Genomic DNA, 56,046 nt, shown 5'->3' with positions numbered 1-56,046 from the left:
GTCGGCGTCCCCACCGGACAGCAGGGCGGTGGTGACGGCGACCGAGCCGTCGATCCAGCGCTCGCGCTGGGTGGCCGCCTCGTACAGCCGGGCGTTGCCGATGGCGATGCCCGCCTCGGTGGCCAGCACCCGGACCATGTGGACGTCGTAGTCGTTGAACTCGACGCCGCCGTGCTTCTCGGCGAGGTACAGGTTGCCGAAGATCTCCCCCTGCACCCGGATCGGGACACCGAGAAAGGTCTTCATGGGCGGGTGGTGCGCCGGAAAGCCCGCCGAGCGCGGGTCCCTGGTCAGGTCGGCGAGCCGGACGGTGTCCAGGTGCGAGATCAGCGCTCCGAGCAGGCCCCGTTTCCCGTCCGGGCGGTGGCCGATCCTCCGGGCCACCTCCGGGCTGATCCCGTACGTGACGAAGTCGGAGAGCCCGCGGCCCTCCGTGTCGACGACTCCGAGCGCCGCGTAGCGGGCGTCCGCGAGTTCTGCCGCGGTCTCGCAGATGCGGTCGAGCGTGGAATGCAGCTCCAGCCCGGTACCCACCGACCGCATGGCCTCCAACAGCTGCGGCACCCGGGCCGTGAGCTCGGTCGACAGTCCGTGCAGGCTCTTGGCGGCCTCGGTGGCGGCCGCCAGGGGATCCGGTGTCCCCCGCGAGGGATCAGGCGGCGGATCCGATGACTGCTGCGACGACTGCGCTGACATGCCCTTGAGCCTAGTTAGTCCCCATTAGACGGGAAAGTTGGCCAAGGTCCGGTCGGCTTCCCCTTCCCGCTCCAGCATCCGGCGCAGCGGCCCCTCGACGGCGGCCAGCTCCGCGTACGTCCCGCGCTGCACGACCTCCCCGCGGTCCAGCACGATCACCTCGTCGACCGCCTCCAGGCCGGCCAGCCGGTGCGTGATCAGCACGGTGGTCCTGCCCTCCGTGGCGGCCAGCAGGTCTGCGGTCAGGGCGTCCGCCGTGACCAGGTCCAGGTGCTCGGCCGGCTCGTCCAGGACCAGTACGGGGAAGTCCGCCAGCAGCGCCCGGGCCAGGGCCAGGCGCTGGCGCTGGCCGCCCGAGATCCGCTCGCCGTGCTCGCCGACCAGCGTGTCCAGCCCGTCCGGAAGGCCGTCCGCCCACTCCAGCAGCCGGGCCGCGGCCAACGCGTCCCGCAGCTGCTCCTCGCTCGCGCCGGTCCGGGCCAGCCGGAGGTTCTCCCGGACCGAGCTGTCGAAGAGGTGCGCGTCCTGGGCGCACAGGCCGACGAGCGCCCGTACGTCATCGCTGTCGAGCGTGCGCGCGTCCACACCGGCCAGGCTGTAGGAGCCCTCGGCCGGGTCCAGGAACCGGAGCACGACCTGCGCCAGCGTGGTCTTGCCGGAGCCCGAGGGACCGACGACCGCAATGCGGCGGCCGGCCTCCAGGGTGAGGTCCAGCCCGCGCAGCGCATCACGCTCCTGGCCCGGGTGGCGGGCGGTGAGTCCGGCCAGCCGGAGCGGGAAGGGCGAGACGGGAGCGGCCACGGGCTGCTCGGGCTCGGCCACGGGAACGGGCGCGTCGATGACCTCGTAGACCCGTTCGGCGCTACGGCGCACCCGCTGGCGGTACTGGACGGCGAGGGGAAGTCCGCTCACCGCCTCGAAGGCGGCGAGCGGCGTCAGGACCGCGACGGCCATCGCGACCCCGGACAGCCGTCCGTCGTGGACCGCGTTCGCGGCGACGGCCGCGGCGGCCACCACCGTGAGCCCGCAGACCAGGGCGGACAGTCCGCCGCCCAGCCCGCCCGCGGCGGCGCCCCGCGCGGCGATGCGCGTCAGCGCGCCGTCGCTCTCCCGCGCCCGGCCCTTGCGGTCGGCCAGCGCCCCGGCCACCGTCAGCTCCGCGGTGCCGGTCAGCAGGTCGGCCACCCGGGTGGCGAGTTCGCCCCGGGCGGGCGCGAGCCTGCGCTCCGCACGGCGGGCGCAGGCTCCGCTGACCAGCGGCACCCCGACGCCCGCGGCGAGCAGGCCGACGGCGAGGACGGCCCCGGCCTCGGGCAGCAGCCACGTGGTGAAGGCGACGGAACCCGTTCCGACGAGCACCGCGGTACCGACGGGCAGCAGCCAGCGCAGCCAGTAGTCCTGCAGGGCGTCGGCGTCGGCGACCAGCCGGGCCAGCAGGTCCCCGCGCCGGTGTTCCCGCAGTCCGGCGGGCGCAATGCGCTCCAGCCGGCGGTACACCGACACCCTGAGGTCGGCGAGCATCCGCAGGACCGCGTCGTGCGAGACGAGCCGCTCGGCGTACCGGAAGACGGCGCGCCCCATTCCGAAGGCCCGGGTCGCGGTGACCGCCACCATCAGATAGAGGACGGGGGGCTGTTCGGAGGCCCTGGAGATCAGCCAGCCCGACACGGCCATCAGGCCGACGCTGCAGCCGACGGCCAGCGCCCCGAGCAGCAGTCCCAGTCTGAACCGTCCCTGCCATGCCTTCGCCACCGCCCGCACCCGGCGCAGCGGATCCGTGCCGCCGGTGTCGGACGTGCCGCTGCCGGTCCTCACCCGCTCCGGGGCGGCGCCGAGGATCCACTCACCGGCATCCGGGCCGAGGCCGTCGGGGAAGGGACCCTCGGCTTCCGTCCCGAAGCCTGCGGAGCGGGGGAGCGGTCCTTCGAGCGGCGAGGGTCCGGAGAGCGGCTCGGCCGGAACAGGACCGGCCGTCATGCGGACCACCCGGTCCGCGACGGCGAGCAGGGCCGGCCGGTGCACCACCAGCAGCACCGTCCGTCCCGCGGAAAGCCGCCGGACCGCGTCGACGATCCCCGCCTCGGTCTCGCCGTCCAGCGCCGCCGTCGGCTCGTCCAGCAGCAGGACCGGCCGGTCCGCGAGGAAGGCCCGGGCCAATGCCAGCCGCTGCCGCTGCCCGGCGGACAGGCCCATGCCGCCCTCCCCCAGCAGGGTCTCGGCGCCGCGCGGCAGCGCGGACACGAACTCCCAGGCTCCCGCGTCCTTCAGGGCGGCGGCCACGTCGTCGTCACCGGCCCCGGGCCGGGCCAGCCGTACGTTCTCGGCGACGGTACCGGCGAACAGGTGCGGCCGCTGCGGTACCCACGCGATCCGCTCCCGCCAGTGCTCCGGCGACAGCTCGGCCAGGTCCACACCCGCGATGCGGACCCGCCCGGCGGTCGGCCGCACGAACCCCAGCAGCACCTGGAGCAGCGTGGACTTGCCGGCCCCGCTCGGGCCGGTGAGGGCCACGCACTCCCCCGGTGCGACGGTCAGCGAGACGGGTCGGGGCGAGTCCTCGAGCCGGCCCTCGTACCGGACGGCGACCCCGTCGATCTCGATCCGCAAGGGAGCCCCGACCGGCAGTTCCGCCGTACCGGCCGGACCGGCGGCGGGGGTCTCCAGGACCTCGAAGATCTCCTCGGCGGCCGCCAGCCCTTCCGCGGCCGCGTGGTACTGCGCCCCCACCTGCCGCAGCGGCAGGTAGGCCTCGGGCGCCAGGATCAGGATGACCAGCCCGGTGTAGAGGTCCAGCTCGCCGTGGACCAGTCGCATGCCGATGGTCACCGCGACCAGCGCGACCGACAGGGTCGCCAGCAGTTCCAGGGCGAAGGACGAGAGGAAGGCGATGCGCAGCGTCCGCATCGTCGCCCGCCGGTAGTCATCGGTGATCCTGCGGATCGACTCGGCCTGCGCCTTGGCCCGGCCGAAGACCTTCAGCGTGGGAAGCCCGGCCACCACGTCGAGGAAGTGCCCGGACAGCCGCGACAGCAGGCGCCACTGGCGGTCCATCCGGGACTGGGTGGCCATGCCGATCAGGACCATGAACACCGGGATCAGGGGGAGGGTGACCACGATGATGGCCGCCGACACCCAGTCCTCGGTGACGATGCGGGCGAGCACCGCCACCGGCACCACGACGGCGAGCCCCAGCTGGGGCAGGTAGCGGGAGAAGTAGTCGTCGAGCGCGTCCACGCCCCGGGTGGCCAGCGACACCAGCGACCCGGTCCGCTGTCCGCCCGGACGCCCGGGCCCGATCTCCGCGGCCCGGTCCAGCAGCCGGCCCCGCAGTTCCGACTTGACCGCCGCACTCGCGCGGTGCGCGGCCAGCTCCGTCAGCCATGCGATCAGAGCGCGGCCGACCGCCACCGCCGCGAGCAGCAACAGCGGCGTGCGGAGCGCGGCGCCGCCGAGGCCCTGCTCGAAGGCGCCCACCACGATCTCGGCGATGAGCATCGCCTGACCGACGACCAGCCCCGCCCCGGCCAGCCCGAGAGCCACCACCGCCCCCAGGAAGAGGCGGGTGGAACGGGCGTACCGGAGCAGGCGCGGGTCGATCGGTTTCACGTGAAACATCCTCCGGGGGAGGGCCGGCCGGGCCGGCGGGTCGGGCGGCGCGGGAAGACGGGTGTGTCCACGGACACGGAATCAGTGCGCGTCGACGATGTGCTGCGTCCCGATCCGCTTGCGGAACACCCAGTACGTCCAGCCCTGGTAGAGCAGTACGAGCGGGGTGGCGACGGCGGCGCACCAGGTCATGATCTTCAGCGTGTAGGCGCTGGACGAGGCGTTGGTGACGGTGAGGTTCCAGGCCGCGTCGAGCGAGGAGGGCATCACGTTCGGGAAGAGCGTCAGGAAGAGCATCGCGACGGCCGCCGCGATGGTGATCCCGGACAGTGCGAACGACCAGCCCTCGCGCCCCGCCAGGTTGAAGCCGAGCGCCCCGAGCAGGGCCAGCACCGCAATGGCCATCGCGACCAGGCTCTTGCCGTCGCCGCGCGAGACCTGGGTCCAGACGAGGAAGACCAGGGCGAGGACGGCGGTGACCAGGCCCAGTACGGTCGCCGTCCTGCGCGCCCGCTCCCGGATGTCACCGACGGTCTTCAGAGAGGCGAAGACCGCGCCGTGGAAGGTGAACAGGGTGAGGGTGACCAGCCCGCCGAGAAGCGAGTAGACGTTGAGCAGGTCCAGGAAGCTGCCGACGTACTCCTTGTTCTGGTCGATCTTCACTCCGCGCACGATGTTGGCGAAGGCCACGCCCCACAGGAAGGCGGGGATCAGCGAGGTCCAGAAGATCGCGTGTTCCCAGTTGGTCTGCCAGCTGTCCTCGGGGCGCTTGTGCCGGTACTCGAAGGCCACCCCGCGGATGATCAGGCAGATCAGGATGAGCAGCAGCGGCAGGTAGAAGCCGGAGAAGAGGGTGGCGTACCAGTCGGGGAAGGCGGCGAAGGTCGCGCCGCCCGCCGTGAGCAGCCAGACCTCGTTGCCGTCCCACACGGGCCCGATCGTGTTGATCAGGACCCGCTTCTCCGTACGGTCGCGGGCGAGCAGCTTGGTCAGCACGCCGATGCCGAAGTCGAAGCCCTCCAGGAAGAAGTAGCCGGTCCACAGGACGGCGATGAGCACGAACCAGACGTCGTGGAGCTCCATGGTGCGTTCTCCTCAGCCTCAGTACGAGAAGGCCATCGGCCGGTCGGGGTTCTTGTCGTCCCCGCCGATCTTGGTGGGCGGGTTGAGGTCGGCCTCGGTGAGCTCCGGCGGGCCGAGCCTGACGTACTTGACGAGGAGACGGACCTCGATGACGGCGAGCACGGCGTAGAGCAGGGTGAAGCCGATCATCGAGGTGAGGACCTCGGCCTGGGAGACGTTCGGCGAGACCGCGTCCCGGGTGCGCAGGACCCCGTAGACGACCCACGGCTGACGGCCCATCTCGGTGAAGATCCAGCCCCAGGAGTTGGCGATGAGCGGGAAGCCCATGGTCCAGAGGGCGACGATCCAGTAGAGGTTGCCGATCTTGGGGCTCAGCGGCTTCTTGAAGAGCACCAGGTGGGGGACCTCGTCCTCCCCGGTGCGCAGAGCCGGCGGAAGCAGGAACTTCCTGCGGGTCAGCCAGAGCCCCAGCATGCCGATACCGAGCGAGGCCATGCCGAAGCCGATCATCCAGCGGAAGCCCCAGTAGGCGACCGGAATGTTGGGCCGGTAATCGCCCGGCCCGAACTTCTCCTGCTCGGCCTTGTTGACGTCGTTGATGCCCGGGACGAAGGAGGTGAAGTCGTCGTTGGCCAGGAAGGACAGCAGACCCGGGATCTCTATGGCCACCTTGTTGTGACCCTTTTCGACGTCGCCGTAGGCGAAGACGGAGAAGGGCGCGGGGGCCTCGCCGTCCCAGAGCGCCTCGGCCGCGGCCATCTTCATCGGCTGCTGCTTGAACATGACCTTGCCGAGCAGGTCACCGCTGATCGCCGTACCCAGGCCGGCGATGATCAGGACGACCAGGCCCAGGCGCAGCGAGCTGCGCATCACCGGGACGTGCTTCTTGCGCGCCAGGTGGTAGGCGGAGATGCCGGCCATGAACGCACCGCCGACCAGGAAAGCGGCCGTGATGGTGTGGAAGAACTGGGTGAGCGCGGTGTTCTGGGTGAGCACCAGCCAGAAGTCGGTGAGCTCGGCCCGGCCCCGCTCCTCGTTGATCCGGTAGCCGACCGGGTGCTGCATCCAGGAATTGGCCGCCAGGATGAAGTAGGCGGACAGGACGGTGCCGATGGACACCATCCAGATGCAGGCCAGGTGGATCTTCTTGGGCAGCTTGTCCCAGCCGAAGATCCACAGCCCGATGAAGGTGGACTCGAAGAAGAAGGCGATCAGCGCTTCGAAGGCGAGGGGGGCGCCGAAGATGTCACCGACGAACCGCGAGTAGTCGGACCAGTTCATGCCGAACTGGAACTCCTGGACGATGCCGGTGACGACACCCATCGCGATATTGATCAAGAAAAGCTTTCCCCAGAACTTCGTGGCCCTGAGGTACTTCTCCTTCTCGGTGCGCACCCAGGCGGTCTGCAGGCCGGCCGTGAGGGCGGCGAGCGAGATCGTCAGGGGCACGAAGAGGAAGTGATAGACGGTGGTGATGCCGAACTGCCATCGCGCCAGGGTTTCTGGCGCCAGAGCCAGGTCCACGTCGTCGTCTCCTTCGTGTCGCCGTGATCACAGCGGCAGCCTGCCTTCCGAGCCCGCCCATTCCGGGAGGAAGCAGACACGCTTGTGAACGCGTTCACATTCACAAGCATTATGGCGCACCGCATTCGGCCACCTTCCGGCGGGGTACCCCTCTAGCCAATCGATTCAACAGATTGTTGAATCCGGCTCATGCAGATTCGAATCTCCTGGCCCGCGGGCCAGCTCACCGCAACCCTCGACGAGACCCCGACCAGCAAGGCACTGGCCGAGGCCCTTCCGATCTCCGCCTCCGCGCATACGTGGGGCGAGGAGGTCTATTTCGACACCGGTGTCCGCGTGGCCCTGGAGGACGACGCCCGGCAGGTCGTCGAGCCCGGCACGGTCGCGTTCTGGACCGAGGGCGACGCCCTCGCGCTGCCCTACGGCCCGACGCCGATCTCGCGCGGCGGCGAGAGCCGTCTGGCGAGCCCGTGCAACGTGCTCGGCTCGTTCGACGGCGATCCCCGCCTGCTGTCCACCGTTCGCGACGGCGATCCCGTCCGTGTGGAACCGGCCTGACACTCCCGCCCCACCCGACCGCGCGGCGCTCTCCCGCCGGCCGGACGGCCGCGGCCCGCGCCGCTCGCGGAACCCGCGCCGCGGAGCCTAGAGCTCCTTGAAGAACGCCTCCGCCGTGTGCAGGAAGAGGTCGTTCGCCTCGGGCTCACCGATCGTGACCCGAAGGCCCTCGCCCGCGAAGGGCCGGACCACCACACCGGCCTTCTCGCAGGCCGCCGCGAAATCGACGGTCCGCTCGCCCAGGCGCATCCACACGAAGTTCGCCTGCGTGTCCGGCACGGTCCAGCCCTGCGCCAGCAGCGTCGCGTGGACCCGCGCACGCTCGCCCACCAGCGAACCGACCCGGCCCATCAGCTCGTCCTCGGCGCGCAGCGAGGCGACCGCCGCGTCCTGCGCGAGCTGGCTGACGCCGAAGGGCACCGCCGTCTTGCGCAGCGCCGCCGCCACCCGCTCGTGCGCGACCGCGAATCCGACCCGCAGTCCGGCGAGTCCGTACGCCTTGGAGAACGTGCGCAGCACGGCCACGTTGGGGCGGTCGCGGTACAGCTCGATGCCGTCCGGAACGTCCGTGTCGCGCACGAACTCGCGGTACGCCTCGTCCAGCACCACCAGGACGTCCGAGGGCACCCGGTCCAGGAAGCGCTCCAGCTCGGCCCGGCGCACGGCGGTGCCGGTGGGGTTGTTCGGGTTGCAGACGAAGATCAGCCGGGTCCGCTCGGTGATCGCCGCGGCCATGGCGTCCAGGTCGTGCACGTCGCCGTCGGTCAGCGGGACCTGCACCGAGGTCGCACCCGAGATCTGCGTGATGATCGGGTACGCCTCGAAGGACCGCCAGGCGTACATGACCTCGTCGCCCGGGCCCGCCGTGGACTGGATCAGCGACTGGGCCACGCCCACCGAGCCGGTGCCCGTGGCCACGTGCTCGACCGGCACGCCGAACCGCTCGGCGATCTCGTTCACCAGTCCGGTGCAGGCCATGTCCGGGTAGCGGTTGAAGGCCCCCGCCGCCGTGACGGCGCTCTCCAGCACCCCCGGCAGCGGCGGGTACGGGTTCTCGTTCGAGGACAGCTTGTACGCGACGGGCCCGCCCGCGGCAGCCGGCTTTCCGGGCTTGTACGTCGGAATGCCGTCCAGCTCGGCGCGCAGCTTCGGGCTCTTCTCGCTCACCGCAGGTCCTCCTCGACCGTCCCGTCCGACGTCGCCGTCGACTCAATACTGCTCACCTTATGAGGATTCCGCTCTCCCGAGAATGGGGGCGCCTGGATTGTGGGGGAGCGCGCGCATATATGCGCACGCCGGTGGCCTGCGCCGTGGCGCGCATCCCTCGTGCAGGTGAGTTGCGGCCGACACGAAAGCACGCCGTTTTGGCATGCCCGGTCCCGACGACAAACTCCACTGCCAGCACACACGACCAAACGCCTTCATTTCCAAGGTCATTGGGGGTGGCGAACCACGCAGAAACGTGCCTGTCAACGCGTGCATATGCACCCGGACCGCCCACCCCACCGAGCCCTACTATCGGCTCGCCATGACAGCAGCAGGGAAGCATCAGGTGAGCCGGACCGAGACCACCCGGCGGGCCGCCGGCCGACAGGGCCGGGCCGGCATCAGGGACGTGGCCGCCGCGGCGGGCGTATCCATCACGACCGTCTCGGACGCGCTCAATGGCAAGGGACGGCTGCCCGACGCCACCCGCCGCCACGTTCGCGAAGTAGCCGACCGGCTGGGGTACCGCCCGTCGGCCGCCGCCCGCACCCTCCGTACCGGAAAGTCGGGCCTCATCGGCCTGACCGTGACGACGTACGGGGATGAACCTTTCACCTTCACCGAATTCGCCTACTTCGCCGAGATGGCCAGGGCCGCCACCTCGGCGGCGCTGGCCCGCGGATACGCACTCGTCATCCTCCCCGCCACCTCCCGCCACGACGTGTGGTCCAACGTCGCCCTCGACGGCACCGTCGTCATCGACCCCTCCGACCACGATCCCGTCGTCACCGAGCTCGTCCGCCAGGGCCTGCCCGTGGTCTCCGACGGCCGGCCCGCCGGCTCCCTCCCCGTCACCGCCTGGGTCGACAACGACCACGAGGCCGCCGTGCTCGGCCTCCTCGACCACCTCGCCGCCGCCGGCGCCCGCCGGATCGGGCTGCTGACCGGCACCACCACCGACACGTACACCCGCCTGTCCACCACGGCCTACCTCAACTGGTGCGAGCGCGTCGGCCAGGACCCCGTGTACGAGTCCTACCCGGCCCACGATCCGTGCGCGGGCGCCGTCGCCGCCGACCGGCTCCTCGCCCGCCCCGACCGCCCCGACGCCGTCTACGGTCTCTTCGACCCCAACGGCACCGACCTGCTCGCCGCCGCCCGCCGCTACGGCCTGCGCGTTCCCGAGGACCTGCTGCTCGTCTGCTGCAGCGAGTCCACCGTGTACGCCAACACCGAGCCGCCCATCACCACGCTGTCCCTCAAACCGCGCCGCATCGGCACCGCCGTCGTGCAGCTGCTCATCGACGCGATCGAGGGCGTGGACACCGGACGCCCGGTCGAACAGGTCGTCCCGACCGAGCTGATCATCCGTACCTCGTCGCAGCGCAGGCAGCCCCGAACGACCGTGAGCCCACCCCGGTCTCCGGCCCAGGACTGACCGCCGGACCGTCCGGTCGGCCTGATCGGCGGCCGTCCGGACTTTCAACAACCGGCAATATCGGGCAAAAACGGTAGGAACGATACGCTCCGCAAAGGATTCACCACCCCTGGTGCGTCACACAGCGCGAGCCGCATTCCTATGATGGGCGCACGACATCACGGACCCTCCTCCCAGGAGGTCAGGAGGGTCCGCAGGTGTACGGCAGCGCGACGGTGGTGGAGGGGTCGATGACTCAGGGGGCCGGTCAGGGACCCGCGATGCGGACGGAAACGCTGCGGGACTTCCGGGTGCCAGTCACCGAACCCGCCGCCCCGTACGCCGTATCCACCGGTCTGCCCCACGAAGCCCCCGTGTACGGCGAATACCCCGCCTACTACGAGGACGGCGCACGGGCCGCCGTACCGCCCCAGCCCGGGTACGCGCCGCAGCCGCCCGCGGCGCCGGTCCCGCAGCCCGACCCGCACGGCGAGCCGCACGGCGAGCAGCACCGCGATCCGCGTCACGACCCCCGGCAGGACCCGCGCCACGAGGAGCACCCGCACGGGCGCGCCCAGGAGTACCCGCACCCCCCTGCGCACCCGCACGCCGACGCCGAACCGGTGCACTCGATGACCAAGGACCCCGAGGAGGAGGAGCCCGAGGGCTACACCCCGACCTACCGGGACCTCCCCGTCATCGGCCGCACCCCGCTCGGCGGGCCCGGCGACACCGTCCAGGTCCAGTACGTCCCGCAGGACGCCTCCGGACCCGGCCCGCTGTACGTCGTCGGCGACGTCCACGGCTACCTCGACGAGCTCGTCACCGAACTGCGCACCCAGGGCCTGATCGACGCCGAGGGCCACTGGTCCGCGGGCAACGCCCGGCTCTGGTTCCTCGGCGACTTCACCGACCGCGGCCCCGACGGCATCGGCGTCATCGACCTCGTCATGCGGCTGTCCGCCGAGGCGGCCGCGGCCGGCGGCTACTGCAAGGCCCTGATGGGCAACCACGAACTGCTGCTCATCGGCGCCAAGCGGTTCGGCGACACACCCGTCGTCTCCGGGGCCGGCACCGCCACCTTCCAGGCCGCCTGGCTGCTCAACGGCGGCCAGCGCACCGACATGGAGCGACTGCAGGACGTGCACATCCAGTGGATGTCGAGACTGGATGCCGCCGTGCTGGAGGAGGACCACCTGCTGCTGCACTCCGACACCACGGCCTACCTGGACTACGGCGACTCCATCGAGGACGTCAACGACACCATCCACGAGCTCCTCAACCGGGGCGACGTCGACATCACCTGGGACCTCTTCCGGAAGTTCACCAAGCGCTTCGCCTTCCGCGACGAGGAGACCGGCCCGCAGGCCGTCCGCGAACTGCTCGACACCTACGGCGGCAGCCGCGTCGTGCACGGCCACAGCCCGATCCCGTACCTGCTGGGCGAAGTGGGCACCGAGGACGGCGACGAGTCGCGCGGACCGGAGGCGGTGGACGGCCCGCACGTCTACGCGGACGGGCTCGCCATCGCGATGGACGGCGGGGTGACAATGGCGGGCAAGCTGCTCGTCGTACGGCTTCCGCTGAGCGACTGAGAGCTTACGCAGAGGGGTATTTCCGGAAAGCCCCTGTCACGGCGCGGTGTGGTCGCTCTACCATCGCACTATCCGTAGCAGGCTCTCCTCCGTTTCAGCCGGCACCCGGGTCTACGCGCGGCACACCGGCTTCTACGGAGCATCGGGGGATGCACATGACCAGCGCTCCGCACCTGCTGACAGAAGACCGGCCCGAATTCGACCGGCTCATCGACGAAGCACTGCGCGCCGCGAACGAACGGCCCGAGCTCGCCACTCTCGGCGAACGGCTGAACGCCGAACAGCTCCGCACCATGGCCCAGGGCGCCAGCGCCCTGCTGGCGGCCGCAGCGGCCGCCGAGTACGGCCACTACGTGAAGGTCCGCGAGGAACGGCGTGACGGGACACTCTCCGCCCCCGGTACGACGGGGGACGAGGACGGAGACGGGAGCAGCGGCGGCGGCGCGGGCGTCAGCGCCGTGGTCGCGGTCCTCGCACCGGTCCTGGCGGGCACCGCCATGCTGATCTTCCTGCTCGTCGGCTACATCCTGAAGATGATCGAGCCCGAACCGGCCTTCGCACAGACCATGCTGACGGCGGGTTGGCTCTTCGGGGCGCTCACCGCGGCCTCCCTGCTCTTCGCCGTGATCGGGCTGCTGGTCACGGCCGTCCGCAACAGTGCGACGGAGGTGGCGGCGGACGAGACCGAGGCGGTACCCGACGAGGTGGCGCGGGCCCGCGAGGCCTGGCGGCACGCCCTGCTGGAACGCGGCATCATCCCGTTCCTGCGGGACGCTCTGGCCGATCCGAGCGCGGGCCCGGGCTTCCCGACCCCCCGCACGCCAGGGGCCGGGCGCATCCCCAGTCTGGGGTACACCCGGCCCGACTTCACCAGCCCGGGAACCCCCTCGCAGGGGTCCCCGCCCGGCTACACGCCACCGGACTTCACCAGCCCGGACTTCGGCGGTCCGGAGCAGAGGCCGGACTAACGGCTCCGGCCGGCTCCACGGCCTACTTCAGCGCCTTCGGCAGGTGGTTGGGGTCCATGCCCTCCATGGGCCTACTGCGCACGGGCGGTGTCTCGACCAGCGCGTTCACCGGCGTCCAGTCGTCGTCGCAGGTGAGGGTCGGGGGGTTGTTGCCCGGGTTCACCGTGCAGGTGGTCTCCCAGACCCTCCCGTTGGGGGCCACCGTCTCTACGTTGACGAGTCCGGCCTGGTCACTGACCGAGATGCCGCATGCTCCCTCGGGGAAGTCCGTGTTGTCGCTGAGGTCGTACCACTCGAATTCGTCCGGCGGAGCCGGGGTGAGGCTCCGGATGCCGACCCAGGCCTGACCGTCGATCAGTACGGACTTGACCTCCGTAGCAGCATTGGGCTTGTAGGCGGCCACGTCGGTGCACTGGCCCGCGCCGGTCGCACCCGTGGCACCGGTCGCGCCGTCGGCGCCGGTCGCACCCGTGGCACCCGTCGCGCCGCCGATGCCCGGCTCGCCCTGCGGGCCGCGCGGACCCGTGGGGCCGGTCGGACCCGTCGGGCCGCGCTGGCCCTCGCACTTGTCGCCGCCGCCGCGCGGGCCGGCCTGGACCTCCACCGCTCTCGGATCGTGCTTCGAGTCGTTCTTCGTCGTGCAGTCACCACCGCCGGCGGGGCTCGCCGACCGGACCGTGGCGGCCGCCTGGACGTTCTGGGTGGTGGCGAACGCCGGACTGGCGATGCCCACCATCGCCAGGGCCAGTGAGGCCAGCGTGCCTCCCTTCACCACGGCATTCCGCCGGGCCACCGGGCCAAGAGGCGACCTGGTCCTGTTCACGGGGCTCATATACGCCGCTCCTTCTCGAAACCGAATCGAACGATGCGCGACCGGCCCGGACGGGCCGCCTCGCCCATAGTCGGTAAATAGGATTGAAGGAATGAAGCGCCTCGCTGCGGCAGTCATCTCATCGGACCAGCAGCGGGCCCCCAATGGCGGCTCTCATCGCGCCTTCCTTGCACCCCTTTGGCCGGATCCCTACGGTCGCCTCACGATCGTCTTCACCACCACCGTGGACGGGATCCTTGAAAGCGAAAATCTGCCTGAACATGATCGTGAAGAACGAGGCCGCGGTGATCAGGCGCTGTCTCCAATCCGTACGCCCTTTGATCGACACCTGGGTGATCGTCGACACCGGGTCGACGGACGGCACCCAGGAGATCATCCGGGAGTTCCTCAGTGATCTTCCCGGTGTCCTGCACGAACGCCCCTGGAAGGGATTCGACGGCAGCCGCAGCGAGGCCATCGACCTGGCCCGCGCCGGCGCCGACTACCTGCTGTTCATCGACGCGGACGACGTGATCGAAGTCGAGCCCGGATTCCACATGCCGGAGCTCACTTTCGACGCGTACGGCATCGCCGTGCACCATCAGCCCGTCATCCACTGGCGACCGGCGCTGGTCTCCACCCGACTGCCCTGGAAATACGTCGGTGTGCTGCACGAGTACCTCGATTGCGAGGAGCCCTTCACCCGGGGCGAACTCGAAGGCTTCCATATCCGCGTCGTCGGCGGCGGAGCCCGCCAGGGCGAAGGGGGCGACCGGGAAAAGTACCTCCGCGATGCGGGGATCCTCGAAAAGGGCCTGCTCGCAGAACCCGGGAACGCCCGCTACGCCTTTTACCTGGCCCAGAGCTGGCGCGACGCCGGCGAGCCGGAGAAGTCCCTGGCCGCCTACGACCAGCGGGCGGCCATGGGCGGCTTCGCCGAGGAGGCCTACTGCGCCCGGCTCTACGCGGCACGTCTCGCGGCGGCCCTGAAGCGTCCGTCGGCCGAGGTGACGGACCGCTATCTGCGCGCCCACGAGAGCCGTCCCGGGCGGGCCGAGGCGCTCGGCGATCTGGCGCGCCTGTGCCGTCTCGAGGGGCGCTTCCCGCTGGCGTACCTGTTCGCCCGTCAGGCGGCGCGGATCCCGAGGCCGGACGACATCCTGTTCGTCGAGTTCGACTGGTACGAGTGGCGCGCGCTCGACGAGCTCGCGGTGTCCGCCTACTGGGTCGGCGCGTACGAGGAGTCGCTGCAGTGCTGCGAGCGACTCCTGCGGGAGGGCGGGCTTCCGGAGAGCCAGCGTGAACGGGTCGTCGAGAACCGTGCGTTCGCCCTGGCCGAACTGGGACCGGAGTACCAGGTGGTGGCCTGAGGGCCACCACTCCCGCACGGCCGAGGGGCCGGACGCGTCCACGCGGTGGATGCGGCCGGGGCCGGCGGCCTCCACGGCCTTACCCACCTGCCAAAGCCGCTCCGGCCACCGGCGTGGGACTCTAAGCCGTTCGACCTCGATAACTGTCAATGCAGGGGCAACAGTTGAGGTGTCTCCGGCGACCTTGGTGCGGGGTGGGGATTGCCCCCGTGATCTTCGGCGCACGTCGGCTATCGCCATCCCGGCGCCCCGCCGAAGGCGAGCCTAAGCATTCTGAGATCCCTTGGCCAAGGCCCGCCACCCGCCGCGTGTCAGCGGTACCTTCGCGTCAGAAGCGTGGTCGCAGATCGGGGTGGTGGGTGTGAGCGGGTACATCGAGGAGCAAGAGCGAATCGGGCAGCGGGTACGGCGTCAGCGGCTCTCCGTCGGGATGACTCAGGCCGATCTCGCCGCAGCGCTCGGGCGGACTCAGGGCTGGGTGTCCAAGCTGGAGAAGGGCCGGATCGAGCTGGACCGGGCCGGTCTGATCAACGCCGTGGCCGCCGCCCTGCACTGCCACCCGAACACCCTGATCGAGCGCCCCTACACAGGCGGCGGAGCCGAGACCAAGTGGCAGGTCTCGGCAGCCGCGATCCTGCGGGAACTGCGCCGCTACGACCTGACGCCCGTATTCGACGGTATCCCGCGACCGTCCGAGATGCTGTGGCAGGACATGAAGCGCCTGCTCCGCCTGCGGGACGCGGCGGCGAACGGCGCTGTGCTGGCCGAGCTGCCGGACATGCTGCGGGAGGCCCGCGCCCTCGCCGAGGTGTCCACCGGCCATGAGCGTGAAGAGGCGTTCGCGATCTACGCGGTGGCATGCAAGTTCGCGCACACCGCCGCCCACGCCCTCGGACACTCTGAGTTGGTCGCCATGGCTTGCGAGCGGGCGACGTGGTCGGCGCAGCTCTCCGGCGACCCGGTGATGCCCGCAATGGCGCTCTGGATGCGCATGTGGGACACATGGGCATCCGCCGACTGGGACGACGCGCTCGCCCTCGGGGACAAGGCCCTCGCCGGCATCGAGCCGGAATACGAGGCTGGGGACCCACTCGCCCTGCGCATGTGGGGCGCCCTGCACCTGCGGGCCGCGATCTCCTACGCCCGAGGCGGGAACGCAGCCGGATCGGACGACCGCCTCGCCCTGGCCCGAACCGCGGGCGAGCGGATCAACGCCTACGTCGGACCCGAGATCCACGATCGGCACTCGGTCACGTTCAGCCTCGGGAACGTCATCATCCACAGCGTCAGTGCCGCCCTGGAGATGAGCGACCAGACGAAGGCTCTTCGGCTCAACCGCGAGGCGGACCCCGCGCACATCGCGGTCCTGCCGAACTCCCGTCTCGGGCACCACCACATGGACCTCGCCCGCGCATGGCTGTGGGACGGCAACCGGGACCAGGCCCTGACCGAGCTGGAGACCGCCGAGCGCATCGCCCCCCAGCTCGTTCGCAATCACCCCGTCGCTCGGGCGACTCTGCGGAAGATCGTCTATGCCGAGCGGGTCGCTACCCGCCAGCGCCTGCGGGGGATGACCGGACGGTTTTCGCTGGATTGATCTGCGGGTATTCCGCAGAATCATATTCGTGGGTAGCGGGCCGCATACGGTCCGCTACATGACCTCTACGCGTCGCACTGACAATGACCGCGTACGACAGCAGGCGGATCCTGACCCCCGCTGGCCCCTGCGCGGCGATCTCGCGTACGACACCGCATCCTCCCGCACGGGCGTGGTCATAGACGTCCCCAACGACACCGGCACCACGTTCTACCGCCTGTGCCCCGAGGGAGGCGGCACCGCGGCCTGGTCCGCCAGTCTCGACACCCTCATGCCTGCCGAGGATGCGGCTCCGCAGCCCATCCCCCGCCGGCCGCCCGCCCGCCAGCCCCAGGGTCAGGCGGAATGCGCGCCCTGGGACGCCTCCGGCAGTCCCGACCCCAGTCCGGGCCTGCGGGCCCGTGCTGACCGGGGCATGGAGCGATTTTGGAAGTCGGCCGCCGAGGACGACCAGGCCGGGAGTACCGCATGAGCCGCCTGCCTCGCTGGCTGCACGAGGGTGCCCGGGTCCTGGACCCCGCCGAAGACCGCGAGGGGATCGTGCAGTTCATCGGCGAGTGGGTCGATCCAGCCACACGAAGGGCCATCCCCCGCGCGATCTTCTTGCGGCCCGAGGGTGGCGGCCGGGAATGGGTCGTAGCCGACCATCAGGCCCTACGCGAAGCGGACCCCCGATGAACGTCCGCCCAGGGGAGTTACCGCCGCCCGGCTGGGGCATGATCACCTCCCTCCTCTTGATCGGTCTCGCTGGTCCCGCCGTCGTCCTCAGCGGCCAAGTCCTGAACCTGGACCAGTCGGTGAGTACACCCCCTCCGGCCACCGTGCCGGACGTCGAACCGCCCTCGTAGGCGGCCCACAAGCTCCCCGCCCTGGTAGTCGCGCAGGCGCCACCCGGGCGGGGGCACCACTCCGCCCGCCCCTTCTCGCGCCAGCCGGGCGGAGCACGGCGCCGGGGGTTCTCATCCCCCATGTACCCCCGGCGCCATCCACGCACCACTCGCTCACACCGAGAGGAGCACGATGCACAGTGCCTTACGGCTCGCGACCGTCCCCCGGTCCGTGATCATGCAGCCGACCACACAGTGCCTCCCCATGGACTGCACGTATTGCTACCTGCCGTTCCGGAAGATGAAGAACCTGATGCCGGTGGCCGTCGCCGAGGCCGTGGCCACGTCCGTCAACCCGTGGGCTGCCGACGATCCGGCGTTCGAGGTTGTGTGGCACGGCGGCGAGCCGCTGGCCACCGGCCGAGAGCACCTGACGGCCCTCATGGCCCCATTCAAGGGCGTGAAGCACTCCGTGCAGACGAACGCCGCACTCATAGATGACGCATGGTGCGCGTTCCTGCTGGAGCACGACGTGCACGTGGGCGTCAGCATCGACGGCCCCGCGGACATGAACACCCACCGCATCACCCTCGCCGGCCACCCGGGATTCCGCGTCACCATGCGGGGAATCGAGCGACTACGGCACCACGGCATCCCCTACTCCGCCATCGCCGTGGTCTCCGATCCCGACCCGGCCGACGCCGCCCGCTTCTACGAGTTCTTCGCCGAGCTGGGCGTGACCACCCTCGGCGTCAACGTCGAAGAGGAAGAGGGAGTCAACACCGGCTCCAAGGACGCCGACCCCGTGCGGGCGTCCGAGTTCTGGGCGGCCCTCACGGATGCCTGGCACGGTAACCCCGTCATACGGCTGCGCGAGGTGCAGCGCGTACTCAACTTCGCTGGTGCCGTCCTACAGGGCCACGAGACCGCCCCCATGCCCGCGTCCTCGCCGTGGGATCCGCTGCCGACCGTCGCCCATGACGGCGGCGTGGTCATGCTCTCCCCGGAGCTGGCCGGGTTCACCGATCCTCGGTTCGGCGACTTCACCACCGGCAACGTGCTCAAGGACGGCCTGGACGTCCTGGTAGCCGAAGCCGAGGAACGCACCCCCTGGATCACTGAGTTCTGGGACGGCGTGGACGCCTGCCGGGCCACGTGCCCCGCCTTCGCCTTCTGCGGAGGAGCGCACCCCGCGAACCGGTACTTCGAGCACGGGGGCCGCATGGACGGCACCCGTACCTCGTACTGCACCACCTCGAAGATCGCCCTACTTGAAGGAGTGACGCGACATGTCCGCACACACCGCCCCTGACGCCACCACGCTCGTGATGGACTCGGCACCGGGATTCACGTCTCTGCTGGAGGCCGCCGGTACCGCCGCCATCGCGCGCTGGGGGAACACCTGGAGCAACGCCGACTTCGAGAACTACCTGTCCGCGACCACGTTCGACAACCGGCCGACGTGGGACAACCCCACCCCCGTCTTCGACAACAGGCCCACCTGGGACAACTGGAAGAACAAGTAGCGCCGCCCACACCGAACGGGGCGGCCCTGTCAGCCGCACAGGGCCGCCCCGGCACCACCAAGGAGGAGCACACCATGGCCACCCGCACCTTCGGCCACGTCACCGTCACCACGCCCGACCTGGACGAGCCCGGCCTGTACCTCTCGACCGTCGACACCCTCGACAGCCCGCGCGGCGCCCTCCAGGACTTCGCGTTCGGTGACGCCGACCTGCGGGCGCTCGACCTCGCAGATACCCAGCTCATCACCGGCCGCATCACGGGCCTGCGCTCCAAGCGGGTCGAGTTCGAGGCCTTGAACCTGCACGGGGTGGAAATCACCGGCAGTGACCTCGGGGCGGTCCGCTGGAACGAGAGCAAGCTGACCCGCACCCTCCTCCGCGACTGCAAGCTGATGGGGGCCGCCCTGGACGGCCTGGTGCTCGATGACGTGCTGTTCGAAGGCTGCAAATTCGACTACGCGACCTTCGAAAAGGTCCGAGCAACGGGGCCCGTCGCGTTCGCCGGCTGCACCTTCACCGAGGCCACATTCACCGACTGCGACCTGTCCGACGTCGTCTTCTCCGACTGCACGTTCAGGCTCACCGAGTTCGGCACCGGTCGCTACCGGGACACCGACCTGCGCGGCAACGATCTCTCAACAATCCGCGGCGTCTCCAACCTGTCCAAGATCCGCATCGGGCACGTCCAGCAGAGCGACCTAGCCCAGGCCCTCGTGAACGAACTCGACATGACCCTCGGCGACGACTGAGCCAGGAGGACCAGTGCCCTTACACGTAGCCTTCACCGACCAGGACGGCTTGCGGGGGCGGTGCGACCTCGCCGCGGTCCGCACCGTCATCGGGCATCCCGCCCTCGAAGACGGGGCGGTCGTACCGTCCGGGCTGTGGCAGCCACTCAGCGAGTCTGCCCCCCAAGGTCTGAACGCCCCTCCGTGGACCCCGCCGAGCACGCTGGTGGAGATCGTCCGGCCGCCAGCACCGAACGGCGAGAAGCTGGAAGACCTGGCACAGCAGATGGGCGACGAACAGGCCCAGTACCTGGGTCAGGCCCTCGCCAAGCCCAACATGATCACCACCACTGAGAATTACCAGGACGGCCGCCTCATCGGCCTCCATCTCGACAACTGGGACAAGCTCAACTACGGGCAGAAGACGACCGGCCGACGCCGCCTCGCCCTCAATTTGGGCCCCGGAACCCGTTACATCCTTCTGGGCGCCCTCGACGCCCAAGCCGTCTGCCGGGCAGTCCACCCCGAGGACTATGCGTACCGCTGCCCCAGCACGGACGACTACCGCGCCCACGTCGCCGCAAGGCACCCCATCCGGTGCATCCGGATCCGCCTCGCACCCGGCGAGGGCTACATCGCCCCCACGGAGTACCTGCTACACGACGGCTCCACCGAAAACCAGGACCAGCCGTCGGCCATGGCCTTCTGGCTCGGCCGCTGGCAGCGCGGCACCCTGCCGTCCCTCGTCTGATCGCGACGCCGCCACCTCGGTCACATCGACCCGCAGGTGGACCTCCGGTTCAGGTCGTCTGGCCTGGGGCGCCGCCCAGAGGGACTGACACAGACGGTCCCGGTTCGAAATGGCGGAACCGGGACCGTGTGCTGAGGGACGATCTATCGTCAGAAGATCAGGCGACAGAACGGCGAAGGCTGGCCGACGACTCCCCCCGGAATGTCGTCGGCCAGCCACGTTCGCGCAGGTCAGTCGGCCAGCGGCAGGTAGACCCGGTTACCCGAGGCCGCGAACTCCGCCGACTTCTTGAGCATGCCTTCGGCGATCTCCGCCTCCGACGCGGCAGGCTCGTCGCCGCCGAACTGCTCTGTGATGCTTCTGCTGATCTTCATGGAGCAGAACTTCGGACCGCACATGGAGCAGAAGTGCGCGGTCTTCGCCGGCTCGGCGGGCAGGGTCTCGTCGTGGAACTCACGGGCCGTGTCCGGGTCGAGCGCCAGGTTGAACTGGTCTTCCCAGCGGAACTCGAACCGCGCGTCGGACAGGGCGTCGTCCCACTCCTGGGCGCCCGGGTGGCCCTTGGCGAGGTCCGCGGCGTGCGCCGAGATCTTGTAGGTGATGACGCCGGTCTTGACGTCGTCCCGGTTGGGCAGGCCCAGGTGCTCCTTGGGCGTGACGTAGCAGAGCATCGCCGTGCCCCACCAGGCGATCATCGCGGCGCCGATGCCCGACGTGATGTGGTCGTAGGCGGGCGCGACGTCGGTGGTCAGCGGGCCGAGCGTGTAGAACGGCGCCTCCTCGCAGATCTCCTGCTGGAGGTCGATGTTCTCCTTGATCTTGTGCATCGGGACGTGGCCCGGACCCTCGATCATCGTCTGCACGTTGTGGCGCTTGGCGATGGTGTTGAGCTCGCCCAGCGTCTTCAGCTCGGCGAACTGGGCCGCGTCGTTGGCGTCCGCGATGGAACCGGGGCGCAGGCCGTCACCCAGCGAGTACGTGACGTCGTACGTCGCCAGGATCTCGCAGAGTTCCTCGAAGTTCGTGTAGAGGAAGTTCTCCTTGTGGTGCGCGAGGCACCACGCAGCCATGATCGAGCCGCCGCGCGAGACGATGCCGGTCTTGCGACGGGCGGTCAGCGGGACGTACGGCAGCAGCACGCCGGCGTGGACCGTCATGTAGTCGACGCCCTGCTCGGCCTGCTCGATGACCGTGTCCTTGTAGATTTCCCAGGTCAGGTCCTCGGCGCGGCCGTCGACCTTCTCCAGCGCCTGGTACAGCGGCACGGTGCCGATCGGGACGGGGGAGTTGCGCAGCACCCACTCGCGGGTGGTGTGGATGTTGCGGCCCGTCGAGAGGTCCATGACCGTGTCCGCGCCCCATCGGGTCGCCCAGGTCATCTTCTCCACCTCCTCCTCGATGGAGGAGGTGACGGCGGAGTTGCCGATGTTGGCGTTGACCTTCACCAGGAACTTCTTGCCGATGATCATCGGCTCGATCTCCGGGTGGTTCACGTTCGCCGGGAGCACCGCGCGACCTGCGGCGATCTCCTCGCGGACGACCTCGGGGGAGACGTTCTCGCGGATCGCGACGTACTCCATCTCCGGGGTGATCTCCCCGCGGCGGGCGTACGCGAGCTGCGTGACGGCGGCACCGTCACGGCCCCGGCGGGGCTGGCGCGGACGGCCCGGGAAGACCGCGTCGAGGTTCTTGAGGCCACCGCGCGGCGAGGTGTGCTTGATGCCGTCGTCCTCGGGGCGGACCGGGCGCCCGGCGTACTCCTCGGTGTCGCCGCGGCCGATGATCCAGTTCTCGCGCAGCGGCGCGAGACCCCGTCGCACATCGGTCTCGATCTGCGGGTCGGTGTACGGACCGGACGTGTCGTAGAGCGTCACGTCCTTGCCGTTGGTGAGGTGGACCTGGCGGACCGGCACCCGGATGTCGGGGCGGGAGCCCGCCACGTAGCCCTTGTGCCAGCCCGGCTTGCGCTCGGTCGAGCCGTCGGCGTCGTGGCTGACGGCAGGCGTGCGTGCGTCCTGAATGGTCATGAGACCTATCTCCCTACGCCGGCATTACCCGGTAACAGGTTCGGCGGTCGACGCAGCCTCCTCCCGTACGCATCCGTGATGCGCGTACGGTGATCAGCGTCCTCTCAGCCCGGTGCTCCGAGCTCCCGCGTTGTGCAAAGTAGCCCCCACGCTAGCGTCATCCATGGCGTGCTGAACAGTGGGCCCCCTCATCTCTTGCGATGATCTGCTGGTGACGTCATCGCCGCAGCCCCCCACCGAGCCCCCCGAGCCCAGTGCCCACTCCGGCCACGCGCACGACGGCCCCAGCCATTCCCCCGGCCAGTCATCGGGCCACTCACACGGCCATTCGCACAGTCATGCACACGGGCCGGCGGCCCCCGTCTCGAAGCACCTGCGCAAGGTCATCGCGGCTGTGCTGATCCCGTTCGCCGCCGCCGTCCTCGTCGGCCTGGCGGTGCTCTGGCCGGGCGGCACGCCCGGCCACGAGCGGACCGGAGTGGGCTTCGACCGGCAGACCCAGCAGGCCAAGGTCGTCTCGCTGGAACAGGTCGACTGCAAGTCCGTGAACGCCTCGCAGGCGCCGGCGACCGGCGGGTCCCCGTCGGGCGGCGCGGCGCGGGCCGCTCAGACCGGGGACTGCAAGAAGGCCACCGTCGAGATCGGCAGCGGCCCGGATAAGGGGCGCACCTTCGTCGAGATCGTCCAGCCGGGCGCGCCACGGCAGTTGGCCGACGGCCAGGAGGTGGTGGTGGCCTACGCCCCGGACGCGCCCCGCGACCTGCAGTACTCGGTGATCGACGTGAACCGCAAGGTCCCGCTGGCGGTGCTGGCCGGCATCTTCGCGCTCGCGGTCGTCCTCGTCGGGCGGATGCGCGGGCTGTTCGCGCTGATCGCGCTGGTCGTCAGCTTCGGCGTGCTGACGCTGTTCATCCTGCCCGCCATCCTCCAGGGATCGAATCCCCTGGTGGTCGCGGTGGTCGGGGCGAGCGCGATCATGCTGATCGCGCTCTACCTGTGCCACGGTCTGACCGCCCGCACTTCGGTGGCGGTCCTCGGCACGCTCGTGTCGCTGCTGCTGATCGGCTTGCTGGGGTCGGTGTTCATCGACTGGGCGTTCCTCAGCGGCAACACCGACGACAACACGGGGCTGATCCACGGGCTGTACCCGGACATCGACATGAGCGGTCTGCTGCTCGCCGGCATCATCATCGGATCGCTGGGCGTGCTCGACGACGTGACGGTCACCCAGACCTCGGCGGTATGGGAACTCCACCAGGCCGACCCGTCGATGGGGCCGCGGGCCGTCTACCGGGCGGCCATCAGGATCGGCCGCGACCACATCGCGTCGGTGGTCAACACCCTGGTGCTGGCCTACGCGGGCGCCGCGCTCCCCCTGCTCCTGCTGTTCTCCATCGCCAACAGCAGCATGGGGTCGGTCGCGAACAGCGAGCTGGTCGCGGTGGAGATCGTACGCACCCTCGTCGGCTCGATCGGGCTGGTCGCCTCGGTGCCCGTGACGACGGCGCTGGCCGCGCTGGTGGTTTCGGCCGACCGGCCGGAATCCCCGGCCGTCGCACCGGGCTCGGGACCGGTGCGCGGCGGCCGGGGCCGGCGGCGCAAGCGCTGAAGGGCTGAGCGCTGGAGCGCTTGAAGGGCTGCGCGCTGATGGGCTGAGCGCTGGAGGGCTGGGGGGCTGGGGGGCTGGGGGCTGTTCAGCCAGCGTTCTGCTCGTTGTGCTTCGACTCGGCCAGGATCCTGCCGAGCGCCTCGTCCAGGTGTTCCTCGAAGTCCCCGGTGTTCCGCTCCTGTCCGAGCGGGACGATCCGGTCGGTGCGGTCGAGGAACGCGACGAGCGGTGCCGCGCCGGCCCGGAACAGGGCCCGGTCGCCGCCGACCTGGAGCCGGATGTGGACGTCGGACAGCTCCTCGGGGCTGGTGGGAGCGATGTGCACATCGCCGTCACCGCACGGCTTGTTGATGCCGTCGAGGAGCAGCTCCCGGCCGAACGCCCAGGTCACGGGCGCGTCTCCGGGAAGGTGGAAGGTCAGGCGGACTGCGTAGGGATCACGGGCGTCGTACCGGAGTTCCACCGGGATCCGGAACGAGAGCTCCTCGGAAACGAGGAAACTCATCATGACCTCTGCCTGTACCGACTCGCGCATTGCCTACCCCGCTGTAGTGGAAGTGGCCAGGAATGATCCCCCAGGGCCCTCTTGACAAGAGTGGTGGAAGCGCTTGCGGATCACAAGGAGTGAGTTTTCAGATACTGATAGAGAAGGAGAGGGTACTCAACAGCGCGCCTACTTCACTCCGTAGCCGATCGACTACATACAGCAATCGATCTTCCTGGTGCAGGGGCAAAGAAATGGCCATGGTCGCCGCCGTATCCCCGGCCGTGATGGGGATGGCGGCGCAGACCGTGCCGAGGGCATATTCCTGCCTCTCGATTACAGGCTGCATTCGCCCGAGGGCCCCGATCCGGTTCTCCAGGGAGCGCAGATCGCGCACCGTATAGGGGGTGATGGCCTCTACCGGATGGCGGTCGTAATAGTCCTTGCGTGCGCTCTCGTCGAGCTGGCCGAGCAGACACTGCCCGATGGCGTGCGCGAATCCGGTCTCCCGGAAGTCGGCCCACTCCTCGCACGCCGGACTGCCCGGGGTGTCCGAGACCCCCACGACCTCGATTTCACCCTCGCGGTAGACCGCGAAGTAGACGGGCGCCCCAACCGCGTCGCGGAAGTGCGCGAGCGAATCGAGGATCATGCTGCGACGTTTCTGCTGGAGCCCTCCGACGGCCAGCCTCCCGGCCGCTTCACCGAGTACGAAGACTCCGCTCTGTCTGCGCAGGTAGCCCTCGTGCGTCAGGGTGCGCAACAGGTGGTAGGCGGTGGGGAGCGGGAGCCCGGCCTCACGCGCCAGCTGCTTCGCCGGGGCTCCCCCGCTGTGGGATCCCGCGGCTTCGAGCAGCCTCAGCGCCCTCTGCACCGAACCGATCAGTGTCGGCACACCGGCATTGTGGACCGGAGACAAAGCTCACCCCCAGGCGTGGCTGCGGGCCTTCAGGGGTGGCCCGCCCTGCGGGGGCCGCCCCCGCGCATACCGGGTCCTGGGGGTCGCGCTCGGCGGTTCGTCGCCATCACCACAGGTCAGGCGGTGATGGCGGCTTTCGGTGCCCAGGGATCGGCACAGTTCGCGACTCTATCCACCGATTCCGGGGCCGTGAGGGGTTTGGGGCGTCACGTTCCCTCAGCTGGGTTAACGGGGGAGCCGCCCCCAGGGCCGCCTACCACTCGCCGGAGGAGGACTTCGAACGCCCGCCGCCGAACTTCTTCACGACGAAGATCAGACCGCCGACGAGGCCGACGAAGAGGAGCAGCTTGAAGGCGAACGAGATCAGTGCGCCCAGGACGCTCGTGATGACTCCGCCGAAGACGAACAGGGCCAGCAGCGGAACGGCGACCCACTTCACCCACCAGGGCATGCCTGCGAATATCTCTCGGATCCCGTTCATGTCCTCGACCTCTTCCTGGTCTTCCCGTCCGTGACTTCCTGCTCTCGATGCTAGGAGTCCGCGGACTCGGATCGGGGCCCGCGAGCCCCCGCAGTCCCCTGATCCGCCCCTTAGGGGGATCAGGGGCGCGACCCTCATCCCAGGGCGGGCTCAGCCCTCCGGCGGGGAGAACACCACCATCACCTTCAGGTCCTCGGTGATGTGGTGGAACTTGTGCGGGACGCCCGCCGGAACGTAGACGACGCTGCCGCGCGCCACGGTGGTGGTCTCCTCCCCGACCGTGATCGAGGCCCTTCCGCTGACGACGAAGTACACCTCGTCCTGACCGTGCGGCCGCTGCGGATCGGTCTGCCCGGCGTCGAGCGCGTACAGCCCGACGGACATGTTCCGCTCACGCAGGAACTGCAGATAGGCGCCGTCGTTGGCAGCCCGTTCCGCTTCGAGCTCGTCAAGCCGGAAGGCTTTCATCCTCGTTGTGCCCCTTGCCTCGATCGTTCCCTCACATCCGCTGGTCTGCGGATGTCCCACCGGGATCTTCTCTGCCACGATCAGACACATGACGAATTTCGTAGTCAAGACGCTCGCCAACGCGGCCGCCCTGGCCGTCGCCATCTGGCTGGTCGCCGGCATCACCCTGGACGACGGCAGTACGATGGGCCGCCGGACGCTGACCCTGATCCTGGTCGCCCTGCTCTTCGGCCTGGTCAACCTCATCGTCAAGCCCGTGGTGAAGCTGCTCTCGCTGCCGCTGTTCATCCTCACCCTCGGCCTGTTCACGCTCGTCGTGAACGCGCTGATGCTGATGCTGACCTCGTGGCTGGCCGACCAGTTCGACCTCAGCTTCCATGTGGACAACTTCTGGTCGGCACTGATCGGCGGCCTGATCATCTCCATCGTCTCCTGGGCCCTGAACATGGTCCTGCCCGACAACGACTGAGCGCGGCCGCACATGTACCGCGTCTGCTTCGTCTGCACGGGCAACATATGCCGCTCCCCCATGGCCGAGTCCGTCTTCCGCGCCCATGTGGAACGGGCCGGACTCGACGCCCTCGTCGCGGTGGACAGTGCCGGAACCGGTGGCTGGCACGAGGGCGACGGGGCCGACCCGCGCACCGTCTCCGTCCTGGAGGCCGCCGGCTACGCACAGGAGCACCGGGCCCGGCAGTTCCGTGCCTCCTGGTTCTCCCGCCTGGACCTGGTCATCGCGCTCGACTCCGGACACCTGCGGGACCTGCGGGCACTCGCGCCCACCGCGCAGGACGCCGCCAAGGTCCGGCTGCTGCGGTCCTACGATCCGGCGGCCGCGGCCGGGCAGGACGACGTACCGGACCCCTACTACGGGTCGCTGGAGGGGTTCGAGGAATGCCTGGAGCTGGTCGAGACAGCCACCCCGGGTCTGCTGGACGCCGTACGCGAGGCGACGAAGGAGCACACCGCGTGAACGAGTACGCCCCCGAAGGACCCGGTGAGTCGATCGGCGACGGCACCCGAGCCGTGCGCGCCGGTCTGCCCGAGGCCGTCAAGAACGAACCGCCGCTGCCCGGGCCGGTCTTCGCCGCCCACTTCCACCTCCCCGGAGACGTCGAGGGGCCGTACGCCTACGGCCGCGACACCAATCCGACGTGGACCCTGCTGGAGCGGGCGATCGGAGAGCTGGAGGCCCCCGGCCAGGACGTGCACACCATCGTCTTCGCCTCCGGCATGGCGGCGGTCTCCGCCGTCCTCCTCTCCCAGGCGCGCACCGGCGACACCGTCGTCCTGCCCGACGACGGCTATCAGGCGCTGCCCCTGCTGCGGGAGCAGTTGGAGGCGTACGGGATCCACGTGCGCTCCGCGCCCACCGGAGGGGACGCCCAGCTGCGGGTCCTCGACGGTGCCCGGCTGCTGTGGATCGAGACCCCGTCCAATCCCGGGCTGGACGTGTGCGACGTACCACGCCTCGCGGAGGCCGCGCACGCCGGCGGGACCCTGGTAGCCGTCGACAACACCCTCGCCACCCCGCTCGGACAGCGGCCCCTGGAGCTCGGGGCGGACTTCTCCGTGGCCAGCGGCACCAAGGGCCTCACCGGTCACGGCGACCTGCTGCTCGGATACGTCGTGTGCCGCGACCCGGAACACGCGGCCCGCGTCCGGGGATGGCGCAAGATCGTCGGTGCGATCCCCGGTCCCATGGAGGCCTGGCTGGCCCACCGTTCGCTGGCGACGATCCAGCTACGCGCGCAGCGCCAGTGGACCAACGCCCTGGCCGTCGCGGAGGCGCTGGGCGAGCGCCGTGAGGTGAGCGGCGTCCGCTACCCGGGGCTGACCACCGACTCCTCCCACAAGACGGCCGCCCGTCAGATGCGGGGCTTCGGCTCGGTGGTCTCCTTCACCCTGCCCGACCGGGCCCACGCACAGCGCTTCATGGCCGCCCTGCACCTGGTCGAGGACGCCACGAGCTTCGGCGGCGTGCGGTCCACCGCCGAGCGGCGCGGGCGGTGGGGCGGAGACGCCGTGCCCGAGGGCTTCATCCGCTTCTCCGCCGGGGCCGAGGACACCGAGGACCTGGTGGCGGATGTCCTGCGGGCCCTCGACCGAGCCCTCGACCCGGCCGGTCAGGACGGCTGAACACGGGGTGAAAGGGCGGTCCGAGCCTCCCCCCTAGTGGCTCGGACCGCCCCGGGTTCCGCGCGCGAAGAACCACGCGACAAGGCTAGTTGACTCTGCGTCAGAGTCCAATCACGGTAGCGACAGGGGCCTATCTGCATATTTATAGTTGTAGGCCCCCACCGAGAGGTGTCGCGATGGATCTGGCCCTGCTGCGCACCTTCGTGACCGTTCACCGGGCGGGCTCGTTCACGCGTGCCGCCGCTCTCCTCGGGCTGTCCCAGCCCGCCGTGACCTCGCAGATCCGGACGCTGGAACGCCAGTTGGGCCGGCCGCTCTTCCACCGCCGGGCCCGCGGTGTCACGCCCACCGCCGTCGGCGACGAGCTCGCCCACAAGGCCGCCCCGCACCTCGACGCCCTGCTCCGGATCACCGAGGCGGAGCGGGAGCACGCGGGCGGGCTGCGGTCCCTCCACGTCGCCGGACCGCCCGAGTTCCTGTCCCTGCGGGTGCTCCCCGCCCTCGCACCACTGGTCGGCCAGGGCCACACCCTCCGCGCGACCCTGCAGGGCGATGCCGGGACCGTTCTCGACGGGCTCGCCGCCGGCCACCACGACCTCGTTGTCACCACCGCCCGCCCCCGCGGCGGCCCCTTCACCGCCACCGCCCTGTGCGACGAGGAGCACGTCCTGGTCGCCGCACCCTACTGGGCCGCCCTCGTCGACACCGACCGGCTGCGGGACGACGGTCCGGGGGCGCTGGAGGGCATCCCGCTGGTCGAGGTCCACGAGACCCTGCCGCTCGTCACCCGGTACTGGAGCGCCGTCTTCGACACCCTGCCGGACGCGAGGTCCCTGACCGCCACCGTGGTGGTACCCGATCTGCGCGCCGTACTGGAATGCGTCCTCGCGGGCGCGGGGCTCGCCGTACTGCCCCGCTACCTGTGCCAGGACGCCCTCGACAGCGGCCGGATCGCGGCCGTGGCGGAGCCTGCCGTACCACCGCTGCGCACCTGGTTCCTGGTCCTGCGGACGGGGAGCCTCTCCCTCGCTCACCTCGCCCGGGCCCGCGAACGGCTCCTGGACGCCGCCGTGCACTGGTGAGCCCCCTGATTCCGGCCCCTGGCGCGTTTCAGAAGCGGAGCGGTGGGCCACTCTTCTCCCATGACCGAACGTCCCGTGGTCAAACGCACCGCCCGCGCGATCCTGCTCGACGGTGACGACCTGATCCTCATCAAACGCACCAAGCCCGGCGTCGACCCGTACTGGCTCACCCCCGGCGGGGGAGTGGAGCCCTCGGACGCCACCGTCGTCGACGCCCTCCACCGAGAGGTCCACGAAGAGCTCGGCGCGAAGATCACCGATGTCGTGCCCTGCTTCGTCGACACCGTCGAGCACATCGCCGGCGGCGGGGTGACCGGCGTGAAGGTGCAGCACTTCTTCGTCTGCCGCCTCGAGTCGATGGACCCGGGCCTCCGGCACGGCCCCGAGGTCGACGAGCCCGAGGGCGAGTACGAGATCGTCCGGGTGCCCTTCAGCCGAGTGGGCATCGCCGCGGTCCATCTCGTCCCGCTGTCCCTACGGCACTACCTGGACGGGAACATCGAAGGCGTGCGCGCCATGCACGCGCCCGACCTGGGCTGAGCCCATGGCGGGGCCGGTGGGCCGCCGCCGGTCCCGGACCGGCCGTGCCCGCCGGTCTCATCCGGCGATGCCCGCAAGTTCCTCGACGGCGTCGTGCCGTATCCGTTCTCCAGGAATGCCGATACGCAGGAGTTCATCGACGCCGCTGCGGATCATCGCCGGCGGGCCCGAGATGAACGCGTCGTACGAGCTCCACGGCCCGTGCTCACCCATGGCGTGCGGCAGCTGCCCGGCCAGCCCGTTTCCGACCACCGGCCGGACCGACAGCCACGGGTGCGAACGCTGCAGCCCCAGCAGCGTGTCCTTGTCGTACAGGTCGCTGTCACTGCGCGCCCCGAAGAACACCTCCACCGGGCGCCGCTCCCCGTGTCCGGCCACGTCCTCGATCAGCGCCTTGATCGGGGCGATACCGGTGCCCCCGCCCAGACACAGCATCCCGTTGTCCGTGCTGTGGTCCACCACCATCGACCCGGCCGGCGGTCCCAGACGCAGCACGTCCCCGGGGCGGGCGTGGCGCACCAGCGCGTTGGAGACCCAGCCCGCGGGGACGGCCTTGACGTGGAAGGTGAGCAGCCCGTCGGCGCGGGGGGCCGAGGCGAAGGAGTAGTGCCGCCACACCCGTGGCCACCACGGGGTCTCCAGGCTCGTGTACTGGCCTGCCAGGAAGGCGTAGGGCTGGTCGGGGCGGACGGTCAGCACGGCGATGTCCGGGGTCCGCAGGTCGTGGGAGACCACCTCCGCGTGCCACCACGCGGGAGCCTTCGCCTCGTCCTCCGCCGCCGCGTCGATCATGATCTGGGAGATCGCGGTGTACGCCCTCACCCACGCGGCCTCGGTCTCCGGCCCCCAGCTCTGCGTCGCGAACCGGGCCAGCGCCCCCACGAGGGCCTCGCCGATCACGGGATAGTGGTAGGCCATGGTGCCGTACTTGCGGTGTCCGGTGCCCAGTCGGCAGAGGTAGGGGGCGAGCACGTCGGGATTGTCGATGTGCTCGGCGGCGGTCAGGAGCGCCTTGAGCAGGCGGTCGCGCTGTGCGTCCATGGCCGCCGGGAACATGCCCCGCACTTCCGGGTGCCCGGTGAAGACAAGAGCGTAGAAGTACGAGGTCACCTTGTCGGCGACCGGGGCGATCTCCGCGAGGGTCCGGCGGATGAGTACGGCATCCGGTGAGGGCTCGGCGGCATCGCCCTCGGAAGGTATCCGGGCCGCTTCGCGTCTGGCCGATCTGGTGGGCGGAGCGTCCATGCGGTGCCTCGCTTCGAGCATCTCGGTCGGTCTGCACACGCCACGGACATGAATCCGTGGTTCCCGGTTTCACAGCGTGCCAGCCGCCCCAGAGGCCTGCGGGGAAACGCGGAAAATCCGCGATTCGAACCCACTTTCCTCCTAAGATGCCTCAACTTCCGGGCGTGCCACGGCCACGAGCTGGTATACCTCCCGCAGATCCCGCCCCTCGTAGACATGGGTCGCGCGCGCGGCCAGATGCGGTCGCGCGTTGACCGCCACCGAGACGGGCACCGCCTCGAAGAGGTGGACGTCCGTCCCCGAATCCCCGTACGCCACGCAGTCGCCCCGGGTCACACCGAACTGCCCGCACAGCCGGTCGGCCACCATGACCTTGCCCTCGGGGGTCAGGATCCCGGCCTCCTCCACGGGCCGGGTGAAGGGCACCTCGGGGAAGACCGAACCGTGGGCGGCATGAGCGCCCCACTCCAGCAGCAGTTCCACGAAGAAGGACGGGGACAGGGAGACCACCGCGCAGTACTCCCCGCGTCGGCGGATCTCCTGCCAGACGTCCCGGATGCCCGCGAGCCAGGGAGCCCCGTCGAACGCCGCCCGGACGTGCTCCGGCGTCAGCTCGGCCCACAGCGCGTGGACCGCCACCGAGAACTGGTGCGGCCCGATCTCCCGCGCGGCGAAGGACCGCTCCAGCGCGGCGATCTCGGCACTCACCCCGAGCTGGCGGGAGATCTCCACCGGAGCCGCCGAGCCGTACATCAGTGTGCCGTCGAGGTCGAAGAGGTGCAGGCGCGTCATAACGGTCGAGGCTAGTGGCTCGGTTTCACGTGAAACACCGTGTTTCACGTGAAACACCGCCCCAGCGCTGCCGCACGCGCGGCCGATGTTTCACGTGAAACATCGGCCCAAATCCTCTGGACGACTCCCGGCCCATGATCCAGTCTGGGCCGGTGACACCACCACACATCACCGATCTGCCGATCCGGGCGCTGACCGTGGACGATCTCCACCACTGTGCCGACCTGTCCGAAGATCGTGGCTGGCTCCGCGAGGACCACAAGTGGGGACTGCTGCTCGCCGCCGGAGACGGCTTCGGCATCGATGCGCCGGACGGCCGGGGCCTCGCCGCCGCCTGCGTCGTCACCCGCTACGGCACCTCCGCAGGCCCTGGACTCGCCGCCATCGGCATGGTCCTCGTGGCCGGCCGCTACGCACGCCAGGGGCTCGGACGCACTCTGATGACCCACATCTGCAACGACGTACTCAAGGGCGTTCCGCTCACCCTGCACGCCACTCCTTATGGGCGCCCGCTCTACGAGGAACTCGGGTTCAAGACCACCGGACGCGCCGAAATGCTGGTGGGGGCCTTCCAGGAGGACGCCTCCGGGGCGCACGGCACCTCCCGGGTCCGACGGGCGGTCGCAGGGGACCTGCCGCGCATCCTGCGCCTGGACGCCGACGTCTTCGGCGCCGACCGTACGCACATGATCACGCGGCTGCCCGCCTTCGCCGACCAGCTGCTCGTCGCCGAGGACCAGGCCGGGGAGGGCACGCTCACGGGATACGCGGCGGCCTGGCCCAACATGCACACCCATGTCATCGGCCCCCTGATCGCCCGGGACACCGGCACCGCCATGTCCTTGGTCGCCGCTCTCGCCAGGGGCACGGACCGTGTGCTGCGCACCGATGTCGACGTACGGCACGAGGAACTGCTCGCGTGGCTCAAGGAGCGCGGCCTGGAGTCCGTCGCCTTCAACGCCGTGATGACACGGGACATGTCCGACCTGCCAGGTGACTGGACCCGCCGCTGGGCGCCGCTGACCGTGGCCGCGGGCTGAGAAGGGACTCCCCCGTCATGACCGACTCTCCTGCGTTGGTGATCCGGCCGGCCACCGAGGCCGACCTGCCCGCCATCGTCGCCATGCTGGCCGATGACCCGCTGGGCGCGACCCGCGAGTCCCCGGACGACCTCACCCCGTACCGCGCGGCCCTGGAACGTCTCACCGGCGACCCGAACCAGCATGTGGTCGTCGCCGTACGGGCCGACCGTGTCGTGGGCACCCTCCAGCTGACGATCGTCCCCGGCCTCTCCCGCAAGGGAGCCACCCGCGCCATCGTCGAAGGCGTCCGCGTCCACGCGGACGAGCGCGGCAGCGGACTGGGCACCCGGTTCATCGAGTGGGCGATCGAGAAGTCCCGTGCCGAGAACTGCGCACTCGTCCAGCTCACGTCGGACGTGACCCGGACCGACGCTCACCGTTTCTACGAACGGCTCGGGTTCACCGCCTCGCACGTCGGGTTCAAGCTCCAGCTCTGACCGGCAAAATCGTGGGCCGGGCCGCACCGCAGTGTCGGTGGCCCGGCCTACGATCGGGAGGATGAGCGCCCGTCTCCCCCTCCTCGACACCACCGAGCGCCGCAACCGCCTCGGCCGACGCCACCGCCTGGCCCCGTCGGCCCACGCCGCGACGGTCGCGGAGACTGCGGACTCCGTCGTCGCCCTGCACGCCACCGACGCCTCGACCGTCTTCCTCTCCGCCCGGGCCCGGCTGGCCGAGGGCGGTCCCGGAGCGGTCGAGCACGCGCTCTACGAGGACGTCCGCCTCGTGCGCCTGCTCAGCATGCGCAACACCCTCTTCGCGGTGTCGACGCACCTCGCCCCGTACGTCGACGCGTCGACCGCCCGCGCCATCGCCGTCAAGGAGCGCCGCACCCTCCTCAAGCACCTCGCCGAGGACGGGCAGGGACTCGACGCCTCATGGCTGGCCGCGGCGGAGGCCGCCGCTCTGGACGCCCTGGACACCAGCGGTCCCCTCACCGGCAGTCAGCTCTCCGCAGCCGTGCCCGCTCTGCGCCGGAAGATCACCATCAGCCGCGGCAAGACGTACGAGACGGAGCAGGGGGTCGCCACGCGGGTCATCCGGTTGCTGGCCGCCGACGGCAGGATCCGCCGCGACCGGCCGCGCGGATCGTGGACCTCCAGCCAGTTCCGGTGGGTCCACACCGCACCCTGGCCCGCCGTACCGGCGGGCCAGGCCCGCGCGGAGATCGCCCGTCGCTGGCTGGACGCGTACGGCCCGGCCACCGAGGCCGACCTCAAGTGGTGGACGGGCTGGACCCTCACCGACGTCCGCAAGGCCCTCGCCGCCGTCGGCCCCGACCAGGTGCGCCTCGAAGACGGCAGTACCGCCCTGGTCAGCCCCGGGGACACCGCACCCGAACCGGCTCCCGAGCCCTGGGCTGCGCTGCTGCCCGCGCTCGATCCCGCCGGCATGGGCTGGGCCGACCGGAGCTTCCACCTCGATGCCGCCCACAGGCCCGCCCTTTTCGACTACGCGGGCAACATCGGACCCACCGTGTGGTGGAACGGCGAGATCGTCGGCGGCTGGGCCCAGCGCCCGGACGGCGAGATCGTCTGGCGGCTGCTCGGCGACCCCGGCCGCACCGCCGAGGAGGCCATCGCCGCCGAGGCCGCACGCCTCGCCGCCTGGGTGGGCGACGCCCGTGTCACGCCGCGCTTCCGTACTCCGCTGGAGCGTGAACTCGTCGTCTGAGAAGCGCTTCCGGGGCCCTCAGCCGATCCCGCGCCAGCCCTGCGGGTCGACGCCGCCCGGCACCGGGGCAGCGGCGTCGTACGGCTCCCTCGTGAACACGAACGAGGCCAGATCGAGGTGGCTCACCGAGCCGTCCTCCCGGCGGACCGCCCGCAGCGTCTCACCGGCGTAGTACCCGGACAGCCCGGTCCAGCTGCCGTCCGGCTCGGACCGGAACCGGGCGGTACGCCCCGCCCCCGCGACCGGGCCCAGTTCCAGGGAACCGTCCGCGAGCAGCCGCACCACGTGGGCCGAAGTCCCCCAGTACCAGGGGCCGCACAGTTCGAGGGGCACCTGATCCGCAGCCGTGAAGGGACGCCACGGACGGGGGAACGGGGGCTCCGCGTCCGCCACGATCCCGACGAGATCGACCGCCACGGCCGAGGCCGGCACCCCCGACGTGCAGTTGGCCAGCACCACCGCGGCCACGTCGTCCGCCTCGCTCATCCACAGCCCCGCGACGAACCCGGGCAGCGAACCGCTGTGGCCCGCGAGCCTGCGCGCGCCCTGGGCCGTCAACTGCATCCCCAGCCCGTAGCCAAGGTCGGCGAGGCCGGGCTCCGGGGGCGCCGCCGACCGGCGCATCTCCCGTACGGACTCCGCACTCAGGACCCGCTCGTCACCGCGCAGCAGGAAGGCGGCGAACCGTGCGAGGTCCCGGGTCGTGGACCACAGCTGACCGGCCGCGGCCATCAGCCCCAGGTCCTCCAGCGGTTCGGGCATCATCACATCGGCCCACGGGTGCACCGCCCAGCCCTCGGCGTGCGGCGCCTGCGGCAGTCCGCTCGTACGCTCCAGGCCGAGGGGCTCCAGCACCTCGGCCCGCAGGACCTCTCCCCAGTGCCTGCCGCGCAACGCCTCCACCAGTGAGCCCAGCAGGGTGTAACCGGGGTTGGAGTAGTGGTGCCTGCTGCCCGGGGCGAGCTTGAAGGGCGCCTCGCCCAGCACGTCGGCGAGTTCGGGCCGCTGCGAGCCGGGGGTGCGCTCCCACCACTCGCCGGGGGTCTCCGCCGCCAGCCCGCCGGTGTGGGACAGCAGTTGGGCGATGGTCACGTGGCCGGCGGCGGTCCCCGGGAGGTGCTTCTCCAGCGGATCGTCGAGCCTCAGCAGCCCTTCGTCACGCAGGCGCATGACGAGGACGGCGGTGAAGGTCTTGCTGATCGACCCGATCCGGTACTGGACGTTCCCGTCCGGGCCGTGCCCCTCGACGGAGGTCCGGGAACCCTCCCAGACCACCTCCCCGCCGCGCAGTACGGCAGCCACGACCGACGGGGCCCGTCCCGTGCTCTGGGCGACGGCGATCCGGTGCCTCAGCGCACGTCGGGTGGCGGGGAGCAGTTCACGGTCCTCGGCAAGCTCATCCATGATCTGTAGGTTCTCACTTTCGGTGTCATGCACCGACGCTATGACCTGGACGTTCCCCTCCAGTCTCACGACGTGTCGGCAGGCGGCTGTCTCAGAGCGGTGTCATTTCCTCAGACCGTCAGTCGGCTGCCCCGGACCTCAGGCCTGCTCACACTTCTCCCCACCCGCAGCGCGTGGACCTGCGGACGGATGTCACTCAGGAGGGGCCGCTCGATAACCAGCCCAGCCCGAGCTGGAACGGCCGATGCTATGGATGCTCGGTCACCGCCGGCAGGTTGTGCCATGCATGTCCGCAGGCGCCTTTGCAGTACCTCTCGCGGCGGCGAGTGTCACCAACGGCGAACACGGAAACGAGGACGCGGAACGCCTTGACGTGTTCGGTGGAGGGCAGGCCCGCGAACCCGTAGCGGGGCGGGTCCATGCAGATCATGACCGAGGGGTTAGCCGTGGGCTTCACCCCAGACCGCGCCACCCCCGCACGGCCGTCGGCAGTTGTAATGTGCGCCTGCATCGCATAGCCAGCGACTCCCTGAAGAACCATCTGCTGGCGTGTCGGGGCGAGGTCGGAGAACCAGCTCACCCCAGCGTCCAACGTGCGGAGCCCTTGGGCGATCTCGTTGACGACCCGCTCGGTCTCGCGCCGGAAAGTGCGGCCGTCGTCGCTGCTCGGTTCAGTCATCGCTGGATGATTTCACGACGCTGATTCCGGGCGAGGGCCGGCACCAGCACCCGACACAGCACGGGCGACCCCGGCCATCGTTGCCTCCGGCAATCAAGCAGGGGGGCGAAGAACAGCACTGGCCGATTTCACAGATCCTCATCACCCTGCATCGGCGGCCGTCCGTTCCATCCACTCACGCACCTTCACTGCTTGCTCGATGCGGTTGACGATGTCCTTCTTGTAGGCCGTGTCCAAGGTCTCTGGGATCTTGTCGAAGGTGTCGGGAAGGACGTCGAGGAGACCCCAGACCTGTTCGCCGGTGCTGACGGTCAGTAGCTGCTGGCACCTCCACTGCAGCGGCACCTCGGGACGGTGCGTGAGTCGCTGCACGAGTGTCGGGAACAGGTAGTGCGTCGCCTCTGCGGCGAGGTGTTCTCGGAGCCAGTCGACCGGGAGCCGCTGGCTGAAGCCATGCATGGCGGCCTCTTGGGCCAGGTCCAGGAGCTGAGCGGTGTCGACGGCTCGGACGGTGCGGGGAAGGGTCGGGGTCATGCCGCGATGATGCCAAGAAGCCTCCGCGGGGCCGAGAGGTCAGCTGGGCCGGGATGCGATCTGGCGACGGGCAGACCCCCAGACTTCCTCGAACTCCTCGGAGGTGAGTTGTTCGGGGTCGTGGCCTTCCCATTCCGAGACGGGCAGCTCGGCTGTGATCCCGAACCTGCTGTCGTACTCATCGAGGCGGCCTGCATCGTAGGCCCGCTGCCACTCGGCGAGGGAGGCAGCTGCGATCGGGGTCAGCTCAGGCCCCTCGAGTTCGACCTGCCGGATCACCCAACCTTCGGCGTCGACCTCAAAGTAGAACCAGATATCTTCCTCGTCCCAGTAGCAGCGCATCCACGTCTTCACGAGCCCATGATGGCGGCGGTCTGCGCGCCAGCCGCTGCGGTGTCCAATTCCTGTGGATAGTCACTTGGAGTATTGGGATGCTCCTGCTGTGAACACCACGACGAGCAATCTGCAGACCGGCGCCAGGTGGGACGGCCCCTATTACCGTGTCCTCGCCGAAGGGTTCGAGGCACTGTTCCTCCCGGGCCCCGACGAGGTGCTCGATGAGGTCTGCAATGTGGATGTCGAGGTTCACCTCCCCGATGGCTCTCGCTGGAGTGCGACGGTCTTCACCCTCGCCGAGGTGGACCGGCTGATGAGGAGGTGGGAGTGGACCGGAGAAGCAGCAGGTGGCCGGTGCTTCTGGTGCTCGGACGGGCTTATCGTTCGCGTCCCTGGCATCCAAGGCATGGTGGGCGTGATCGCCGAGCTGCTTGCGTCGGGAGAGTTCGACGGAGCCTTTCATCGCCTTTCCGACCCGGAATGAACTCCGGATCTCATGACGCTGCACCATCTTGAGACGTTCGAATAGCTCTGAGCACTCTCCTGCCCAAGGGGGTCAGCGTCATGGGCCGGCCTCGTTCGGCTCTGGCCAGCAGCGGCCCGCCGAGCTCTCGCTCGATCCGGTTGATCTGAACCGTTCCGGGTTCGATAGAGACTCGATCATTTGAGAGGATCGAGTCATGGCACGTCCTTCCCCTTACCCCCTTGAGCTGCGCAAACGAGCGGTCCGTATGGTCGCCGAGGTGCGTCCGGACTACGACACCGAGTGGTCGGCGATGAAGGCCGTCGCCGCCAAGCTTGGGATCGGGACGACCGAGACGCTGCGCAAGTGGGTCCGGCAGGACCAGGTCGACTCCGGCAACCGGCCCGGTGTGACGAGCGAGGAGTCGGCGGAACTGAAGCGGCTGAAGAAGGAGAACGCCGAACTCCGCCGGGCGAACGACATCCTGAAGGCGGCGGCGTCTTTCTTCGCGGCCAAGCTCGACCGGCCACACACGCACTCGTAACGTTCGTCGACGAGTTCAAGGGTCGCTTCGGCGGCGTCGAGCCGATCTGCAGGACGCTCACCGAGTACGACTGCAAGATTGCCCCCTCCACGTATTACGCGGCGAAGAAGCGCGAGGTCACACCCTCGGCCCGGCGGGTGCGGGACGCCTTCCTCAAGGAGCTGATCACCGAGGTCTATGAGACCAACTTCAGTGTCTACGGGGCCCGCAAGGTCTGGCACGAGCTGAACCGCCAGGGCCACACGGTTGCCCGATGCACTGTCGAACGCCTCATGCGCGAACTCGGTATCGCCGGCGCCGTCCGGGGCAAGAGAGTGATCACTACGGTTCCGGACGACTCCGTCGAGCGGGCACCGGATCTGGTCGACCGCGACTTCGTCGCGTCGGCGCCGAACCGCTGCTGGGTCGCGGACTTCACCTACGTGAAAACCTGGTCCGGGATCGTCTACGTCGCATTCGTCATGGACACCTTCTCCCGCCGGATCGTCGGCTGGTCCGCCGCCACCACCAAGGAGAAGGCTCGTCCTGGACGCCCTGGAAATGGCCCTGTGGCAGCGCGACCGGGACGGATTCCCACACGGGCACGGCGAGTTGATACATCACTCGGACGCCGGGTCGCAGTACACATCGTTCGCGCTGGCCGAGCACCTGGACCGGGCAGGGATCGCGGCATCGATCGGCTCGGTCGGCGACGCCTACGACAACGCTTTGATGGAGTCCGCGATCGGCCTGTTCAAGACCGAGCTGATCAAACCCGGCCGGCCCTGGAAGACGCTCTCCCAGGTCGAGCTCGCCACCGCCGAGTGGGTCGACTGGTACTGCCACCGCCGACTCCACGGTGAGATAGGGCACATCCCGCCGGTCGAATACGAAGCCAACTACTACCGCGAAACCACGAAACCCCAGGTCACAGTCACGACCTAGAGTCTCGATCAAACCCGGAACGGTTCACCCCTACAAGATCGGATGCTACGTGTTGGCCATGTCCACGAAGCGCGAGTAGTGGCCCTGGAAGGCGACCGTGATCGTCGCGGTGGGGCCGTTACGGTGCTTGGCCACGATCAGGTCGGCCTCACCGGCGCGGGGCGACTCCTTCTCGTAGGCGTCCTCGCGGTGCAGCAGGATCACCATGTCGGCGTCCTGCTCGATGGAGCCCGACTCACGCAGGTCGGAGACCATCGGCTTCTTGTCGGTCCGCTGCTCCGGACCACGGTTCAGCTGGGAGAGCGCGATCACCGGGACCTCCAGCTCCTTCGCCAGCAGCTTCAGGTTTCGGGACATGTCCGAGACCTCCTGCTGACGGCTCTCGGGTCGGCGCGAGCCACCCGACTGCATCAGCTGGAGGTAGTCGATGACCACGAGCGAGAGGTCGTTGCGCTGCTTGAGCCGACGGCACTTGGCCCGGATCTCCATCATCGACAGGTTGGGGGAGTCGTCGATGTAGAGGGGGGCGGCGGAGACGTCCGGCATCCGGCGGGCGAGCCGGGTCCAGTCGTCGTCGGTCATCGTGCCCGAACGCATGTGGTGCAGCGCCACCCGGGCCTCGGCCGACAGGAGGCGCATGGCGATCTCGTTGCGCCCCATTTCGAGGGAGAAGATCACGCTGGGCAGGTTGCTCTTGATGGAGCAGGCCCGGGCGAAGTCCAGCGCGAGCGTGGACTTGCCCATGGCCGGGCGGGCGGCGATGACGATCATCTGGCCCGGGTGCAGGCCGTTGGTCAGCGAGTCCAGGTCGGTGAAGCCGGTGGGCACGCCCGACATCTGCCCGCTGCGCGAGCCGATGGCCTCGATCTCGTCGAGGGCGCCTTCCATGATGTCGCCGAGCGGCAGGTAGTCCTCGGAGGTCCGCTGCTCGGTGACGGCGTAGATCTCGGCCTGGGCGCTGTTGACGATCTCGTCGACGTCGCCGTCGGCGGCGTATCCCATCTGCGTGATCTTCGTACCGGCGGCGACGAGGCGGCGCAGGACGGCCCGCTCGTGGACGATCTCCGCGTAGTACTCGGCGTTCGCCGCCGTCGGCACGGACTGGACCAGCGTGTGCAGGTAGGAGGCCCCGCCGACCTTGCTGATCTCGCCGCGACGGGTCAGTTCGGCGCCGACGGTGATCGGGTCGGCCGGCTCGCCCTTGGCGTAGAGGTCGAGGATGGCCTGGTAGATCGTCTCGTGCGAGGGCCGGTAGAAGTCGTGGCCCTTGATGACCTCGACCACGTCGGCGATGGCGTCCTTGGAGAGGAGCATGCCGCCCAGCACCGACTGCTCGGCGTCGAGGTCCTGCGGGGGGACGCGCTCGAAGCCGCCACCGCCGCCGTCCCAGGAGCCGCCCTCGCGGCCCCGGTCGTGCTGCTCGTCACCGCGGCCCCGGCCTTCGCTGTTACGGCGCGGACGGGCGGGCAGACGGTCGCTCGGACCGCTGTCGGCCCAGGGGTCGTCCATGGGCTCGGGCATGCTCACCGGGCCGCCTCCTCCCGTCCGCAAAGCGGACCTCGCCGTGCGGCTCTTTCTACGACACGGCTCTGACATTCGGGGCACCCGAATCGGCTGTCGGCGAGTCGGGCAACGCACCACGGTAGGGCCGCGAGCGGCGTCAGCCAATCTTGTTATCCACAGGGCCTGTGGATGAGATGTGGACGACGGCGCCAATGCTGTGGGTAACTCCCCCGAAGCTGTGCACGGACCGGGGGACGGCGCTGTGGACAAAATCACCCGGGGCACCCGTCTACCCCATCTGACCTGGGATTTCATCTTCCACGGAGAGTGTGGGGGAAATTTCTTCGTAACGCTCCCGAGAACGCCTCCAACGGGGCGGGGCGAACGCCCGAGTCAGCGCATCAGTAAGGATCCATTCGAGGTTGCGTCCATTACCTGTGGAAGATTAGATTGGGCGCATGACCCAGGCCCTCGCAGCACCCACGGCGGGGCCGAGACGGCACGACCGAGAGATCCTCGCACTCGCGGTTCCCGCCTTCGGAGCCCTCGTCGCCGAGCCCCTCTTCGTGATGGCCGACAGCGCCATCGTGGGACACCTCGGCACCCCCCAGCTGGCCGGCCTCGGCATCGCCGCCGCCCTGCTCACCACTGCCGTGAGCGTCTTCGTCTTCCTCGCCTACGCCACCACGGCCGCCGTTTCCCGCCGGGTCGGTGCCGGAGACCTGCAGGCAGCCATCCGGCAAGGCATGGACGGCATCTGGCTGGCCCTCCTGCTCGGCGTGGCCGTCATCGCCGTGGTCCTGCCCGCCGCTCCCTCTCTGATCTCCCTCCTCGGCGCCTCGGACAGCGTCGCCCCGCACGCGATCACCTATCTGCGTATCTCCGCCCTCGGGATCCCGGCGATGCTGGTGGTCCTGGCGGCGACGGGCGTCATCCGCGGCCTCCAGGACACCCGCACACCCCTCTATGTCGCCATCGGCGGCTTCACCCTCAACGCAGGACTGAACGTCGCGCTCGTCTACGGAGCGGGCCTCGGTATCGCCGGCTCCGCCTGGGGCACCGTCCTCGCCCAGTGCGCCATGGCGGCCGCCTACCTCGTCGTGGTCGTACGGGGAGCCCGTCGGCACGGAGCCTCCCTGCGTCCGGACACCGACGGCATCCGCGCCTGCGCCCAGGCCGGGGCTCCGCTCCTGGTCCGCACCCTGTCGTTGCGCGCCATCCTGATGATCGCGACCGCGGTGGCCGCCCGGCTCGGCGACGCCGACGTCGCGGCCCACCAGATCCTGCTCTCCCTGTGGAGCCTGCTCGCCTTCGCACTCGACGCCATCGCGATCGCCGGTCAGGCGATCATCGGCCGCTATCTGGGAGCGGGCGACACGGAGGGTGCGAAGGCCGTCTGCCGCCGGATGGTGCAGTGGGGCATCGCCACGGGCGTCGTGCTCGGACTGCTGGTGGTCCTGGCCCGCCCCGTCTTCATTCCGCTGTTCACCAGCGACCCTGCGGTCGAGAACGCGCTGCTGCCCGCCCTGCTGGTCGTGGCCCTCTCCCAGCCCGTGTCCGGCATCGTCTTCGTGCTGGACGGAGTCCTCATGGGCGCAGGGGACGGGCCCTACCTGGCCAGGGCCATGCTCGTGACGCTTGCCGTCTTCACACCGGTCGCGCTGCTCGTCCCGGCACTGGGTGGCGGTCTGACGACGCTCTGGTGGGCCATGACCCTGATGATGCTGGTACGGATGGTCACCCTGCAGCTGCGGGCACGCTCCGGCCGATGGGCGATCGCAGGCGCCACGCGGTAGGTGTTTCACGTGAAACAACGCCAGGCCGTGGTCATGTTTCACGTGAAACACCGGACCGCGGCACGGCGCGGAGGAGCTCCATGAAACGGTGAAGGGCCGCACCCCGTCGGGGTGCGGCCCTTCACGTGCAGCCCTTAGGCGGCGACGACCTCGATGCCCACGTTCGCGGCCACGTCGCTGTGCAGACGCACGGAGACCTGGTACGAACCGAGGGTCTTGATCGGGGAGCCCAGCTCGACGCGGCGCTTGTCGACCTTCGGGCCACCGGAAGCCTCGATCGCCGTGGCGATGTCGGCCGGGGTCACGGAGCCGAAGAGACGACCGGCGTCACCCGCGCGGGTGGCCAGACGGACCTTCACGCCCTCGAGCTTGGCCTTGACCTCGTTGGCCTGCTCGATGGTCGCGATCTCGTGGATCTTGCGGGCGCGGCGGATCTGCGCCACGTCCTTCTCGCCACCCTTGGTCCAGCGGATCGCGAAACCACGCGGGACCAGGTAGTTGCGAGCGTAACCGTCCTTGACGTCGACGACATCGCCGGCGGCACCGAGGCCAGAAACCTCGTGGGTAAGGATGATCTTCATTGGTCGGTCACCCTTTCCTTATCGCGCGGTGGACGTGTAGGGCAGCAGCGCCATCTCACGGCTGTTCTTCACGGCCGTGGCGACGTCACGCTGGTGCTGCGTGCAGTTGCCGGTGACGCGGCGGGCACGGATCTTGCCGCGGTCGGAAATGAACTTCCGCAGCATGTTCGTGTCCTTGTAGTCCACGTACGCGGTCTTGTCCTTGCAGAACGCGCAGACCTTCTTCTTAGGCTTGCGCACAGGCGGCTTCGCCATTGTGTCTCTCCTGTGTGATCAAGAAGTGTGGATGGAGCTGCCCTAGAAGGGCGGCTCGTCCGAGTAGCCACCGCCGGAGCCGCCGGAGCTTCCGCCCCAGCCGCCCCCGCCGCCGCCCTGCTGCTGGCCACCGGCCGGCGCGCTGGACGCCCACGGGTCGTCGGAGGGAGCTCCGCCGCCCTGCTGGCCGCCGCTGGGGGCTCCGCCCCAGCCGCCGCCACCCTGCTGCTGACCGCCGCCGCCGTATCCACCCTGACCACCGCGACCGGTGGTCTTGGCGACCTTGGCCGTGGCGTTCTTCAGGCTGGGGCCGACTTCCTCGACGTCCAGCTCGTAGACCGTGCGCTTGACACCCTCACGGTCCTCGTACGACCGCTGCCTCAGCCGGCCCTGCACGATGACGCGCATGCCTCGCTGGAGGGACTCGGCGACGTTCTCCGCCGCCTGCCGCCACACCGAGCAGGTCAGGAACAGGCTCTCGCCGTCCTTCCACTCATTGGTCTGACGGTCGAAGGTGCGGGGGGTGGACGCGACGCGGAACTTCGCGACCGCCGCACCCGAGGGGGTGAAGCGCAGCTCGGGGTCGTCGACGAGATTGCCGACGACCGTGATGACGGTCTCGCCTGCCATGGATGAACCTCTCGGCGGGGATTGCTGCTGGGCTGCTGTGCTACTCGATCCCGATTACCGCTGAACCGAAGTTCAGTGGGTCTCGGGGCGAAGGACCTTGGTCCGGAGAACCGACTCGTTCAGGTTCATCTGTCGGTCAAGCTCCTTGACGACCGCAGGCTCGGCCTGGAGGTCGATGACCGAGTAGATGCCCTCGGGCTTCTTCTTGATCTCGTAAGCGAGACGACGACGGCCCCAGGTGTCGACCTTCTCGACCTTTCCGTTGCCCTCACGGACGACGGAGAGGAAGTTCTCGATCAGCGGGGAGACAGCGCGCTCCTCGAGATCGGGGTCGAGGATGACCATCACTTCGTAGTGACGCATGTGGAACCCACCTCCTTTGGACTCAGCGGCCACGGTCGTTCCGTGGCAGGAGGGTCGTGATGCGTGAGCACGGCGTCCACAGAGCAGACACCGCGCAGCTGTACAGACTACCCGCTCGCGTCCTTCCGGTTGAAATCCGGCAGGAGAGGGCCACAATCTGTATCCATCGGGTGTGCTCGGTGCTATGCCCCCGGCCCCCTGCCGGAGGAAGCCCGCAGCACCGCCAGCTTCAGCCAGGAGGTGCCTTCCGATGGCACAGGCAATGCGGCCCCCTCAGATCTCCCTGCTCTCCACCGACGGAAAGCCCCATCCGCTGCAGGACACCCTGATGGCGGTCACTCTGACCCTCGGCGTCGTGGCGTTCGTCACGGCCTTCTTCCACAACCTGCACCTGATCAGCTCGTGGGCCGGGCTGATCGGAATCCTGACCGGCGCGTACGGACAGTTCGTCTCCGTCACGACACGCGAGCGCTTCGTGCTGATCATCGGCCTTGGTGCATCTGCCATCGGCTTCTACCTCGGCATGTTCCACGGCGGCCTCTTCGGGGGCTGATCCCGCTGCCCGCGGCACCTCCTCGGCAGGGCGCCGGCCGGACTCCGGCCCAGGCCCACGGCCCGTCCCCCAGAAGGGTGGCGCCCCTGTCGCAGTAGGCTTCGCGCCATAGCCAGCGAAGCCGCCGAGGAGACGCCCCGCATGAGCCTGTCCCTGAGGACCATCAGCCGAGAGCAGCATCTGGGATACCTCCAGAGCCTGCCCTCGGCGAGCCACTGCCAGGTCCCGGCGTGGGCCGACGTGAAGAACGAGTGGCGTTCCGAGAACCTCGGTTGGTTCAACGAGTCCGACGAACTCGTCGGAGCCGCCCTCGTGCTGTACCGGCAGCTGCCCAAGGTGAAGCGCTACCTCGCGTACCTTCCCGAGGGCCCCGTCATCAACTGGTACGCCCCGAACCTGGAGGAGTGGCTCCAGCCGATGCTGGCCCACCTCAAGCAGCAGGGCGCCTTCACGGTGAAGATGGGTCCGCCCGTCGTCATCCGCCGCTGGAACTCGGCGGCGATCAAGGCCGGCATCCAGGACCCGAACGTCAAGCGCCTGCGCGACGTGGAAGCCTCGGTCATCGAGCCGCGCGCCTTCGAGGTGTCCGACAAGCTGCGCCGTATGGGCTGGCAGCAGGCCGAGGACGGCGGCGCCGGCTTCGGCGACGTCCAGCCTCGCTACGTCTTCCAGGTACCGCTCGCCAACCGCTCGCTGGACGACGTCCTCAAGGGCTTCAACCAGCTCTGGCGCCGCAACATCAAGAAGGCGGAGAAGGCCGGCGTCGAGGTCGTCCAGGGCGGCTACGACGACCTGCCCACCTGGCAGCACCTCTACGAGATCACGGCCGAGCGCGACAAGTTCCGCCCGCGCCCCCTCAGCTACTTCCAGCGCCAGTGGACGGCCCTCAACTCCGAGGACCCCAACCGGATGCGCCTGTACATCGCCACGCACGAGGGGGAGCCGCTGGCCGCCGCCACGATGCTCACCGTCGGCCAGCACGTCTGGTACTCGTACGGCGCCTCCGCCAACCACAAGCGTGAGGTCCGGCCCTCGAACGCGATGCAGTGGCGGATGCTGCGCGACGCGTACGCACTGGGTGCGAGCGTCTACGACCTGCGCGGAATCTCTGACACGCTGGACGAGAACGACCACCTGTTCGGTTTGATCCAGTTCAAGGTCGGTACCGGCGGCGAAGCCGTGGAGTACGTCGGCGAGTGGGACTTCCCGCTGAACAAGGTGCTGCACAAGGCGCTCGACATCTACATGTCGCGTCGCTGACCAGATCCACCCGCTTTCCCCACACAGTCCCGCTGCACCGCGCAGCTTCATCGGAGAGGTTCCGGACGGGCATGGCGCTCACGCTCTACGTCGACACCGCGCGCTGGCGTGCGCACCAGAAGCAGGTCCAGGACCAGTTCCCCGGGATGATCCCGGTCTGCAAGGGCAACGGCTACGGCTTCGGCCACGAGCGGCTGTGCGAGGAGGCGACCCGGATGGGCGCCGACGTGCTCGCGGTCGGCACGACGTACGAGGCCGCCAGCATCAAGGACTGGTTCGGCGGCGACCTGCTGGTCCTCACCCCGTTCCGCCGGGGTGAGGAGCCGGTGCCGCTGCCGGACCGGGTCATCCGTTCGGTGTCCTCGCTGGAGGGCGTCCGGAGCCTGGTCGGCGCCCGCGTGGTCATCGAGTGCATGAGCTCGATGCGCCGCCACGGCATCTCCGAGCAGGACCTGGGCCAGCTGCACGGCGCGATCGAGGACGTACGGCTGGAGGGCTTCGCCCTGCACCTGCCCCTGGACCGCCCGGACGGCTCGGACGCTGTGGAGGAGGTCATCGGCTGGATGGACCGGCTGCGCGCGGCCCGGCTGCCGCTGCACACCATGTTCGTCAGCCACCTGCGGGCCGAGGAGCTGGCACGGCTCCAGCAGCAGTTCCCCCAGACCCGCTTCCGGGCCCGCATCGGTACCCGGCTGTGGCTGGGCGACCACGAGGCGACCGAGTACCGCGGATCGGTCCTCGACGTCACCCGCGTGACCAAGGGGGACCGGTTCGGCTACCGCCAGCAGAAGGCCGCCTCGGACGGCTGGCTGGTCGTGGTCGCCGGGGGTACCTCGCACGGTGTCGGTCTGGAGGCCCCGAAGGCGCTGCACGGTGTGATGCCGCGCGCCAAGGGTGTCGCCCGGGCGGGCCTCGCCACCGTCAACAGGAACCTGTCGCCGTTCGTGTGGGCGGGCAAGCAGCGCTGGTTCGCCGAGCCGCCGCACATGCAGGTGTCCATCCTGTTCGTGCCGGCCGACGCGCCCGAGCCGAAGGTCGGCGACGAGCTGGTCGCCCACCTGCGCCACACGACCACGCAGTTCGACCGGATGCTCGACTCCTGAGCCGTGCCGGTCAGTTCCCGGGACCGGTGCCCCAGTCGACCCGCTGTCCCTGCGAGGGCGTCGCGTACCGCGGCGCCCTCGCTGCGTCGGACAGCACGAACACGTCCTCGGCGCCGTCCAGGACGCCGCCGGAGGGGTCGTCCGAGCCGTCCCGGCGTACGACGTCGTGCTCCGGGAGCAGGATGTCGCGGACGACGACGGCGCACAGGTACAGCGTGGCCAGCAGGTGGGCGGCGATCGCGAGCTGGTAGCCCTCCACGGGCAGCCCCTGGTGCTTGTCCCCGCTGTTGATGTAGGCGAGGTAGAACCAGATGCCGAGGAAGTAGACGACCTCGCCGGCCTGCCAGATCAGGAAGTCCCGCCAGCGCGGCCGGGCCAGCGCGGCGAGCGGGATCAGCCACAGCACGTACTGCGGTGAGTAGACCTTGTTGCAGAGGATGAAGGCCGCGACGACCAGGAAGGCCAGCTGGGCGAAGCGGGGGCGGCGGGGGGCGGTCAGGGTGAGCAGTCCGATGGCCCCGCACAGCAGGAGCGTCAGCCCGGTCGCGTAGGTGTTGGCGTCGTGCAGGGGGTTGCCCGAGCGCTGGGAGATCAGCAGCCATACGGAGCCGAAGTCGATGGGCCGCTCCTGGCTGAAGGTGTAGAACTTCGTCCAGCCCTCCCAGGCGAACAGCATGACGGGCAGGTTCGCCACGAGCCAGGCACCGGCCGCGCCCAGGGCCGCCCCGCCGAAGGCACGCCACCGGCCGGCCCGCCAGCACAGGACGAACAGGACCCCGAGGAGCAGGACGGGGTAGAGCTTCGCGGCGGTCGCCAGACCGATGAAGACGCCGAAGAGGACCGTCCGTCCCCGGGACCACATGAGCATCCCGGCCGCGGTCAGGGCGATGGCCAGCAGGTCCCAGTTGATCGTCGCCGTGAGGGCGAAGGCGGGCGCGAGGGCGAAGAGCAGGGCGTCCCAGGGCCGGCGGCGGTGGGTGCGGGCGACGCACACGGCGATGACCGCGGTGCAGGCCATCAGCATGCCCGCGTTGACCATCCAGTACATCTGCTCGCGGTGCTGCATGGAGCCGCTGCCGGGGGTCAGCCAGGAGGCGATCTCCATGAAGAGACCGGTGAGCACCGGGTACTCCAGGTACTCCATGTCGCCGGGGATCCGGTCGAAGTAGGGCGTGAGGTTGTCGGCGAAGCCGCGGACCGCGTACAGGTGCGGGATGTCGGAGTAGCACGCGTGGGTGTACTGCGAGGTCGCGCCCTGGAACCACGCCCAGTTGTAGCAGGGCAGCTTCTGCACCATGCCGAGCGCGAACATGCCGATGGCGATGAGGGCCACGACGCGCACCGGTCCCAGCCAGTTGCCGCCGAGGCGGGCGTAGCGGCCGATCGGGCCGCCGATGAGTTCGCTGCCGGCTGCGGCGACCTCGTCCTGCTGCGTGGGCCGTACGGGGCGGTCCTCGTGCACCTTCGTCATGGGGGTCATCCTGCCGTACGGGGCCCGGCACGGGGGAAGGCCGCCGCACGACGGGTGCGACGGCCTTCCTCGGTCCACGGGGCGGTGGGTGGATCAGTCCTGCGTGCTGGTGGTGGTGCCGGACCCTCCGGTCAGGCCGCCCGGGCGGCCCGGTCGGCCGCTGGGCGACGGGGACGGCGATCCGCTGGGGCCGCCGATGATCCCGCTCGTGGTGCCGCTGTCCGTGCCTCCGTCGGTGGTCCCGCGCGTGGTGTCCGGGTCGCAGTACAGCTCCCACGGCTTGCACGGCCTGCCGCCCTTGGACGGCGACGGGGACGGGGGCGGGCTGCTCGGCGGGAGCGAGGACGGGGACTGGGACGGCGTCACGGGCGCCGCGGGCATGGGGGAGGGGGCGCCGGCCGAGTCGGCCGTGACACCGATGTCCTCGGCCTCCGGGAAGTCCTTGACCGGGGCGCCCTTGAGGGCCTCGCCCATGTACTCGGTCCAGATCTCGGCCGGGATGTCACCGCCGTGGAGGGAGGGGATGTCGCCCACGCCCTTCATGGAGATCAGCTTCTTGTCGGCCGAGTTGGGGTTGGTGCGGAAGAGGACCACGGAGGTGGACAGTTCCGGGGTGTAGCCGACGAACCACGCCGACTTGTTCTCGTCCGTGGTGCCGGTCTTGCCCGCGGCGGGCCGGCCCAGCTTCTTGGCCTTCTTGCCGGTGCCGTTCTCGATGACGTTCTCCAGCACCTTCGTGACGTTGTCCGCGACCGCGTTGTCCATGGCCCGCTGGTCCTTGGGGGCCTCGAAGCCGGACAGCTTCTCGCCGTTCTTCTCGACCGCGGTCACGGAGTACGGCTCGCGGTGCATGCCCGAGGCGGCGAAGGTCGCGTAGGAGTCGGCCATGCGGATGGCGCTGGGGGTGGAGGTGCCCAGGGCGAAGGAGGCGTCGTTGTTGGGGTTGATCGACTCCTCGAGGATGCCCGTGGCCTTCGCCACGTTCTTGACCTTGTCGTGGCCGACGTCGAAGACGAGCTGGGCGAACGGGACGTTGATGGACTTCTCCATCGCCTCGTTGAGGGTGACGTACCCGAAGGCGGTCGGGCTCTCGTTCTTCTGCCGGAACGGGTTGCCCGAGGAGTCGCGCAGCGGCTTGCCCTCACGGTTGTTGATCACCGTGAGGTCGTTCGCCTGGTACTTGCTGTCGACCGAGATGCCCTTGCCGTTGGAGTTCTGGGTGCCGTACTCCATGGCCGCCGCCAGCACGTACGGCTTCCAGGTCGAGCCGACCGGGACGCCGCTGGTGTTGGCGTTGTTGCTGAAGTACTTCTTGTCCCAGCCCGGGCCGCCGTACAGGGCCACGAGCGCGCCGGTCTTCACGTCCACGGAGGCGGCGCCGAACTGTACGAAGGTGTCGGTGTCGGGGCGCTTCTGCTCGTCGATCAGTCCGGCGCGGATGTCCTCGACCGCCTTCACCATGGCGTCCACCTTGGGCTTCTCGAAGGTGGTCTTGATCCGGTAGCCGCCCATGGCCATCTGCTCGACGGTGATTCCCTTGGTCTTCATCACGTACGCCTTGGCGGTGTCGACCAGGTAGCCGATCTGGCCGGTCATGCCGCGGGCCTGCTCCGACTCGACGCGCGCCGGGAACTCGGTGTGCTTCGCCCGCTCCGCCGGGTCCATGCGGCCCACCTCGACCTCGCGGTCCAGCACCCAGGCCCAGCGCTCACGGGCCCGGGCGTCGTTGAGCTCGGGGGTGGCGGCGGCGCCGATGCCGCCGTCCGGGTTGTAGAGGTTGGGGCCCTTGAGCACGGCGGCGAGGAACGCGCACTCGGAGGGGTTCAGGTCCTGGCTGTCCTTGCCGAAGTAGGCGCGGGCCGCGGCCTGGATGCCGTAGGCGTCCCGTCCGTAGTAGGCGGTGTTGAGGTATCCCGCGAGGACCGTGTCCTTCTCCTCGGAGACGCCCAGCCTTATCGCGATGAAGAGCTCGGTGACCTTCCGCTTGAGCGTCTGGTCGGAGTTCAGGTACGTGTTCTTCACGTACTGCTGGGTGATGGTCGAGCCGCCCTGGGTGGAACCGCCCGTGCCCATGTTCCACACGGCGCGGGCGATGCCCATCGGGTCCACGCCCTTGTCGGTCTCGAAGGATTCGTTCTCCGCCGCGATCACGGCGTCCCTCATCGACACGGGGATGCTCGAGATGGGGACGATCTGCCGGTTCATCGAACCGCCCGTCGCCACCATCTGGCTGCCGTCGGCCCAGTAGAAGACGTTGTTCTGCGCCTTGGCCGCCTTGTTCGGGTCGGGCGTGCTGACCATGGCGATGCCGATTCCGGTACCGGCGACGATGACCGCGAAGAAGCCCAGCGCGGTGCCGGAGACCAGCTTCCAGGAGGGCAGGAAGCGCTTCCAGCCGTCCCGGTCGGACCGCGGATAGTTGATCAGCCGCTGGTCCGGGCGGCCGGCGCCTCCTCTGCCACGGCCCGAGGATCCTCTCTGCGCGGCCCGGCGGGCATCGGCGCGACCGCCCCGGGCGGGCTGCTGTGCGTAGGGGCCGCTGTGTGACGCGGTGGGGACGTCACGTCCGGCACCCCTGCTGGGGCGCGGCTGGGCGGCACGGCGGGCGGAGGCCCGCCCTCCGCCCTGGGGCTGCGGCGGTTTGCGGCGGTGCTCGCTCATCGAACGACTACTCCTCGGGCAGGCGAGTGGCCTGGAAGCGGCAGTTGAATTCCGGTTCCCCCCGGTGTCATGGCGCACAGACTACGCACGCTCAAAACCCAACCAGTGCCGAAGTTCACCCCAAATCAGGCAACCTGCCTGGTGCGAATCGGTGATGTGATGCCGGTCACCATGTCTCCCCTTGTCGATGAAGGCAGCCCGTTCTATCGTCTGGATGTATCGAGTCGATACATCAGCTCGACATAAAGACTCAGGGGTGGAGGAGAGGCAGGCGGATGAGCAGACGCTCCGGCATCCTCGAGTTCGCCGTCCTCGGACTGCTCCGCGAATCCCCCATGCACGGCTACGAGCTGCGCAAGCGGCTCAACACCTCGCTGGGAGTGTTCAGGGCCTTCAGCTACGGGACGCTCTACCCCTGCCTCAAGACGCTCGTCGCCAACGGCTGGTTGATCGAAGAACCGGGCAACGCCCCGGAAGACGCTCTCTCCGCTTCACTCGCAGGGCGCCGCGCCAAGATCGTCTACCGGTTGACGGCCGCGGGCAAGGAGCGCTTCGAGGAGCTCCTCTCCCACACGGGCCCCGAGACCTGGGAGGACGAGTCCTTCGCCGCCCGCTTCGCCTTCTTCGGCCAAACCGAACGAGACGTACGCATGCGGGTACTGGAGGGCCGCCGCAGCCGGCTGGAGGAGCGCCTGGAGAAGATGCGCGCCTCCCTCGCCCGGACACGGGAGCGCCTCGACGACTACACGCTTGAGCTGCAGCGGCACGGCATGGAGTCCGTGGAGCGCGAAGTGCGCTGGCTGAACGAGCTCATCGAGAGTGAGCGGGCGGGACGGGATCGGCGACGATCAGGCCCGTCCGACGAAACCGAAAAATGAGGACTGCATCTTGCAGACCTCGTCCGAGAACAAACAGGGAGCAACCGGAATGGGTTCGGTTCGCGTAGCCATCGTCGGCGTGGGCAACTGCGCCGCCTCGCTGGTGCAGGGCGTCGAGTACTACAAGGACGCCGACCCGGCGTCCAAGGTCCCCGGGCTGATGCACGTCCAGTTCGGCGACTACCACGTGCGTGACATCGAGTTCGTCGCCGCGTTCGACGTCGACGCGAAGAAGGTCGGCCTCGACCTTTCGGACGCCATCGGCGCCAGCGAGAACAACACCATCAAGATCTGCGACGTCCCGAACGCCGGTGTGACCGTTCAGCGCGGCCACACCTACGACGGTCTGGGCAAGTACTACCGCCAGACGATCGAGGAGTCCGCCGAGGCCCCGGTCGACGTCGTCCAGGTCCTCAAGGACCGTGAGGTCGACGTCCTGATCTGCTACCTGCCGGTCGGCTCCGAGGACGCGGCGAAGTTCTACGCGCAGTGCGCCATCGACGCCAAGGTCGCCTTCGTCAACGCCCTCCCGGTCTTCATCGCCGGCACCAAGGAGTGGGCCGACAAGTTCACCGAGGCCGGTGTCCCGATCGTCGGCGACGACATCAAGTCCCAGGTCGGCGCCACCATCACGCACCGCGTGATGGCGAAGCTGTTCGAGGACCGCGGTGTCCGTCTTGAGCGCACCATGCAGCTCAACGTCGGCGGCAACATGGACTTCAAGAACATGCTCGAGCGCGACCGCCTCGAGTCGAAGAAGATCTCCAAGACGCAGGCCGTCACCTCGCAGATCCCCGACCGCGAGCTGGGCGACAAGAACGTCCACATCGGCCCGTCCGACTACGTGGCGTGGCTCGACGACCGCAAGTGGGCCTACGTCCGCCTCGAGGGCCGCGCCTTCGGCGACGTCCCGCTGAACCTCGAGTACAAGCTCGAGGTGTGGGACTCCCCGAACTCCGCCGGTGTCATCATCGACGCCCTGCGCGCCGCGAAGATCGCCAAGGACCGCGGCATCGGCGGCCCGATCCTGTCGGCGTCCAGCTACTTCATGAAGTCCCCGCCGGTCCAGTACTTCGACGACGAGGCCCTGGCCAACGTCGAGAAGTTCATCAAGGGCGAGGTCGAGCGCTAGTCGAAGCCCCGGGAGTCCTGTCGACACCTGGACTTCGGTTGTTCTTCCGCGGAGGGTCCCCGGGCAATGTGCCCGGGGACCCTCCGCGTATGTGACCCTTTCCCTCATGCCTGTCGTACGTGATCTGCGCGTACTCCTGCGCCTGAGGGACTTCCGCAACCTGCTCGCCGTACGGCTGCTCTCCCAGGCGGCGGACGGCGTGTACCAGGTCGCGCTCGCCACCTATGTCGTTTTCTCCCCCGAGAAGCAGACCTCGCCCGCGGCCATCGCCTCGGCCATGGCGGTCCTGCTGCTCCCCTACTCGGTGATCGGCCCCTTCGCCGGGGTGCTGCTCGACCGCTGGCGCCGCCGCCAGGTCTTCCTCTACGGCAATCTGCTTCGGGCCTTCCTCGCCTGCATCACCGCGGTGCTGATCGTCGCCCATGTTCCCGACTGGCTGTTCTACGCCTCGGCCCTGTCCGTCACCGCGGTGAACCGCTTCGTACTGGCCGGGCTGGCCGCCTCGCTGCCCCACGTCGTCGGAGCCGATCAGCTGGTCACCGCGAACGCGCTGTCCCCCACCGCGGGGACCCTCGCGGCCGTGGCCGGCGGAGGACTGGCCTTCCTCGTCCGGCTGCTCGCGTCCGGCTCCAACGCCCTCGTCGTACTGCTGGGGGCCTGTCTCTATCTGTGTGCGGCCCTGGTCTCCCTGCGGCTGGCCATCGGGCTGCTCGGTCCCGACCACTCCGCGGGGCAGGCCCACCCCTCGGTCGCCGAAGGCATCGCCCTCACCGTACGGGGCATGACCGAAGGCCTCCGCCACCTCGCCGCCCGGCGCCGGGCGGCCTGGGCGCTCACCGCGATGACCATGATGAGGTTCTGCTACGGGGCCCTGTTCGTCATGCTGCTGATGCTCTGCCGCTACGCCTGGTCGGACAACGAGGCCGAGGGGCTCGCCCTCCTGGGCATCGCGGTAGGCACCTCCGGAGCGGGATTCTTCGCAGCCGCCGTCGTGACCCCGTGGCTGGTGGGGCGGCTGGGCACCCTCGGCTGGATCACCGCCTGCGCCGCGGGCTCCGCCGTCCTGGTGCCGGCCCTCGGCCTGTTCTTCGCCCCGGGTCCGATGCTGGTCGCCGCGTTCGTCCTGGGCCTCGCCACCCAGGGCGCCAAGATCTCCACCGACACCGAGCTGCAGTCCCGGGTCGACGACGACTACCGGGGCCGGGTGTTCTCCGTCTACGACGTGCTGTTCAACGTCGCCTTCGTGGGGGCGGCGGCGGTGGCCGCCCTCATGCTCCCCGCGGACGGACAGTCCGTGGTCCTGCTCGCCTGCGTGTCCGTCCTCTACGCCCTGACCGCGGTGCTCCTCGGCCGACGCAGCCGACGTTTCACGTGAAACATCGCCGATGACCGGACCGCCGGCGCCGATGTTTCACGTGAAACATCGGCGCCGGCGCCCACGGGTCAGTCCTGGGCCGCCCACCACTCCTTGAGGGCTGCGACGGCGGCGTCATGCTCCATCGGGCCGTTCTCCAGCCGCATCTCCAGCAGGAAGGCGTAGGCCTTGCCGATCACCGGCCCCGGACCCACGTCCAGGACGCGCATGATCTCGTTGCCGTCCAGGTCGGGCCGGATCGCGTCCAGCTCTTCCTGTTCCTGGAGCTGCGCGATCCGCTCCTCCAGTCCGTCGTAGGTGCGGGACAGCGCGTTGGCCTTGCGCTTGTTGCGCGTGGTGCAGTCGGACCGGGTCAGCTTGTGGAGGCGGTCCAGCAGCGGACCGGCGTCACGGACGTAGCGCCGCACCGCGGAGTCCGTCCACTCCCCGTCTCCGTAGCCGTGGAAGCGCAGGTGCAGCTCGACCAGCCGGGACACGTCCTTGATCATCTCGTTGGAGTACTTCAGCGCGGTCAGTCGCTTCTTGGTCATCTTCGCGCCCACCACCTCGTGGTGGTGGAAGGAGACCCGGCCGTCACTCTCGAAGCGTCGGGTGCGGGGCTTGCCGATGTCGTGCAGCAGGGCGGCGAGCCGCAGCACGAGGTCCGGGCCGTCCTCCTCCAGCGCGATCGCCTGCTCCAGCACGATCAGCGAGTGGTCGTAGACATCCTTGTGCCGGTGGTGCTCATCACTTTCCAGCCGCAGAGCGGGGAGCTCGGGCAGCACCCGGTCGGCCAGCCCGGTGTCCACCAGCAGTC

At 69.5% G+C, this 56,046-nt stretch carries 54 protein-coding genes, 1 pseudogene and 1 riboswitch (2 of these 56 running past the window's edge); of the genes and pseudogenes, 30 read left to right on the top strand and 25 right to left on the bottom strand.

Translation table 11 applies throughout. The features are described 5' to 3' along the window. From ACIPXC_RS05535 to ACIPXC_RS05520, 4 genes are all read right to left on the bottom strand, one after another. A protein-coding gene (locus ACIPXC_RS05535) for a GAF domain-containing protein (RefSeq protein ID WP_401613782.1) crosses the window boundary here: on the bottom strand, positions 1-696 show its beginning. 1,056 nt of this gene lie to the left of the window's left edge; 696 of the gene's 1,752 nt are visible here — the first part of the coding sequence; it begins with the start codon at positions 694-696; its stop codon lies beyond the left edge, outside the window. Positions 697-720: 24 nt separating this feature from the next. Next, positions 721-4,302 carry a thiol reductant ABC exporter subunit CydD gene (gene cydD / locus ACIPXC_RS05530; RefSeq protein ID WP_401613780.1) on the bottom strand — a complete coding sequence of 1,194 codons (3,582 nt, stop codon included), beginning with the start codon at positions 4,300-4,302 and terminating at the stop codon, positions 721-723. An 81-nt stretch (positions 4,303-4,383) separates the two neighbouring features. Next, positions 4,384-5,385: a cytochrome d ubiquinol oxidase subunit II gene (gene cydB, locus ACIPXC_RS05525; RefSeq protein ID WP_401613778.1), complete on the bottom strand. Its 1,002-nt coding sequence runs from the start codon at positions 5,383-5,385 to the stop codon at positions 4,384-4,386. A gap of 18 nt (positions 5,386-5,403) precedes the next feature. Next, the gene (locus ACIPXC_RS05520; protein ID WP_401613776.1) at positions 5,404-6,909 is read right to left on the bottom strand and encodes a cytochrome ubiquinol oxidase subunit I; all 1,506 of its coding nucleotides are present in this window, start codon (positions 6,907-6,909) and stop codon (positions 5,404-5,406) included. Between the two features lie 189 nt (positions 6,910-7,098). Here ACIPXC_RS05520 and ACIPXC_RS05515 point away from each other — a divergent pair, with 189 nt between their 5' ends. Beyond that, positions 7,099-7,467: a cyclophilin-like fold protein gene (locus ACIPXC_RS05515; protein ID WP_401613774.1), complete on the top strand. Its 369-nt coding sequence runs from the start codon at positions 7,099-7,101 to the stop codon at positions 7,465-7,467. Positions 7,468-7,554: 87 nt separating this feature from the next. Here the strand turns inward: ACIPXC_RS05515 and hisC are convergent, their stop codons facing one another. Then, positions 7,555-8,634, bottom strand: coding sequence for a histidinol-phosphate transaminase (hisC, locus tag ACIPXC_RS05510; protein ID WP_401613773.1), 1,080 nt, complete (start codon positions 8,632-8,634; stop codon positions 7,555-7,557). 361 nt (positions 8,635-8,995) lie between these two features. Here hisC and ACIPXC_RS05505 point away from each other — a divergent pair, with 361 nt between their 5' ends. The 3 genes from ACIPXC_RS05505 to ACIPXC_RS05495 all read left to right on the top strand — a co-directional run bounded on the left by ACIPXC_RS05505 (position 8,996) and on the right by ACIPXC_RS05495 (position 12,653). Beyond that, positions 8,996-10,111, top strand: a complete 1,116-nt coding sequence (locus ACIPXC_RS05505; protein WP_030028209.1) for a LacI family DNA-binding transcriptional regulator — start codon at positions 8,996-8,998, stop codon at positions 10,109-10,111. A gap of 260 nt (positions 10,112-10,371) precedes the next feature. Beyond that, complete coding sequence (locus ACIPXC_RS05500; protein ID WP_401613771.1) at positions 10,372-11,685, top strand: metallophosphoesterase; 1,314 nt, start codon at positions 10,372-10,374, stop codon at positions 11,683-11,685. A gap of 149 nt (positions 11,686-11,834) precedes the next feature. After that, positions 11,835-12,653, top strand: a complete 819-nt coding sequence (locus ACIPXC_RS05495; RefSeq protein WP_401613769.1) for a hypothetical protein — start codon at positions 11,835-11,837, stop codon at positions 12,651-12,653. Between the two features lie 22 nt (positions 12,654-12,675). On the opposite strand, the gene ACIPXC_RS05490 is transcribed toward ACIPXC_RS05495, so the two are convergent. Further along, on the bottom strand, positions 12,676-13,425 hold the full coding sequence (locus tag ACIPXC_RS05490) for a hypothetical protein (RefSeq protein WP_401613767.1): 750 nt from the start codon (positions 13,423-13,425) through the stop codon (positions 12,676-12,678). A gap of 320 nt (positions 13,426-13,745) precedes the next feature. On the opposite strand from ACIPXC_RS05490, the gene ACIPXC_RS05485 reads away from it, so the two are divergent. From ACIPXC_RS05485 to ACIPXC_RS05450, 8 genes are all read left to right on the top strand, one after another. Continuing rightward, positions 13,746-14,834, top strand: a complete 1,089-nt coding sequence (locus tag ACIPXC_RS05485) for a glycosyltransferase (protein WP_401613765.1) — start codon at positions 13,746-13,748, stop codon at positions 14,832-14,834. A gap of 361 nt (positions 14,835-15,195) precedes the next feature. Further along, positions 15,196-16,431: a helix-turn-helix domain-containing protein gene (locus ACIPXC_RS05480; RefSeq protein ID WP_401613763.1), complete on the top strand. Its 1,236-nt coding sequence runs from the start codon at positions 15,196-15,198 to the stop codon at positions 16,429-16,431. Positions 16,432-16,489: 58 nt separating this feature from the next. Next, on the top strand, positions 16,490-16,903 hold the full coding sequence (locus tag ACIPXC_RS05475) for a hypothetical protein (RefSeq protein ID WP_401613761.1): 414 nt from the start codon (positions 16,490-16,492) through the stop codon (positions 16,901-16,903). Then, complete coding sequence (locus ACIPXC_RS05470; protein WP_401613759.1) at positions 16,900-17,109, top strand: hypothetical protein; 210 nt, start codon at positions 16,900-16,902, stop codon at positions 17,107-17,109. Before ACIPXC_RS05475 ends, ACIPXC_RS05470 begins: the two co-directional genes overlap by 4 nt. A 342-nt stretch (positions 17,110-17,451) precedes the next feature. Continuing rightward, a complete protein-coding gene (gene amcB, locus ACIPXC_RS05465; protein ID WP_401613757.1) occupies positions 17,452-18,570 on the top strand; it encodes a cyclophane-forming radical SAM peptide maturase AmcB in 1,119 nt (372 codons plus the stop codon). Beyond that, positions 18,548-18,784 carry a multiple cyclophane-containing RiPP AmcA gene (gene amcA, locus ACIPXC_RS05460; protein ID WP_114058307.1) on the top strand — a complete coding sequence of 79 codons (237 nt, stop codon included), beginning with the start codon at positions 18,548-18,550 and terminating at the stop codon, positions 18,782-18,784. The genes amcB and amcA overlap by 23 nt, the downstream gene beginning before the upstream one ends. Before the next feature lie 74 nt (positions 18,785-18,858). Next, positions 18,859-19,533 (top strand): pentapeptide repeat-containing protein, encoded by a 675-nt coding sequence (locus ACIPXC_RS05455; protein WP_401613755.1) that lies wholly within the window; start codon positions 18,859-18,861, stop codon positions 19,531-19,533. Positions 19,534-19,546: 13 nt separating this feature from the next. Next, positions 19,547-20,263 carry a hypothetical protein gene (locus ACIPXC_RS05450; protein ID WP_401613753.1) on the top strand — a complete coding sequence of 239 codons (717 nt, stop codon included), beginning with the start codon at positions 19,547-19,549 and terminating at the stop codon, positions 20,261-20,263. 230 nt (positions 20,264-20,493) lie between these two features. Here ACIPXC_RS05450 and thiC read toward each other — a convergent pair whose 3' ends face one another. Further along, entirely contained in the window at positions 20,494-22,290 is a 1,797-nt protein-coding gene (gene thiC / locus ACIPXC_RS05445; RefSeq protein ID WP_401613751.1) for a phosphomethylpyrimidine synthase ThiC, read from the bottom strand. After that, positions 22,284-22,429, bottom strand: a riboswitch (TPP riboswitch). (Overlaps the previous gene by 7 nt.) Positions 22,430-22,468: 39 nt before the next feature. On the opposite strand from thiC, the gene ACIPXC_RS05440 reads away from it, so the two are divergent. Then, positions 22,469-23,899, top strand: coding sequence for a YibE/F family protein (locus tag ACIPXC_RS05440; protein ID WP_401613749.1), 1,431 nt, complete (start codon positions 22,469-22,471; stop codon positions 23,897-23,899). Between the two features lie 85 nt (positions 23,900-23,984). On the opposite strand, the gene ACIPXC_RS05435 is transcribed toward ACIPXC_RS05440, so the two are convergent. The 4 genes from ACIPXC_RS05435 to ACIPXC_RS05420 form a co-directional block, all read right to left on the bottom strand. After that, on the bottom strand, positions 23,985-24,434 hold the full coding sequence (locus ACIPXC_RS05435) for an SsgA family sporulation/cell division regulator (RefSeq protein ID WP_030956844.1): 450 nt from the start codon (positions 24,432-24,434) through the stop codon (positions 23,985-23,987). A 97-nt stretch (positions 24,435-24,531) separates the two neighbouring features. After that, complete coding sequence (locus ACIPXC_RS05430) at positions 24,532-25,269, bottom strand: IclR family transcriptional regulator (protein ID WP_401613876.1); 738 nt, start codon at positions 25,267-25,269, stop codon at positions 24,532-24,534. A 286-nt stretch (positions 25,270-25,555) separates the two neighbouring features. Beyond that, the gene (locus ACIPXC_RS05425; protein ID WP_401613747.1) at positions 25,556-25,783 is read right to left on the bottom strand and encodes a DUF5326 family protein; all 228 of its coding nucleotides are present in this window, start codon (positions 25,781-25,783) and stop codon (positions 25,556-25,558) included. A 150-nt stretch (positions 25,784-25,933) separates the two neighbouring features. After that, on the bottom strand, positions 25,934-26,251 hold the full coding sequence (locus tag ACIPXC_RS05420) for a cupin domain-containing protein (protein WP_030956841.1): 318 nt from the start codon (positions 26,249-26,251) through the stop codon (positions 25,934-25,936). 88 nt (positions 26,252-26,339) lie between these two features. On the opposite strand from ACIPXC_RS05420, the gene ACIPXC_RS05415 reads away from it, so the two are divergent. From ACIPXC_RS05415 to ACIPXC_RS05395, 5 genes are all read left to right on the top strand, one after another. Beyond that, positions 26,340-26,720 carry a phage holin family protein gene (locus ACIPXC_RS05415; protein WP_386453288.1) on the top strand — a complete coding sequence of 127 codons (381 nt, stop codon included), beginning with the start codon at positions 26,340-26,342 and terminating at the stop codon, positions 26,718-26,720. Between the two features lie 12 nt (positions 26,721-26,732). Then, entirely contained in the window at positions 26,733-27,224 is a 492-nt protein-coding gene (locus tag ACIPXC_RS05410; RefSeq protein WP_401613744.1) for a low molecular weight protein-tyrosine-phosphatase, read from the top strand. Beyond that, on the top strand, positions 27,221-28,390 hold the full coding sequence (locus ACIPXC_RS05405) for a cystathionine gamma-lyase (RefSeq protein WP_401613742.1): 1,170 nt from the start codon (positions 27,221-27,223) through the stop codon (positions 28,388-28,390). Before ACIPXC_RS05410 ends, ACIPXC_RS05405 begins: the two co-directional genes overlap by 4 nt. Positions 28,391-28,566: 176 nt before the next feature. Further along, positions 28,567-29,472, top strand: a complete 906-nt coding sequence (locus tag ACIPXC_RS05400) for a LysR family transcriptional regulator (protein ID WP_401613740.1) — start codon at positions 28,567-28,569, stop codon at positions 29,470-29,472. 60 nt (positions 29,473-29,532) lie between these two features. Next, positions 29,533-30,012 carry an NUDIX domain-containing protein gene (locus tag ACIPXC_RS05395; RefSeq protein WP_401613738.1) on the top strand — a complete coding sequence of 160 codons (480 nt, stop codon included), beginning with the start codon at positions 29,533-29,535 and terminating at the stop codon, positions 30,010-30,012. Positions 30,013-30,069: 57 nt separating this feature from the next. Here ACIPXC_RS05395 and ACIPXC_RS05390 read toward each other — a convergent pair whose 3' ends face one another. Beyond that, positions 30,070-31,278 carry a globin domain-containing protein gene (locus ACIPXC_RS05390; protein WP_401613736.1) on the bottom strand — a complete coding sequence of 403 codons (1,209 nt, stop codon included), beginning with the start codon at positions 31,276-31,278 and terminating at the stop codon, positions 30,070-30,072. A gap of 120 nt (positions 31,279-31,398) precedes the next feature. Beyond that, on the bottom strand, positions 31,399-32,049 hold the full coding sequence (locus ACIPXC_RS05385) for an HAD family hydrolase (RefSeq protein WP_401613734.1): 651 nt from the start codon (positions 32,047-32,049) through the stop codon (positions 31,399-31,401). Positions 32,050-32,201: 152 nt separating this feature from the next. Here ACIPXC_RS05385 and ACIPXC_RS05380 point away from each other — a divergent pair, with 152 nt between their 5' ends. From ACIPXC_RS05380 to ACIPXC_RS05370, 3 genes are all read left to right on the top strand, one after another. Beyond that, the gene (locus ACIPXC_RS05380) at positions 32,202-33,089 is read left to right on the top strand and encodes a GNAT family N-acetyltransferase (protein WP_401613730.1); all 888 of its coding nucleotides are present in this window, start codon (positions 32,202-32,204) and stop codon (positions 33,087-33,089) included. A gap of 17 nt (positions 33,090-33,106) precedes the next feature. Next, positions 33,107-33,568 (top strand): GNAT family N-acetyltransferase, encoded by a 462-nt coding sequence (locus ACIPXC_RS05375; protein ID WP_401613728.1) that lies wholly within the window; start codon positions 33,107-33,109, stop codon positions 33,566-33,568. 61 nt (positions 33,569-33,629) lie between these two features. Beyond that, positions 33,630-34,805 (top strand): winged helix DNA-binding domain-containing protein, encoded by a 1,176-nt coding sequence (locus ACIPXC_RS05370; protein WP_401613726.1) that lies wholly within the window; start codon positions 33,630-33,632, stop codon positions 34,803-34,805. 18 nt (positions 34,806-34,823) lie between these two features. On the opposite strand, the gene ACIPXC_RS05365 is transcribed toward ACIPXC_RS05370, so the two are convergent. The 4 genes from ACIPXC_RS05365 to ACIPXC_RS05350 all read right to left on the bottom strand — a co-directional run bounded on the left by ACIPXC_RS05365 (position 34,824) and on the right by ACIPXC_RS05350 (position 37,764). Then, positions 34,824-36,209, bottom strand: coding sequence for a serine hydrolase domain-containing protein (locus ACIPXC_RS05365; RefSeq protein ID WP_401613724.1), 1,386 nt, complete (start codon positions 36,207-36,209; stop codon positions 34,824-34,826). A gap of 247 nt (positions 36,210-36,456) precedes the next feature. Continuing rightward, positions 36,457-36,888 (bottom strand): DUF5958 family protein, encoded by a 432-nt coding sequence (locus tag ACIPXC_RS05360; protein WP_401613722.1) that lies wholly within the window; start codon positions 36,886-36,888, stop codon positions 36,457-36,459. A gap of 141 nt (positions 36,889-37,029) precedes the next feature. Then, the gene (locus tag ACIPXC_RS05355; protein WP_401613720.1) at positions 37,030-37,422 is read right to left on the bottom strand and encodes a hypothetical protein; all 393 of its coding nucleotides are present in this window, start codon (positions 37,420-37,422) and stop codon (positions 37,030-37,032) included. Positions 37,423-37,461: 39 nt separating this feature from the next. After that, entirely contained in the window at positions 37,462-37,764 is a 303-nt protein-coding gene (locus ACIPXC_RS05350) for a hypothetical protein (RefSeq protein ID WP_401613874.1), read from the bottom strand. 100 nt (positions 37,765-37,864) lie between these two features. Here ACIPXC_RS05350 and ACIPXC_RS05345 point away from each other — a divergent pair, with 100 nt between their 5' ends. Further along, a complete protein-coding gene (locus tag ACIPXC_RS05345; protein WP_401613718.1) occupies positions 37,865-38,242 on the top strand; it encodes a hypothetical protein in 378 nt (125 codons plus the stop codon). Positions 38,243-38,438: 196 nt separating this feature from the next. Next, positions 38,439-39,689: pseudogene (locus ACIPXC_RS05340) on the top strand (IS3 family transposase). Positions 39,690-39,734: 45 nt separating this feature from the next. Here the strand turns inward: ACIPXC_RS05340 and dnaB are convergent. Continuing rightward, on the bottom strand, positions 39,735-41,198 hold the full coding sequence (gene dnaB, locus ACIPXC_RS05335) for a replicative DNA helicase (protein WP_030647415.1): 1,464 nt from the start codon (positions 41,196-41,198) through the stop codon (positions 39,735-39,737). 452 nt (positions 41,199-41,650) lie between these two features. Between dnaB and ACIPXC_RS05330 the strand changes: the two genes are divergently transcribed. Further along, positions 41,651-42,988, top strand: a complete 1,338-nt coding sequence (locus ACIPXC_RS05330) for an MATE family efflux transporter (protein WP_401613716.1) — start codon at positions 41,651-41,653, stop codon at positions 42,986-42,988. Positions 42,989-43,122: 134 nt separating this feature from the next. On the opposite strand, the gene rplI is transcribed toward ACIPXC_RS05330, so the two are convergent. The 4 genes from rplI to rpsF form a co-directional block, all read right to left on the bottom strand. Continuing rightward, positions 43,123-43,569 (bottom strand): 50S ribosomal protein L9, encoded by a 447-nt coding sequence (rplI, locus tag ACIPXC_RS05325; protein ID WP_030956813.1) that lies wholly within the window; start codon positions 43,567-43,569, stop codon positions 43,123-43,125. 18 nt (positions 43,570-43,587) lie between these two features. After that, the gene (gene rpsR, locus ACIPXC_RS05320; RefSeq protein ID WP_005315025.1) at positions 43,588-43,824 is read right to left on the bottom strand and encodes a 30S ribosomal protein S18; all 237 of its coding nucleotides are present in this window, start codon (positions 43,822-43,824) and stop codon (positions 43,588-43,590) included. Between the two features lie 42 nt (positions 43,825-43,866). After that, complete coding sequence (locus ACIPXC_RS05315) at positions 43,867-44,454, bottom strand: single-stranded DNA-binding protein (RefSeq protein WP_386453265.1); 588 nt, start codon at positions 44,452-44,454, stop codon at positions 43,867-43,869. A gap of 72 nt (positions 44,455-44,526) precedes the next feature. Next, positions 44,527-44,817: a 30S ribosomal protein S6 gene (rpsF, locus tag ACIPXC_RS05310; protein ID WP_004950685.1), complete on the bottom strand. Its 291-nt coding sequence runs from the start codon at positions 44,815-44,817 to the stop codon at positions 44,527-44,529. A gap of 250 nt (positions 44,818-45,067) precedes the next feature. On the opposite strand from rpsF, the gene ACIPXC_RS05305 reads away from it, so the two are divergent. The 3 genes from ACIPXC_RS05305 (at position 45,068) to ACIPXC_RS05295 (ending at position 47,733) form a co-directional block, all read left to right on the top strand. Beyond that, positions 45,068-45,370 (top strand): hypothetical protein, encoded by a 303-nt coding sequence (locus tag ACIPXC_RS05305; protein ID WP_401613714.1) that lies wholly within the window; start codon positions 45,068-45,070, stop codon positions 45,368-45,370. A 141-nt stretch (positions 45,371-45,511) separates the two neighbouring features. Continuing rightward, positions 45,512-46,630, top strand: a complete 1,119-nt coding sequence (locus ACIPXC_RS05300; protein WP_030956809.1) for a peptidoglycan bridge formation glycyltransferase FemA/FemB family protein — start codon at positions 45,512-45,514, stop codon at positions 46,628-46,630. A 71-nt stretch (positions 46,631-46,701) separates the two neighbouring features. Beyond that, a complete protein-coding gene (locus ACIPXC_RS05295) occupies positions 46,702-47,733 on the top strand; it encodes an alanine racemase (RefSeq protein WP_401613712.1) in 1,032 nt (343 codons plus the stop codon). A gap of 10 nt (positions 47,734-47,743) precedes the next feature. On the opposite strand, the gene ACIPXC_RS05290 is transcribed toward ACIPXC_RS05295, so the two are convergent. Both ACIPXC_RS05290 and ACIPXC_RS05285 read right to left on the bottom strand, forming a co-directional pair. Continuing rightward, on the bottom strand, positions 47,744-49,204 hold the full coding sequence (locus ACIPXC_RS05290) for a glycosyltransferase family 87 protein (protein WP_401613710.1): 1,461 nt from the start codon (positions 49,202-49,204) through the stop codon (positions 47,744-47,746). Positions 49,205-49,297: 93 nt separating this feature from the next. After that, positions 49,298-51,865, bottom strand: coding sequence for a transglycosylase domain-containing protein (locus tag ACIPXC_RS05285; RefSeq protein WP_401613709.1), 2,568 nt, complete (start codon positions 51,863-51,865; stop codon positions 49,298-49,300). A gap of 275 nt (positions 51,866-52,140) precedes the next feature. Here ACIPXC_RS05285 and ACIPXC_RS05280 point away from each other — a divergent pair, with 275 nt between their 5' ends. The 3 genes from ACIPXC_RS05280 to ACIPXC_RS05270 all read left to right on the top strand — a co-directional run bounded on the left by ACIPXC_RS05280 (position 52,141) and on the right by ACIPXC_RS05270 (position 55,250). Then, positions 52,141-52,743 carry a helix-turn-helix transcriptional regulator gene (locus ACIPXC_RS05280; RefSeq protein ID WP_392576969.1) on the top strand — a complete coding sequence of 201 codons (603 nt, stop codon included), beginning with the start codon at positions 52,141-52,143 and terminating at the stop codon, positions 52,741-52,743. Positions 52,744-52,792: 49 nt separating this feature from the next. After that, a complete protein-coding gene (locus ACIPXC_RS05275) occupies positions 52,793-53,875 on the top strand; it encodes an inositol-3-phosphate synthase (protein WP_401613706.1) in 1,083 nt (360 codons plus the stop codon). Positions 53,876-53,981: 106 nt separating this feature from the next. After that, positions 53,982-55,250 (top strand): MFS transporter, encoded by a 1,269-nt coding sequence (locus tag ACIPXC_RS05270; RefSeq protein WP_401613704.1) that lies wholly within the window; start codon positions 53,982-53,984, stop codon positions 55,248-55,250. 68 nt (positions 55,251-55,318) lie between these two features. Here ACIPXC_RS05270 and ACIPXC_RS05265 read toward each other — a convergent pair whose 3' ends face one another. Next, on the bottom strand, positions 55,319-56,046 hold the 3' portion of the coding sequence (locus ACIPXC_RS05265) for a CCA tRNA nucleotidyltransferase (protein WP_401613702.1). The gene runs 739 nt beyond the window's last position; 728 of the gene's 1,467 nt are visible here — the last part of the coding sequence; the start codon falls outside the window, past its right edge — the gene reads right to left on this strand; the stop codon is at positions 55,319-55,321.

The organism is Streptomyces sp. NPDC090021, from assembly GCF_044748225.1.
GTDB lineage: Bacteria > Actinomycetota > Actinomycetes > Streptomycetales > Streptomycetaceae > Streptomyces.
This window is presented reverse-complemented; position numbering and strand designations above follow the sequence as displayed.

Coding starts and splice junctions, on each gene's coding strand:
- cydB (WP_401613778.1), bottom strand. CDS start 5,385: ATGGAGCTCCACGACGTCTGGTTCGTGCTCATCGCCGTCCTGTGGACC.
- ACIPXC_RS05515 (WP_401613774.1), top strand. CDS start 7,099: ATGCAGATTCGAATCTCCTGGCCCGCGGGCCAGCTCACCGCAACCCTC.
- ACIPXC_RS05505 (WP_030028209.1), top strand. CDS start 8,996: ATGACAGCAGCAGGGAAGCATCAGGTGAGCCGGACCGAGACCACCCGG.
- ACIPXC_RS05500 (WP_401613771.1), top strand. CDS start 10,372: ATGCGGACGGAAACGCTGCGGGACTTCCGGGTGCCAGTCACCGAACCC.
- ACIPXC_RS05495 (WP_401613769.1), top strand. CDS start 11,835: ATGCACATGACCAGCGCTCCGCACCTGCTGACAGAAGACCGGCCCGAA.
- ACIPXC_RS05485 (WP_401613765.1), top strand. CDS start 13,746: ATGATCGTGAAGAACGAGGCCGCGGTGATCAGGCGCTGTCTCCAATCC.
- ACIPXC_RS05475 (WP_401613761.1), top strand. CDS start 16,490: ATGACCTCTACGCGTCGCACTGACAATGACCGCGTACGACAGCAGGCG.
- ACIPXC_RS05470 (WP_401613759.1), top strand. CDS start 16,900: ATGAGCCGCCTGCCTCGCTGGCTGCACGAGGGTGCCCGGGTCCTGGAC.
- amcB (WP_401613757.1), top strand. CDS start 17,452: ATGCACAGTGCCTTACGGCTCGCGACCGTCCCCCGGTCCGTGATCATG.
- amcA (WP_114058307.1), top strand. CDS start 18,548: ATGTCCGCACACACCGCCCCTGACGCCACCACGCTCGTGATGGACTCG.
- ACIPXC_RS05455 (WP_401613755.1), top strand. CDS start 18,859: ATGGCCACCCGCACCTTCGGCCACGTCACCGTCACCACGCCCGACCTG.
- thiC (WP_401613751.1), bottom strand. CDS start 22,290: ATGACCATTCAGGACGCACGCACGCCTGCCGTCAGCCACGACGCCGAC.
- ACIPXC_RS05435 (WP_030956844.1), bottom strand. CDS start 24,434: ATGCGCGAGTCGGTACAGGCAGAGGTCATGATGAGTTTCCTCGTTTCC.
- ACIPXC_RS05425 (WP_401613747.1), bottom strand. CDS start 25,783: ATGAACGGGATCCGAGAGATATTCGCAGGCATGCCCTGGTGGGTGAAG.
- ACIPXC_RS05420 (WP_030956841.1), bottom strand. CDS start 26,251: ATGAAAGCCTTCCGGCTTGACGAGCTCGAAGCGGAACGGGCTGCCAAC.
- ACIPXC_RS05415 (WP_386453288.1), top strand. CDS start 26,340: ATGACGAATTTCGTAGTCAAGACGCTCGCCAACGCGGCCGCCCTGGCC.
- ACIPXC_RS05410 (WP_401613744.1), top strand. CDS start 26,733: ATGTACCGCGTCTGCTTCGTCTGCACGGGCAACATATGCCGCTCCCCC.
- ACIPXC_RS05400 (WP_401613740.1), top strand. CDS start 28,567: ATGGATCTGGCCCTGCTGCGCACCTTCGTGACCGTTCACCGGGCGGGC.
- ACIPXC_RS05395 (WP_401613738.1), top strand. CDS start 29,533: ATGACCGAACGTCCCGTGGTCAAACGCACCGCCCGCGCGATCCTGCTC.
- ACIPXC_RS05390 (WP_401613736.1), bottom strand. CDS start 31,278: ATGCTCGAAGCGAGGCACCGCATGGACGCTCCGCCCACCAGATCGGCC.
- ACIPXC_RS05385 (WP_401613734.1), bottom strand. CDS start 32,049: ATGACGCGCCTGCACCTCTTCGACCTCGACGGCACACTGATGTACGGC.
- ACIPXC_RS05375 (WP_401613728.1), top strand. CDS start 33,107: ATGACCGACTCTCCTGCGTTGGTGATCCGGCCGGCCACCGAGGCCGAC.
- ACIPXC_RS05370 (WP_401613726.1), top strand. CDS start 33,630: ATGAGCGCCCGTCTCCCCCTCCTCGACACCACCGAGCGCCGCAACCGC.
- ACIPXC_RS05365 (WP_401613724.1), bottom strand. CDS start 36,209: ATGGATGAGCTTGCCGAGGACCGTGAACTGCTCCCCGCCACCCGACGT.
- ACIPXC_RS05360 (WP_401613722.1), bottom strand. CDS start 36,888: ATGACTGAACCGAGCAGCGACGACGGCCGCACTTTCCGGCGCGAGACC.
- ACIPXC_RS05355 (WP_401613720.1), bottom strand. CDS start 37,422: ATGACCCCGACCCTTCCCCGCACCGTCCGAGCCGTCGACACCGCTCAG.
- ACIPXC_RS05350 (WP_401613874.1), bottom strand. CDS start 37,764: ATGCGCTGCTACTGGGACGAGGAAGATATCTGGTTCTACTTTGAGGTC.
- dnaB (WP_030647415.1), bottom strand. CDS start 41,198: ATGGACGACCCCTGGGCCGACAGCGGTCCGAGCGACCGTCTGCCCGCC.
- ACIPXC_RS05330 (WP_401613716.1), top strand. CDS start 41,651: ATGACCCAGGCCCTCGCAGCACCCACGGCGGGGCCGAGACGGCACGAC.
- rplI (WP_030956813.1), bottom strand. CDS start 43,569: ATGAAGATCATCCTTACCCACGAGGTTTCTGGCCTCGGTGCCGCCGGC.
- rpsR (WP_005315025.1), bottom strand. CDS start 43,824: ATGGCGAAGCCGCCTGTGCGCAAGCCTAAGAAGAAGGTCTGCGCGTTC.
- ACIPXC_RS05315 (WP_386453265.1), bottom strand. CDS start 44,454: ATGGCAGGCGAGACCGTCATCACGGTCGTCGGCAATCTCGTCGACGAC.
- rpsF (WP_004950685.1), bottom strand. CDS start 44,817: ATGCGTCACTACGAAGTGATGGTCATCCTCGACCCCGATCTCGAGGAG.
- ACIPXC_RS05305 (WP_401613714.1), top strand. CDS start 45,068: ATGGCACAGGCAATGCGGCCCCCTCAGATCTCCCTGCTCTCCACCGAC.
- ACIPXC_RS05300 (WP_030956809.1), top strand. CDS start 45,512: ATGAGCCTGTCCCTGAGGACCATCAGCCGAGAGCAGCATCTGGGATAC.
- ACIPXC_RS05295 (WP_401613712.1), top strand. CDS start 46,702: ATGGCGCTCACGCTCTACGTCGACACCGCGCGCTGGCGTGCGCACCAG.
- ACIPXC_RS05290 (WP_401613710.1), bottom strand. CDS start 49,204: ATGACGAAGGTGCACGAGGACCGCCCCGTACGGCCCACGCAGCAGGAC.
- ACIPXC_RS05285 (WP_401613709.1), bottom strand. CDS start 51,865: ATGAGCGAGCACCGCCGCAAACCGCCGCAGCCCCAGGGCGGAGGGCGG.
- ACIPXC_RS05280 (WP_392576969.1), top strand. CDS start 52,141: ATGAGCAGACGCTCCGGCATCCTCGAGTTCGCCGTCCTCGGACTGCTC.
- ACIPXC_RS05275 (WP_401613706.1), top strand. CDS start 52,793: ATGGGTTCGGTTCGCGTAGCCATCGTCGGCGTGGGCAACTGCGCCGCC.
- ACIPXC_RS05270 (WP_401613704.1), top strand. CDS start 53,982: ATGCCTGTCGTACGTGATCTGCGCGTACTCCTGCGCCTGAGGGACTTC.